This window comes from Caulobacter sp. Root487D2Y, from assembly GCF_001427165.1.
Lineage (GTDB): Bacteria > Pseudomonadota > Alphaproteobacteria > Caulobacterales > Caulobacteraceae > Caulobacter.
Genome location: NZ_LMFD01000001.1, coordinates 623,870 through 681,271, shown reverse-complemented (window position 1 = coordinate 681,271; position 57,402 = coordinate 623,870). Strand labels below are relative to the sequence as shown.

At 68.7% G+C, this 57,402-nt stretch carries 46 protein-coding genes and 2 pseudogenes (1 of these 48 running past the window's edge); 23 read left to right on the top strand and 25 right to left on the bottom strand.

Features of this window, described 5'->3' with window-relative positions; genetic code table 11:
* On the top strand, nt 1-794 hold the 3' portion of the coding sequence (locus ASD38_RS03035; protein WP_056457463.1) for a patatin-like phospholipase family protein. It extends 526 nt beyond the left edge of the window; only the last 794 of its 1,320 coding nucleotides appear in the window; the start codon falls outside the window, past its left edge; its stop codon occupies nt 792-794.
* On the opposite strand, the gene ASD38_RS03030 is transcribed toward ASD38_RS03035, so the two are convergent.
* The 10 genes from ASD38_RS03030 to ASD38_RS02985 form a co-directional block, all read right to left on the bottom strand.
* Nucleotides 784-1,116 carry a hypothetical protein gene (locus ASD38_RS03030; RefSeq protein ID WP_056436050.1) on the bottom strand — a complete coding sequence of 111 codons (333 nt, stop codon included), beginning with the start codon at nt 1,114-1,116 and terminating at the stop codon, nt 784-786. The two genes, ASD38_RS03035 and ASD38_RS03030, sit on opposite strands and share 11 nt — an antisense overlap.
* Nucleotides 1,117-1,225: 109 nt before the next feature.
* Complete coding sequence (locus ASD38_RS03025) at nt 1,226-2,185, bottom strand: lipid A-modifier LpxR family protein (RefSeq protein WP_235523744.1); 960 nt, start codon at nt 2,183-2,185, stop codon at nt 1,226-1,228.
* Nucleotides 2,186-2,395: 210 nt separating this feature from the next.
* Nucleotides 2,396-4,279, bottom strand: coding sequence for a ribonucleoside-diphosphate reductase subunit alpha (locus tag ASD38_RS03020; protein WP_156390538.1), 1,884 nt, complete (start codon nt 4,277-4,279; stop codon nt 2,396-2,398).
* Between the two features lie 504 nt (nt 4,280-4,783).
* Entirely contained in the window at nt 4,784-5,971 is a 1,188-nt protein-coding gene (locus ASD38_RS24850; protein WP_056436056.1) for an OmpA family protein, read from the bottom strand.
* Nucleotides 5,972-6,300: 329 nt separating this feature from the next.
* Nucleotides 6,301-7,461 carry an ABC transporter permease gene (locus ASD38_RS03010; RefSeq protein ID WP_056457457.1) on the bottom strand — a complete coding sequence of 387 codons (1,161 nt, stop codon included), beginning with the start codon at nt 7,459-7,461 and terminating at the stop codon, nt 6,301-6,303.
* Nucleotides 7,458-8,414 carry an ABC transporter ATP-binding protein gene (locus ASD38_RS03005; protein ID WP_056436063.1) on the bottom strand — a complete coding sequence of 319 codons (957 nt, stop codon included), beginning with the start codon at nt 8,412-8,414 and terminating at the stop codon, nt 7,458-7,460. The genes ASD38_RS03010 and ASD38_RS03005 overlap by 4 nt, the downstream gene beginning before the upstream one ends.
* A complete protein-coding gene (locus tag ASD38_RS03000) occupies nt 8,411-9,397 on the bottom strand; it encodes an HlyD family secretion protein (RefSeq protein WP_056457454.1) in 987 nt (328 codons plus the stop codon). Before ASD38_RS03000 ends, ASD38_RS03005 begins: the two co-directional genes overlap by 4 nt.
* Nucleotides 9,394-10,038, bottom strand: coding sequence for a TetR/AcrR family transcriptional regulator (locus ASD38_RS02995; protein ID WP_056436069.1), 645 nt, complete (start codon nt 10,036-10,038; stop codon nt 9,394-9,396). The genes ASD38_RS03000 and ASD38_RS02995 overlap by 4 nt, the downstream gene beginning before the upstream one ends.
* Before the next feature lie 228 nt (nt 10,039-10,266).
* Nucleotides 10,267-12,039 (bottom strand): cation:proton antiporter domain-containing protein, encoded by a 1,773-nt coding sequence (locus tag ASD38_RS02990; RefSeq protein ID WP_056457452.1) that lies wholly within the window; start codon nt 12,037-12,039, stop codon nt 10,267-10,269.
* A 52-nt stretch (nt 12,040-12,091) separates the two neighbouring features.
* Nucleotides 12,092-12,355, bottom strand: a complete 264-nt coding sequence (locus ASD38_RS02985) for a helix-turn-helix transcriptional regulator (protein WP_056436322.1) — start codon at nt 12,353-12,355, stop codon at nt 12,092-12,094.
* A gap of 71 nt (nt 12,356-12,426) precedes the next feature.
* Between ASD38_RS02985 and ybaL the strand changes: the two genes are divergently transcribed.
* From ybaL to ASD38_RS02955, 6 genes are all read left to right on the top strand, one after another.
* Nucleotides 12,427-14,079, top strand: coding sequence for a YbaL family putative K(+) efflux transporter (ybaL, locus tag ASD38_RS02980; protein ID WP_056457449.1), 1,653 nt, complete (start codon nt 12,427-12,429; stop codon nt 14,077-14,079).
* 138 nt (nt 14,080-14,217) lie between these two features.
* On the top strand, nt 14,218-14,607 hold the full coding sequence (locus ASD38_RS02975; protein WP_056436078.1) for a DUF2946 family protein: 390 nt from the start codon (nt 14,218-14,220) through the stop codon (nt 14,605-14,607).
* A 71-nt stretch (nt 14,608-14,678) separates the two neighbouring features.
* Nucleotides 14,679-16,745, top strand: coding sequence for a TonB-dependent receptor family protein (locus ASD38_RS02970; protein ID WP_056457446.1), 2,067 nt, complete (start codon nt 14,679-14,681; stop codon nt 16,743-16,745).
* Nucleotides 16,746-16,759: 14 nt separating this feature from the next.
* Nucleotides 16,760-17,269, top strand: a complete 510-nt coding sequence (locus ASD38_RS02965; RefSeq protein ID WP_056457443.1) for a YcnI family protein — start codon at nt 16,760-16,762, stop codon at nt 17,267-17,269.
* 14 nt (nt 17,270-17,283) lie between these two features.
* Nucleotides 17,284-17,778: a copper chaperone PCu(A)C gene (locus ASD38_RS02960; protein ID WP_056457439.1), complete on the top strand. Its 495-nt coding sequence runs from the start codon at nt 17,284-17,286 to the stop codon at nt 17,776-17,778.
* A gap of 142 nt (nt 17,779-17,920) precedes the next feature.
* Entirely contained in the window at nt 17,921-20,062 is a 2,142-nt protein-coding gene (locus ASD38_RS02955; protein ID WP_056457436.1) for a M13 family metallopeptidase, read from the top strand.
* Nucleotides 20,063-20,528: 466 nt separating this feature from the next.
* Here the strand turns inward: ASD38_RS02955 and hisG are convergent, their stop codons facing one another.
* From hisG to ASD38_RS02935, 4 genes are all read right to left on the bottom strand, one after another.
* Nucleotides 20,529-21,482 (bottom strand): ATP phosphoribosyltransferase, encoded by a 954-nt coding sequence (hisG, locus tag ASD38_RS02950; protein WP_056436091.1) that lies wholly within the window; start codon nt 21,480-21,482, stop codon nt 20,529-20,531.
* Nucleotides 21,479-22,651 carry an ATP phosphoribosyltransferase regulatory subunit gene (locus ASD38_RS02945; protein WP_056457433.1) on the bottom strand — a complete coding sequence of 391 codons (1,173 nt, stop codon included), beginning with the start codon at nt 22,649-22,651 and terminating at the stop codon, nt 21,479-21,481. The genes hisG and ASD38_RS02945 overlap by 4 nt, the downstream gene beginning before the upstream one ends.
* 4 nt (nt 22,652-22,655) lie before the next feature.
* Nucleotides 22,656-24,155: a histidine--tRNA ligase gene (gene hisS, locus ASD38_RS02940; protein WP_056457430.1), complete on the bottom strand. Its 1,500-nt coding sequence runs from the start codon at nt 24,153-24,155 to the stop codon at nt 22,656-22,658.
* Nucleotides 24,156-24,547: 392 nt separating this feature from the next.
* Nucleotides 24,548-24,730, bottom strand: coding sequence for a hypothetical protein (locus tag ASD38_RS02935; protein WP_056457427.1), 183 nt, complete (start codon nt 24,728-24,730; stop codon nt 24,548-24,550).
* Between the two features lie 137 nt (nt 24,731-24,867).
* Here ASD38_RS02935 and ASD38_RS02930 point away from each other — a divergent pair, with 137 nt between their 5' ends.
* The 6 genes and pseudogenes from ASD38_RS02930 to ASD38_RS25040 all read left to right on the top strand — a co-directional run.
* Nucleotides 24,868-25,452, top strand: coding sequence for an RNA polymerase sigma factor (locus tag ASD38_RS02930; protein ID WP_056457424.1), 585 nt, complete (start codon nt 24,868-24,870; stop codon nt 25,450-25,452).
* Nucleotides 25,449-25,868: a hypothetical protein gene (locus ASD38_RS23685; protein WP_156390536.1), complete on the top strand. Its 420-nt coding sequence runs from the start codon at nt 25,449-25,451 to the stop codon at nt 25,866-25,868. The genes ASD38_RS02930 and ASD38_RS23685 overlap by 4 nt, the downstream gene beginning before the upstream one ends.
* 2 nt (nt 25,869-25,870) lie before the next feature.
* On the top strand, nt 25,871-26,641 hold the full coding sequence (locus ASD38_RS02925) for an ImmA/IrrE family metallo-endopeptidase (protein ID WP_056457422.1): 771 nt from the start codon (nt 25,871-25,873) through the stop codon (nt 26,639-26,641).
* A 702-nt stretch (nt 26,642-27,343) separates the two neighbouring features.
* Entirely contained in the window at nt 27,344-27,556 is a 213-nt protein-coding gene (locus ASD38_RS02920; RefSeq protein WP_056457419.1) for a hypothetical protein, read from the top strand.
* A gap of 232 nt (nt 27,557-27,788) precedes the next feature.
* On the top strand, nt 27,789-29,882 hold the full coding sequence (locus ASD38_RS02915; RefSeq protein ID WP_056457416.1) for a TonB-dependent receptor plug domain-containing protein: 2,094 nt from the start codon (nt 27,789-27,791) through the stop codon (nt 29,880-29,882).
* A gap of 9 nt (nt 29,883-29,891) precedes the next feature.
* A pseudogene (locus tag ASD38_RS25040) lies at nt 29,892-29,991 on the top strand (hypothetical protein); the annotation flags it as partial.
* Nucleotides 29,992-30,017: 26 nt separating this feature from the next.
* Here the strand turns inward: ASD38_RS25040 and ASD38_RS24425 are convergent.
* Both ASD38_RS24425 and pgi read right to left on the bottom strand, forming a co-directional pair.
* Nucleotides 30,018-31,499 (bottom strand): FAD-dependent oxidoreductase, encoded by a 1,482-nt coding sequence (locus ASD38_RS24425; RefSeq protein WP_056457413.1) that lies wholly within the window; start codon nt 31,497-31,499, stop codon nt 30,018-30,020.
* Nucleotides 31,500-31,590: 91 nt separating this feature from the next.
* Nucleotides 31,591-33,210, bottom strand: a complete 1,620-nt coding sequence (gene pgi, locus ASD38_RS02905) for a glucose-6-phosphate isomerase (RefSeq protein WP_056457410.1) — start codon at nt 33,208-33,210, stop codon at nt 31,591-31,593.
* A 112-nt stretch (nt 33,211-33,322) separates the two neighbouring features.
* On the opposite strand from pgi, the gene ASD38_RS02900 reads away from it, so the two are divergent.
* A complete protein-coding gene (locus ASD38_RS02900) occupies nt 33,323-33,814 on the top strand; it encodes a hypothetical protein (RefSeq protein ID WP_056457407.1) in 492 nt (163 codons plus the stop codon).
* A 199-nt stretch (nt 33,815-34,013) separates the two neighbouring features.
* A complete protein-coding gene (locus ASD38_RS02895; protein WP_056457404.1) occupies nt 34,014-34,754 on the top strand; it encodes a DUF1353 domain-containing protein in 741 nt (246 codons plus the stop codon).
* 111 nt (nt 34,755-34,865) lie between these two features.
* Here ASD38_RS02895 and ASD38_RS02890 read toward each other — a convergent pair whose 3' ends face one another.
* A complete protein-coding gene (locus ASD38_RS02890) occupies nt 34,866-37,046 on the bottom strand; it encodes a protein-disulfide reductase DsbD family protein (RefSeq protein WP_056458256.1) in 2,181 nt (726 codons plus the stop codon).
* Between the two features lie 128 nt (nt 37,047-37,174).
* On the opposite strand from ASD38_RS02890, the gene ASD38_RS02885 reads away from it, so the two are divergent.
* Both ASD38_RS02885 and ASD38_RS23680 read left to right on the top strand, forming a co-directional pair.
* Nucleotides 37,175-37,567 carry a MaoC family dehydratase gene (locus tag ASD38_RS02885; RefSeq protein WP_056457402.1) on the top strand — a complete coding sequence of 131 codons (393 nt, stop codon included), beginning with the start codon at nt 37,175-37,177 and terminating at the stop codon, nt 37,565-37,567.
* Nucleotides 37,566-37,685: pseudogene (locus tag ASD38_RS23680) on the top strand (hypothetical protein); the annotation flags it as partial. The gene ASD38_RS02885 and the pseudogene ASD38_RS23680, both read left to right, overlap by 2 nt.
* A gap of 70 nt (nt 37,686-37,755) precedes the next feature.
* On the opposite strand, the gene ASD38_RS02880 reads toward ASD38_RS23680, so the two are convergent.
* The gene (locus ASD38_RS02880) at nt 37,756-38,550 is read right to left on the bottom strand and encodes a SapC family protein (protein WP_056436134.1); all 795 of its coding nucleotides are present in this window, start codon (nt 38,548-38,550) and stop codon (nt 37,756-37,758) included.
* A gap of 310 nt (nt 38,551-38,860) precedes the next feature.
* Nucleotides 38,861-40,912 carry a TonB-dependent receptor gene (locus ASD38_RS02875; RefSeq protein WP_056457399.1) on the bottom strand — a complete coding sequence of 684 codons (2,052 nt, stop codon included), beginning with the start codon at nt 40,910-40,912 and terminating at the stop codon, nt 38,861-38,863.
* A gap of 149 nt (nt 40,913-41,061) precedes the next feature.
* Here ASD38_RS02875 and ASD38_RS02870 point away from each other — a divergent pair, with 149 nt between their 5' ends.
* Complete coding sequence (locus ASD38_RS02870; RefSeq protein WP_082560649.1) at nt 41,062-41,895, top strand: acid phosphatase; 834 nt, start codon at nt 41,062-41,064, stop codon at nt 41,893-41,895.
* 37 nt (nt 41,896-41,932) lie between these two features.
* Here the strand turns inward: ASD38_RS02870 and aguB are convergent, their stop codons facing one another.
* The 3 genes from aguB to ASD38_RS02855 all read right to left on the bottom strand — a co-directional run bounded on the left by aguB (nt 41,933) and on the right by ASD38_RS02855 (nt 46,409).
* Nucleotides 41,933-42,811: an N-carbamoylputrescine amidase gene (gene aguB, locus ASD38_RS02865; RefSeq protein WP_056457391.1), complete on the bottom strand. Its 879-nt coding sequence runs from the start codon at nt 42,809-42,811 to the stop codon at nt 41,933-41,935.
* 2 nt (nt 42,812-42,813) lie between these two features.
* On the bottom strand, nt 42,814-43,818 hold the full coding sequence (locus ASD38_RS02860; protein ID WP_056457389.1) for an agmatine deiminase family protein: 1,005 nt from the start codon (nt 43,816-43,818) through the stop codon (nt 42,814-42,816).
* A 164-nt stretch (nt 43,819-43,982) separates the two neighbouring features.
* Nucleotides 43,983-46,409 carry a TonB-dependent receptor gene (locus tag ASD38_RS02855; protein WP_156390577.1) on the bottom strand — a complete coding sequence of 809 codons (2,427 nt, stop codon included), beginning with the start codon at nt 46,407-46,409 and terminating at the stop codon, nt 43,983-43,985.
* 196 nt (nt 46,410-46,605) lie between these two features.
* Here ASD38_RS02855 and ASD38_RS02850 point away from each other — a divergent pair, with 196 nt between their 5' ends.
* The gene (locus tag ASD38_RS02850; RefSeq protein WP_056457386.1) at nt 46,606-48,189 is read left to right on the top strand and encodes an ArnT family glycosyltransferase; all 1,584 of its coding nucleotides are present in this window, start codon (nt 46,606-46,608) and stop codon (nt 48,187-48,189) included.
* Between the two features lie 140 nt (nt 48,190-48,329).
* Here the strand turns inward: ASD38_RS02850 and ASD38_RS02845 are convergent, their stop codons facing one another.
* Both ASD38_RS02845 and ASD38_RS02840 read right to left on the bottom strand, forming a co-directional pair.
* Nucleotides 48,330-48,971, bottom strand: a complete 642-nt coding sequence (locus tag ASD38_RS02845; protein ID WP_056436157.1) for a 3-oxoacid CoA-transferase subunit B — start codon at nt 48,969-48,971, stop codon at nt 48,330-48,332.
* Nucleotides 48,971-49,696 (bottom strand): CoA transferase subunit A, encoded by a 726-nt coding sequence (locus ASD38_RS02840; RefSeq protein ID WP_056436159.1) that lies wholly within the window; start codon nt 49,694-49,696, stop codon nt 48,971-48,973. Before ASD38_RS02840 ends, ASD38_RS02845 begins: the two co-directional genes overlap by 1 nt.
* 96 nt (nt 49,697-49,792) lie before the next feature.
* Here ASD38_RS02840 and ASD38_RS02835 point away from each other — a divergent pair, with 96 nt between their 5' ends.
* The 4 genes from ASD38_RS02835 to ASD38_RS02820 all read left to right on the top strand — a co-directional run bounded on the left by ASD38_RS02835 (nt 49,793) and on the right by ASD38_RS02820 (nt 52,819).
* Nucleotides 49,793-50,404 carry an NAD(P)H-dependent oxidoreductase gene (locus tag ASD38_RS02835; protein WP_056457384.1) on the top strand — a complete coding sequence of 204 codons (612 nt, stop codon included), beginning with the start codon at nt 49,793-49,795 and terminating at the stop codon, nt 50,402-50,404.
* Nucleotides 50,405-50,407: 3 nt separating this feature from the next.
* A complete protein-coding gene (locus ASD38_RS02830) occupies nt 50,408-52,327 on the top strand; it encodes a monovalent cation:proton antiporter-2 (CPA2) family protein (protein ID WP_056436175.1) in 1,920 nt (639 codons plus the stop codon).
* Between the two features lie 61 nt (nt 52,328-52,388).
* Complete coding sequence (locus ASD38_RS02825) at nt 52,389-52,580, top strand: DUF3606 domain-containing protein (RefSeq protein WP_056457381.1); 192 nt, start codon at nt 52,389-52,391, stop codon at nt 52,578-52,580.
* Nucleotides 52,580-52,819 (top strand): DUF6894 family protein, encoded by a 240-nt coding sequence (locus ASD38_RS02820; RefSeq protein WP_056436189.1) that lies wholly within the window; start codon nt 52,580-52,582, stop codon nt 52,817-52,819. Before ASD38_RS02825 ends, ASD38_RS02820 begins: the two co-directional genes overlap by 1 nt.
* Nucleotides 52,820-52,867: 48 nt before the next feature.
* Here ASD38_RS02820 and ASD38_RS02815 read toward each other — a convergent pair whose 3' ends face one another.
* A complete protein-coding gene (locus ASD38_RS02815) occupies nt 52,868-56,608 on the bottom strand; it encodes an Ig-like domain-containing protein (RefSeq protein WP_056457378.1) in 3,741 nt (1,246 codons plus the stop codon).
* Between the last annotated feature and the right edge of the window lie 794 nt (nt 56,609-57,402).

Genomic DNA, 57,402 nt, shown 5'->3' with positions numbered 1-57,402 from the left:
TGGAGATGATCCAGGCCGTGGCCCGCGAGCACGCCCGCGGCCGTCGCCTGCTGATCGCCACCACCAATCTGGACACCCAGAAGGCCACGATCTGGGACATGGGGGCGATCGCCGCCCAGGGCGACGAGGCGGCCCTGCGGCTGTTCCGCGACGTGCTGGTGGCCTCGGCCACCCTGCCCGGCCTGTTTCCGCCCAAACTGATCGACGTCGAGGCTCCGGACGGCGAAGGCGGCATGGCGCGCTATCAGGAAATGCACGCCGACGGCGGCATCGCCGCGCCGCTGTTCCTGATGCCCGACGCCCTGCTGCGCTGGCGCGAGCTGGGCCAGCGCCTGCGGCGCGGCCGGGTCTATGTGATCTTCAACACCGTGCTCGACCCCTCGCCCCGCACCACGGCGCCGGGCGTGACCTCGATCATGGGCCGCAGCTTCGAGACCATGCTGCGGTTCTCGTACCGCCAGGCCCTGAGCGTCGCGGCCGGATTCTGCGCCCGCCACAACCTGCCGCTCTGGTCGGCCTCGATCCCGACCGACTTCGAGAACTTCAACATGATGAAGTTCGAGACCGCGCTGATGAAACGGACCTTCGACGACGCCGAGGCCTTGGCGATCAGCGGCCGGCTGTGGTCCAGCGCCATCCCGACGCCCGAGCCCCTGTGGCGCGGCCTGTTCAAGCGCCCGCCGTCGACGCGGGGCCGGACGGTCAAGGATCCCATCCTCGCGCCGGCCGCGGCGCTGGCCCCGACGGACGTGGGGGCCGGCAAGGGGCCAGACCTGGAAGAGCCTATTTCTTGAGGTAGCGGGCGCGCAGCTTGTCGACGTTCGGCGGCTCGGCGCGGAAGTCCGACGCCAGGCCCAGGCGGGCGTTGCAGGACGGGCAGCGCACCGAGTCCTCGTCGGCCAACTCGGTCGGCGGATCGAAGCGCGTGCCGCACGGCTTGCACTTGAAGTCGCCGGTCGCCGGCGGCGCGGGCGGCGGTTCCGGCGCCTTCACCACCACGCGCTTGTGGCCGGCCGGACGCGGGATGCGCTCGAGCGGCGGCGGGCCGCCCGGCGCGGCGACGCCGCTCTTCAGGCTCAGGATCTTGCGGGGGCGAGGGGGCTCGCTATCGCTCATGGCGCTTGGTGGCTCGGATGAGGGGCCCGGGTGCAGGCGGTACGGGCGCTAGCTGCATGATCTGAGCCCGAAACTCAAGCGCCGAGCACATCGCGCCGGCGGGGACAGTCTACCAGTGCGGCCTCAGGCTGAACGAAAAGGCCAGCATTTCGTCCTTCTGGGTGGCCATGCCCATGATCTGGTCCTTGGCCCTGATCTTGCGGTGCACATAGCCGAACGAGGCCTGCATCGGACCCTTGCGCCAGGCCACGCCGGCCTGGCCGTCGCCGACCAGCTTGCTGCTGGCGTCGGAGCTGACGCCGGCCCCGCTCCAGTCGCCTTCACTGCCGTGCAGCATGTTCAGGCCGACGGCCTGGCCGCTGGCGGCGGCGAACAGATACCAGCGTCCACGGTCGCCGAACTGGCGTCCGTCGCTGACGCCCAGCGAATCGACGACCTGGTCGCCCATCTTCTTGCCGAACCGCACGGTGGCGCCCGCCTCGGCCGAGCCGCCGGCTCCGCCGAAACCCAGGCCGGCGTGCGGCGTGACGTCGAGAGCGTATTTGCCGGCGCCCACCGACACGGCGGCCGGCCAGCCGCGGGTCACCGTGACGTCGACCTCGCGGTCCTCGAAACTGTCCTCGTCAGGTCGAACCAGGGCCAGGGGCCGGGTCTGGCCGGCCTGCGCGACGCTGGCCACCGAGACGCGGACCGAATCGACGGCGTGCTCGCCCTCGCCGACCACGACGGCGTTGGACCGGTAGCTGACCGCGCCGCGGCCCTCGTAATAGCGGTTGGTGTCGAGCAGGGCGGCGTCGCCGTAGGCGCCGGCGGGCGACAGCGCGAAGCTGGGATCGTTGGCGCGCTCGGCCTTGGCGACGGGGGCTCCGGCGAAGCCGACGGAAGCGGCGGGGACGGGGCGCTGGGCGCGGAGACCGAAGTCGAGCGGCGAGGCGGCGCGCATGTCGACGACGAAGCTGGGCGGGGCCTTGCGGGGGGCGGTGGACGCCCTATCTGGAGTGCTGGACGATTTGGCGGGCCGGGTCGGCTGGGCCTGCGCCGTGGCGATGGCCAGGACGCTCAGACCCACTCCCGTTACAAATGCGGTGCAAGCACGCATTCCAGTCCCCAGAACCCTTCCCCACGGAGAGCCTACTCGGAATTCGAATGGCGTCCATGGGACAAAACCCCACGTCATCAACATTTCGCACTGGGTATGGTTCCCGACGTGAAAACGGCGCCGCGGAGGCCCGCGACGCCGTCTAACTTCAGGAATTGTTAAGGTTTTGGGCCGGTCGATCTACTGGCAGGCCAGGCATTCGTCGTAGTCGGTCTTGGTCGGGACGTCGAAGCCGTTGGCCGGGCCCGCCACCGCGACGTCGGAACCGGCGTAGGACGCCCGTTGCACCGACTTGGAGCGCAGGTAGTACAGCGACTTCACGCCGCGCTCCCAGGCCTGCCAGTGCAGCATGTGCAGGTCCCACTTGTCGACGTCGCCGGGCAGGAAGATGTTCACCGACTGGCTCTGGCAGACTTCCGGCGTGCGGTCGGCGGCCAGCTCGACCACCCAGCGCTGGTCCAGTTCGAAGGCGGTCTTGTAGACGTCCTTGTCGTCCTGGCTGAGGAAGTCCAGGTGCTGGACCGAGCCCTCGTTCTCCAGGATCGAACCCCAGACCGCGTCGGTGTTCTGGCCCTTCTCCTCGAGCAGCTTCTCCAGGTAGGGGTTCTTCACCGCGAACGAGCCCGACAGGGTCTTGTGCGTGTAGATGTTGGCCGGGATCGGCTCGATGCCGGCCGAGGTGCCGCCGCAGATGATCGAAATCGACGCGGTCGGGGCGATGGCCAGCTTGTGCGAGAAGCGCTCCATCGAGCCGCGATCGGCGGCGTCCGGGCACGGCCCCTTCTCCTCGCCGATCGAGATCGACGCCTTGTCGGCCTCGCGGCGCAGGTGCTTGAACATCCGCATGTTCCAGCTCTTGGCCAGGGCGCTCTCGAACGGCACGTTCTGGCTCTGCAGGAAGCTGTGGAAGCCCATCAGGCCCAGGCCCACCGAACGCTCGCGCATGGCGGCGTAGGCGGCGGTCGAGGCGGCGTCCGGCGCGCGGTCGATGAAGTCCTGCAGGACGTTGTCGAGGAAGCGCATGATGTCCTCGATGAACATCGGGTGGTCGCGCCACTCCAGGAAGGTCTCGGCGTTCACCGACGACAGGCAGCAGACGGCGGTGCGGTCGTTGCCCAGGTGATCGACGCCGGTGTGCAGCATGATCTCGCTGCACAGGTTCGACTGGCGAACCTTCAGGCCCAGCTCTTGCTGGTGCTTGGGCATGGCGCGGTTCACGGTGTCGGAGAAGATCAGGTAGGGCTCGCCGGTCTGCAGGCGCAGCTCCAGGACCTTCTGCCACAGGGCGCGGGCGTCGACCTCGCGCAGGACTTCGTTGGTCTTGGGCGAGCGCAGGCCGAACTTGTGGCCGTCGCGCACGGCGTGCATGAACTCGTCGGTGATCGAGATGCCGTGGTGCAGGTTCAGGGACTTGCGGTTGAAGTCGCCCGACGCCTTGCGGATTTCCAGGAACTCTTCGATTTCCGGGTGGTGGATGTCCAGATAGACGGCCGCCGAACCGCGGCGCAGGCTGCCTTGGCTGATCGCCAGGGTCAGGCTGTCCATCACGCGGATGAAGGGGATGATGCCGCTGGTCTGGCCCTGGCCCTTGACCTTCTCGCCGATCGACCGGACGCCGCCCCAGTAGGTGCCGATGCCGCCGCCGTTGGCCGCCAGCCAGACGTTCTCGTTCCAGACGCCCAGGATGCCGTCCAGGCTGTCGCTGACGGCGTTCAGGAAGCAGCTGATCGGCAGGCCGCGCTCGGCGCCGCCGTTGCTCAGCACCGGGGTCGACGGCATGAACCACAGCTGGCTCATGTAGTCGTAGACGCGCTGGGCATGGTCGGCGTCGTCGGCGAAGGCCGTCGAGACGCGGGCGAACATGTCCTGGTACGACTCGCCCGGCAGCAGATAGCGGTCTTCCAGGGTGGTCTTGCCGAAATCGGTCAGCAGGGCGTCGCGCGAGCGGTCGACCTCGACCTTGCGCACCAGCGCCAGCTTGGGACGTTCAGAGGTCCGCATGCCTCCGGTGCGAGCCTGGGGGAGTGCCGTCGTCTTCGCCGCTTCACTGCCGGTCATGATCAAAAATCCATAATCAATCAGCGTGTTCCGGAAAAGGGAACGTCCCGTCCAGCCGCTACATCTTGTGGCCGAGGAGCCCCCTCAGCCCACATATGGGGCCACAGTGGCTAATGACTCGTCAACGATGAGATGCGCCTCGCGGGCGAGTTTTTTCTTAACAAGCTGTGAACGAACAACGGTGTGCGGGAAGATGCTGCGCATCATCAACGGGTTGCACGGCCAAGACAAACGCCGCCGTGACACCCTGTCGCGGGCCACAAAGAAGTGATCCGGCGGCGGAGCGGATTGCGCGGAAAAGCACTTGCCTGCGCCAGGCTCCCAGCGGGCGGGCGATCCGACGCCCACGGCGCGTTTTTCGCTCCGTGGGCGAACCCAGAATCGAGCCCGGCGGCCAGCCCTCCGTCACGCCGCGTATCGCGGCGCGCCATCTCCCCGCTTCGCGAGGGCGGAAAAGAAAAGGGCCCGGCGTCGCCGCCGGGCCCTCAACCTTAGTGCCTGATCGCGATCTTAGAAGTTGATCGAGATCGTGGAACGGCGGTTCAGCGGTTCCTTCACACCATCGCCGGTGGCGACGGCGGGGGCGCTTTCACCCTTCCAGTCAACGGCCAGGGTGTCGGCGGCGACACCGGCGCCGACCAGGGCGTCAGCCACGGCCTTCGCACGACGCTCCGAGAGCTTGGCGTTGTACTTCGGCGAACCCGAGGTGTCGGTGTGACCGACAACCACCAGCTTGGTGGCGTGACCCGAGGTCGCGTAGTTCGCGGCTTCCGAAACCACCGACTGGGCTTCCGGCGTCAGGACGTACTGATCGAACGGGAAGTAGACGATGAACTCGCGAGCCTCATACGCCGGCGGAGGCGGCGGGGGAGGCGGCGGGGGCGGAGGCGGCGGGGGCGGAGGAGGAGGCGGCGGCGGCGGCGGGGGCGGCGGCGGCGGCGAAGCGAAGGAGTACCGCAGACCGACGGTCAGCGATTGATCCTTGTACTGGCCGGAGAACGCGCCGGCGTTCAGCGTCGACGAACCCGAGGTCTGCCAGGTGTGCTCCTGGGTGGCGAACCAGCGATAGGTCACGTCGACCTTCAGCTTGTCGGTCGCCTTGATCGAGGCGCCGGCGATGGCTTGCCACGCGACGGCGATGTCATCGTCGTCGGCGGTCAGGTTCTGGATGGCGGGGCTGGTCGGCACGCCGCTGAACTGACCCAGTGCGCTGACGTCCAGACGGTTGATGCCGAGACCGGCGCCCACGTACGGATTGATCCACGAGTCCGGCATGAAATCATACAGGACGTTGACCATCAGCGACCAGGAGTCGATCGAGCCCGACGGGCCGCCGCAGGTCGGAGCGGCCACGGTGCGGGTCACGCCGGGCGTGCAGAGCGCGATCGGCTGCTGGCGAACCGGGTTGCCGCGAACGGTGGTCAGGTCGCCGGGGCGGTAGCCGCCTTCGACTTCGGCGCGCCAGTTCGGGTTGAACTGGTAGCCGAGGCGAACGAAACCGGCCCAGTCTTCATCGGTCGACCAGGTCCAGTGATAGCGCGCGCCGTCCGGAGCGTTCAGATCCGATTCGGTGGTGATGCCCTCGGGCCAGTGGTAGCCAAGATCGACCGCGCCGTACCAGCCGGTCTCTTGGGCCGAAGCGGCGCCAGCGGCGAATACCGCGGCCAAAGCCACTCCCGCCAGGAGTTGGAGTTTCATATCAAGAGCCCTCTATTGCCCTGCACCGGCCGAGACCGACCGAGCATTGTTATACCAAGGCGCACGATCCGCGAAAGTGTCAGCTGAGCAACACCCGTCAGGTTTCGGCGTCCCCTTAGAGAAGACGCCGCGAACACATGACCGCCCCCCGCAAAATCAACTTCCGAGCGTATCGGCTGACTGTCCCGGAAAAAGCGCCAGCATAGTACCGGTTCGCACGTGAATCCGCGCGGCGCAAGGCCTTGCGAGCGTTTTGCGACCCGCGAACGTGTAAAAATGTCGCAGCCGTGCAGGAACTCCACAGTAAACGGCGGCGGGCGCCGGCTACCTCAGTCCAGGGTCCGTCGGTAGCGCGACATAGCCGCGGCGGCGATCGCCACGACAAATACCGCCAGGGCGGCAAGACTGGCCCACAGGTCCTCAACACCCAGCCCTTTGAGTAATGAGCCGCGCACCACCCGCAGGAAGTGGGTCACGGGAATCACGCTGCCCAGCGCCTGGGCCCAGGCCGGCATGCCCCGGAACGGGAACATGAAGCCCGACAGCAGGATCGACGGCAGGATGTAGAAGAACGACATCTGCACGGCCTGCAGCTGGTTGCGGGCCACCGTCGAGATCAGGAAGCCCAGCGACAGCGACCCGAGGATGAACAGCACCACCCCCACCGCCAGGGCGTCCCAGCCGCCGGCCATGGGCACCGAGAACAGCACCCGGGCCAGAATCAGGATGACCAGGGTCTGGATCAGGCCGACCACCACATAGGGCGACAGCTTGCCGATCATCACCTCGATCGGCTTGGCGGGGGTGGCCAGCAGGCTCTCCATGGTGCCGCGCTCGTATTCGCGGGTCATGCCCAGCGAGGTCATCATCACCAGGGTCAGCGACAGCACCACGCCCAGCAGGCCGGGCACGATGTTGTAGGCGGTGATGGCCTCGGGATTGTAGCGCCGGTGGATCACCACCTCGAACGGATCCCGGCCGGCCCCTATGCTGGAAGACGGGGCCACCGCCCCGACCAGGTCGCGCGACAGCGCCGTACGCGGAAGATTGGCCAGGGCCGCGATCGCCCCGCCGGTGGCGGCCGGGTCGGAGGCGTCGGCCTCGACCAGGATCTGGGCCTGGTCGCCGCGCACCACCCGCCGGGTGAAGTCGGCGGGGATCGTCAGGGCGAACTGCACCTCGCCCCGGGCGATCGCCTGGTCCAGCTCCTCGGGAGAGGCGGCCTCGCGGACGATCTTGAAATAGCCGTTGTGCGCCAGGGCCGAGAGCGCGGAGCGGGCCATCGGCCCGTGATCCTGGACCAGCACCGCCGTGGGCAGATCGCGCGGATCGCTGTTGATGGCGTAGCCGAACAGCATCAGCTGGACGATCGGCATGACCAGGATCATCGCATAGGTCAGCCGATCGCGGGTGAGCTGGATGAACTCCTTGGTCAGCACCGCCAGGATGCGGTTCAGGGACAGGCCCCGATCGGAGGAGGCGGCGCTCATTGAAAGTTGTCCCGCGACGTCGCCATCAGCTGGATGAACACGTCCTCCAGGGTCGGCGAGACCTCGGTCCAGACAAACGGCGGCTTGCGGTAGGGGGCGATGGCGGCCTCCAGCGCCGCGCGGTCCTGGCCGCTGACGTGCAGGGCGGCGCCGAACGGCGCGGCCATGGCCACGCCCGGGGCCTTGGCCAGCTCGCGGCCCAGGCGGTCGGCGCCGGGCCCCTCGGCGCGGAAGGTCGTCAGGCCCGACTGGCCGATCACCGCGTCCAGGGTCCCGCGCGCCATCAGCTTGCCGTAGGCGATGTAGGCGATGTCGTGGCAGCGCTCGGCCTCGTCCATGTAGTGGGTCGAGACCATCACGGTCAGGCCCTCGGCCGACAGGGCGTGGATCTCGTCCCAGAACTCGCGCCGCGCCTGGGGGTCGACCCCGGCGGTGGGCTCGTCCAGCAGCAGCAGGCGCGGCGCGTGCAGCACGCAGGACGCCAGGGCCAGGCGCTGCTTCCAGCCGCCCGAGAGGCTCCCCGCCAACTGCTTCTGGCGATTGGCCAGGCCCAGCCGCTCCAGGGCCTCGTCCACCCGCGCGCGCCGCCGGTCCAGGCCGTAGATCCGGGCCGTGAAGTCGAGATTCTCGCGGATCGACAGGTCCTCGTAGAGCGAGAACTTCTGGGTCATGTAGCCGGTCTGGCGCTTGATCTCGTTGGCGTGGCGCCGGAAGTCCAGCCCCAGCACGGTTCCCTCGCCGGCGTCGGGGGTCAACAGGCCGCACAGCATGCGCAGGGTGGTGGTCTTGCCCGAGCCGTTGGGGCCCAGGAAGCCGGTGATCTTGCCCACGCCCACCTGGATCGACAGATCCTGGACCACGTGCTTGTCGCCGTACGACTTGTTCAGGCCGTGCACGTCGACGGCCAGCTCGCCGGCCGCGTCGTCAACGGGCTTGGCGAGGACCGCGCTCACTTGGCCGCGCCCCTCAGCGGGACCACGTCGACCGGCAGGCCAGGCGGCAGGTCGGCCGGATGGTCCGGCAGGGCCTCGACCAGGAACACCAGCCGGTCGCGGGCGTCGCGGCTGTAGATCACCGGCGGGGTGAACTCGGCCCGTGGGCTGACGAAATTGATCCGCGCGCCGAGGCCGCTCTCGCAGCCGTCGCAGCTGAACGCGATCCGGGCGCCCGGCCGATAGAGCGCGACCTCGGCCTGGGGCACGTAGAAGCGCAGCCGCACCCGGTCGTCGGCCAGCAGGACCACCACCGGCTGGTTGGCCGCCACCCATTCGCCGGGCTGGTAGAAGACGTCCTGCACCCGGGCGGCCGCCGGAGCCCTGGGGCTGATCTGATCCAGGCGGTCCTGGGCGACCGTCAACTGGTCGCGGGCCGCGGCGGCCTGGCTCTCGGCGGCGCGGATCGCGTCCGGCCGCGCGCCCAGCGTGCCGACCCGGCGCTGCTGCTCGACGGTCCGGACATTGGCCTGGGCGGTCTTCAGCGCGGCCCGGGCCTGGTCGAGGCGGGCGGGCGCGTAGATGCCCTTGGCGGCCAAGGGCGCGATGCGGTTGTAGTCGGCCTGGGCCTCGGCCAGGGCGGCGGCGGCGGCGGCGCGCTGGGCGTCGTAGACCGCCAGCTCGTCCGGCCGCTGGCCCTTGGCGGCGTCCCGCGCCTGGCTCTGGGCGGCGGCGGCCTGGGACGCGGCCTGGTCGCGGGCGGCCACCAGCTGGGCGGCGTCCAGGGCGAACAGCGGCTGGCCGACGGCCACGCGCTGGCCGCGCCGCACCGACACCGTGCTGACCGGGCCGGCCACGGACGCCCCGACATAAAGCGTCTCGCCCTCGACATAGCCCGACAGCCGCCGGGGATGGGCCGAGCCCGGCCCCCAGATCCGCCAGGCGACGAACCCGACCAGAAGGGCCGCCGCGACGGCCAGCACGATGCGAACCTGAGGCTTCATGCGCGCCCCTCCCCCGTTTCGACCAGCATCCCCCGGAGCGCCACCTCGGCGTGCTGGGCCAGCAAGGCCTTCAGATCGACCGGCTTGACCCCGATCGGCACGAACACCTCGCGCCACAACACGCCCAGCAGCAGCGGCCCCGCCAGGCTGAACACATAGAGCTGGGGATCGCCGGGCCGCACCTCGCCGCGCGCCTGGGCGGCCGCCACCGCCCCGCTCATCGCGCCCAGCATCACCGAGACCACGTCCTCGTGCCAGACCTTGGCCAGCTCCGGGAAGTTGCGCGACTCGCCGATCACCATCTTGGCCACCGCCCCTAGCCGGCCCTCGGTCATCACCTCGGCGATGCGGGCGAAGACCAGGCGGATCAGGTCGGCGAACGGCAGCGGGCTCTGGCCGATGAAGCCGGCGACGGCCTGCAGGTTCGGGGCGATGGTCTCGCGCACCACCGCCCGGAACAGGTCCTGCTTGGTTTCGAAATAGAGATAGAGCGCGCCCTTGGAGACCCCGGCCCGGGCGGCGATGTCGTCCAGCCGCGCGGCCGCGAAGCCCTTCTCGGAGAACACGACCAGCGCCGCGGCGATGATCTCGCCGGGCCGGGCCTCGCTGCGTCGTCGCCACTTGGGCTGGCCGGGCTGCACGGGGTCTCTCGATATATAACTGACGGGTCAGTTATATACTTATCCACGGAGCGCGCAACCCTCTCCCGGAGGGGAGAGGGAGGGACCCGACCGCGAAGCGGTTGGGAGGGTGAGGGGTGAAGGCGGCTGACGGCGTGCCGGCACGACGGCGAGGAGCGTCACCCCTCATCCTCCCACGCCTACGGCGCGGGCCCCTCCTTCTCCCCTCCGGGAGAAGGTGTTCGCGGGTTAGCCCCGTCCCGCGTCCCGCAGCCTCTTGCGCTTGCCGCCCAGGGCGTCCGGCCGGTTCAGCACCTTGCGGTATTCGTCGCGGCGTTCGTGGATCGAGGCGATGACCAGGCCCATGGGCACGCCGATGTCGACCAGCACCGCTTCGGACAGCTGCAGCGAGGCCTCGATGGTCTCGGGCACGGCGTCGGTGGCGCCCAGCTCGTAGAGGCGGGCGGCGTGGCGGGCGTCGCGAGCCCGGGCGACGATGGTCAGGTCGGGACGATGGCCGCGGGCGGTGGCCACCACCGCCTCGGCGGCTTCCGGGGAGTCCATGGTCACGACCACGGCGCGGGCGTGATCCAGGCCGCAGCGCTCGAGCAGCTCCACCCGCGCGGCGTCGCCGAAATAGACCCGGTGACCGGCGCGGCGGCCCTGCTGGACGAAGCTGGGATCGCGGTCGATGGCGATCCAGGGCAGATCGTGGCGGTCCAGCATGTCGCCGACCAGCCGGCCGACCCGGCCGTAGCCGACCACCAGCACCCGGCCCGCCGGCTCCTCGCTGTGGAGGCCCACCAGATCGGGCGCTTCCTCGATCGGCGGCGCCGCCTTCTTGGCCAGGCGCCCGCCGATCCCCGACAGCGTCGGGATCAGGAACATGGTCAGGGTCGCGGCCACCAACACCGCCTGGCCGACCTGGTCGGAGACCACGCTGGCGGCCATGGCGTTGTCCAGGATCACGAAGGCGAACTCACCGCCCGCCGCCAGGGTCAGGGCGGCCTCGATCGACGCGCGGTTCGACAGGCCGAACAGCCGGCCCAGGCCCATGATCATCACGCCCTTGACGAGCAGCAGTCCGACGGCGACGCCCAGCACCAGGCCCGGCGTGGCGACCAGCAGCGACAGGTCCAGCCGGATGCCCAGCGAGACGAAGAACAGGCTGAGCAGCAGGCCCTTGAAGGGCTCGATCTTGACCTCGACCTCGTGGCGATACTCGGTCTCGGCCAGCAGGATGCCGGCCACGAAGGCGCCCAGGGCCATCGACAGGCCCGACAGCGACGCCACCAGCCCCGCGCCGATGATCACCAGCAGGCAGGCGGCCATGAACATCTCTTCGCTCTTGGCCTTGGCGACCGAGCGCATCATCGGCCGCAGGGCCAGGCGGCCGAACAGCACGATGATCCCCAGGCCGACCACCGCCGGGCCCAGGGCCAGCAGGTCGCTCAGGTTGAACACCCCGTCGCCCCGGCCCAGGATCGCCAGGGTGATCAGGATCGGGGCCACCGCCAGGTCCTGGAACAGCAGCACCGAGAAGGTCGCCCGCCCGCCCTCGGCGTGCAGACGCTTGCGCTCGACCAGCACCGGCACGGCGATGGCGGTTGACGACAGGGTCAGGGCCGCGCCGATGGCCAGGGCCGCGACCGGCTGCTGGCCCAGGGCCATGGCGACGCCGCCCAGGGCCAGCGAGCAGCCGATCATCTGCAGGGCGCCCAGGCCGAAGACCAGCTTGCGCATCAGCCGCAGCCGCTCCCACGACAGCTCCAGCCCGATCATGAACAGCAGGAACACCACCCCGAACTCGGCCAGCTGGGCGATTTCCTGGGGGTTGTCGACGGTGACGTAGTCGAGCCAGGGCCACCGATGGCTCAGCGCGCCCAGGCCAAACGGCCCCAGGATCACGCCGGCGATCAGGAAGCCGAGAATGGGGTTCATCTTCAGCCGCTTGAACAGCGGCGCGACGATGCCCGCCGTGGCCAGGAACAGCACCAGATCCTTGTAGTCCGCGGGCGACATCGCATGGTCCACGTGGTCGGGTCTCCTTTGAAGGACGCCAGCCAGGAAGGGGCTAACTGGCCTGTTTCAGTCTCACACCGGCGCCGGCCTCGGCGCCGTGATCGTTTCCGGGCGGGATCAACGCCACGCCGCCGGTCTCCAGCGCGTCGATCAGCAGGCGTTCGGTGCTATGGTGCAGGGCGTGGCGCTCGGTCTCGAAATCCTTGACCGTGCTGCGCGAGACCCCGGCCCGATCGGCCAGGTCGCCCTGCGACCAGCCCAGCAGGCCGCGCGCGCCCCGGCACTGGGCCGGCAGGAGAATTTTTGCGTGGGGCATCTGGCGCTCCCGGGCATCGTCACCCATATTGGTTGAGTACGCCCGAAAATGTTGACCGTCAAGGAGAGCCTTTGCACCACACCTCGTTGATCGCCACCATCGTCGCCGGCCTGGGCCTGGCCTTCGTGTTCGGCGCCGTCGCCAACCGCCTGAAGCTGCCCGTGCTGGTCGGCTACCTGGTGGCCGGCGTGGTCGTCGGACCGTTCACGCCCGGCTACGTGGCCGATCAGGAGCTGGCGCCGCAGCTGGCCGAGATCGGGGTGATCCTGCTGATGTTCGGGGTGGGGCTGCACTTCTCGGTCAAGGACCTGCTGGCGGTGCGCAAGATCGCCATCCCCGGCGCCGTCGTGCAGATCCTGGCGGCCACCGCCATGGGCGTGGGCCTGGCCCACCTGCTGGGCTGGACGCTGGGGGCGGGGGTCGTGTTCGGCCTGGCGCTGTCGGTGGCCTCGACCGTGGTGCTGCTGCGGGCCCTGCAGGAGCGGCGGCTGATCGAGACCGACCGCGGCCGCATCGCCGTCGGCTGGCTGATCGTCGAGGACCTGGCCATGGTGCTGGCCCTGGTGCTGCTGCCGGCCCTGTCGGGGATGCTCGGCGGCGAGGCCCCGCCGCCGGGCCCCGGCGGCGTCGCCGGCGCCTTCGCGATCACCATCGGCAAGGTCGCCGCCTTCGTGGCCCTGATGCTGATCGTCGGGCGGCGGGTGATCCCGTGGATCCTGCACCGCATCGCCCACACCGGCTCGCGCGAGCTGTTCCGCCTGGCGGTGCTGGCCATTGCTCTAGGAGTCGCGTTCGGCTCGGCGGCGCTGTTCGGCGTGTCGTTCGCCCTGGGGGCCTTCTTCGCCGGCATGATCATGGCCGAGAGCGAGCTTTCCCAGCAGGCCGCCAACGAGACCCTGCCGCTGCGCGACGCCTTCGCCGTGCTGTTCTTCGTGTCGATCGGCATGCTGTTCAACTGGTCGGTGATCCTGCGCGAGCCCCTGGCCGTGCTGGCCACCCTGGCCATCATCGTGATCGGCAAGTCGGTGGCGGCCTGGCTGATCGTCGTGGCCTTCAAGCGCCCGCAGAGCGTGGCCCTGACCATCTCGGCCAGCCTGGCCCAGATCGGCGAGTTCTCGTTCATCCTGGCGGGGCTGGGCGTGTCGCTGAAGCTGCTGCCCAAGGACGGCCAGGACCTGATCCTGGCCGGGGCCATCCTGTCGATCCTGATCAACCCGCTGCTGTTCGTGGTGCTGGACAAGATCCTGCCCAAGCTGATCGGTCGGACGGGCGAGCCCGTGGCCCCGGCGATCGCCGCCCAGCCCCACGGCGTGCTGGTCGGCTACGGCCGGGTCGGCAAGGCCGTGGCCGAGGGCCTGAAAGGCCGCATGCCGCTCGTCGTGATCGAAGACGAAAGCGAACGCGCCGACGAACTGCGGGCCGGCGGCTTTGACGTGCTGCAAGGCAACGCCGTGCGCCCCGAGGTGCTGCTCAAGGCCGGACTGGCCGAGGCCACCCACCTGTTCGTCGCCGTGCCCAGCCCGTTCGAGGCCGCCCGGATCATCGAGCAGGCCCGCGCCGCCAACCCGGCGGTCAAGATCATCGCCCGCGCCTATACCGACGCCGACGTCGCTCTGCTGACCCAGATGGGCGCCACCCACGCCCTGATCGGCGAGCAGGAGATCGCGCGCGGCATGCTGGCCCTGGCGCCGAAGCGGGCGGCGCCGGCGGTTTCGGTGCACTAGGGTCGGGGACATGCACGTGTGCGTGTCCCCACCGAACCTCCGAGCCTGGAAATGGGGACACGCACAAGTGCATGTCCCCGGCCGCACACAGCGGCCGCATTGACCAAAAGCCCGCCAGCGCCTACTTCCCGCCCCATCATGAGCCCCCGCCGCGCCCAGACCCGGACGACCTGGCCCATCGCCCTGCTGGCGATGCTGGCCCTGCTGGTCCAGGCCCTGATCCCGGCCGCGGCCATGGCCCATGACGCCGCCGGCCAGTCGGTGGTGATCTGCACCGCCGACGGCGCCAAGGCCGTGCAGGTGGCCGGAGACGTGATCGGCAAGCCGAAACCCGCCAAGGGCTTCGCCGGACTGCCCTGCGCCCAGTGCGTGGCCGTCAGCCTGGCGGTCACCACCCCGCCCGACATCGCCGTCGCCCCGGTGCTCTACAGCGCCCGCATCGAGACCGCGCCCCGCGCCGCCCTGACCGGCGTCGCCCTGGCCCGCGCCCCGCCGCGCCCGCCCGGACAGGGACCGCCGACCGCCTGATCGCCTGACACCTTCATCCGCGCGCCCGGCCGCCGGCCGACGCGCGTCGTCATGCTTTCGGGGCTATCTCCATGTCAAAATCCTTCCGCCGGGGCCTGATGGCCGGCGCCGCCTTCTGCCTGTCGTCCTCCGCCGCCTTCGCCGCGCCAGAGGCCGTCGATACCGACCAGCGCGCCATCGTCGACTCGGTCATCGTCACCGCCCGCCCCGATCCCGAGGATCCGCCGGTCGTGGCGGCCGCCCGCAAGCGTCTGTCGGAAACCCCCGGCGGCGTCTCGGTGATCTCCCAGGAGAGCTACATCAGCCGCGAGGCCCTGGCCCTGGACGACATGCTGCGCGACGCCCCGGGCGTCTACGCCCAGCGCAAGTGGGGCGGGGATGCGCGCATCTCCATTCGCGGCTCGGGGATCGGCAACGCCAACCACAATCGCGGCCTGCTGCTGGCCCAGGACGGCGTGCCGCTGAACGAGGCCGACGGCTACGGCGACAGCCAGATCGCCGACCCGCTGAACACCCGCTACGCCGAGGTCTATCGCGGCGGCAACGCCCTGCGCTTCGGCGGGGCCCTGCTGGGCGGGGCGATCAACATGGTCACCCCCACGGGCAAGGACGCCGGGTTCGAGAGCCAGGTCCGCATCGACGGCGGCGCGTTCGGCCTGCTGCGTGAGCATCTCGCCCTGGCCCGCCGGTCCGGCGACTGGGACGTCTACGCCGCCGCCACCAACCAGACCAGCCAGGGCTGGCGCTCGCAGAGCCAGCAGAACATCCAGTTCGGAAGCCTGAACATCGGGCGCTCCTTCGGCCAGGACCGTGAGGTGCGGTTCATCGTCAACGGATCCAACATCAACCAGGAGATCCCGGGCGCCCTGACCCTGGCCCAGTTCCAAACCGATCCCCACCAGACCGCCGCCGCCAACGCCAACGGCGACCAGGGCCGCAACCAGCGCGGCCTGCGCGGCTCGCTGGCCACGACATGGCGGCTGAGCGACGATCTCGTCTTCCAGGGCGCGGTCTATGCGGTGTGGAAGGACCTGGACCACCCGATCTTCCAGGTCATCGACCAGCAAAGCCGCAACTACGGCGCCTTCGGCCGCTTCGACTGGGACGGTCAAGTCGGTGGCAAGAAGGCTGACGCCTTCTTCGGCGCCTGGCGCCGCACCGGCGATCTGGACTCCAACTTCTACGTCAATGTTCGCGGGGCCCGCGGCGCGCCGACCTCGCGCACCCAGCAGAACGCGGACGCTTTCGAGGTCTTCGGCGAGGGCCGCCTGTTCGTCACCGAGCACCTGGCCCTGGTGGCCGGCGCCACCTGGGGCCAGGCCGACCGCGACTATGTCAGCTTCGCGGTTCCGGGCGTCTCCACGACCTTCAACCTGACCGCCTCGAAGACCTACAACTGGGTCTCCCCGCGCATCGGCCTGCTGTGGCAGGACGACAACGGCTCTCAGGTGTTCGCCAACATCACCCGCTCGGTCGAGCCGCCGAACCTGGGCTCGATGTCGCCGACCAACACCGGCTTTACGCCGGTCGCGGCCCAGGACGCCTGGACCGGCGAGGTCGGCGCGCGCGGCCATCGCGGCCCGTTCACCTACGACGTCACCCTGTACCGCGCCGACCTGAACAAGGAGATGCTGCAGTACACGGTGAACGCGTCGATCCCGGCCTCGACCTTCAACGCCGACAAGACGATCCACCAGGGCGTCGAGGCGGCGCTCGACTGGGCGGCGGCCCCGCGCTGGCGCATCCGCCAGACCTGGACCTATTCCGACTTCCGCTTCGACGGCGACGTCCAGTACGGCGACAACCGCCTGCCGATCGTGCCCAGGAACGTCTACCGTTCGGAAGTCCGCTACGACGATCCGCGCGGCTGGTTCGTGGCCCCGTCGGTCGAATGGTCGGCCGCCGACCCGTGGATCGACTACGCCAACACCAAAAAGGCGCCGGGCTACGCGATCCTGAACCTCAACGCCGGCTGGAAGGTCAGCGACCAGGTGTCGCTGTTCCTCGACGCGCGAAACCTGGCCGACAAGGCCTATGTGTCCAACACCCAGGCCGCCGTGACCTGGACCCCCGCGACCGCCACGCTCTGGCCGGGTGACGGCCGGTCGGTGTTCGGCGGCGTCACGGTCGATTTCTGAGGGAGGAGGAAGCCATGAAAGCTCCGCTGATCATCTTGCTGGCCCTGCTGGCCGCCCCCGTCCCCGCCCTGGCCCACGTGGTCGCCGCGCCCGGCGAGGCCAAGGCCGGATCCTATTCCGCCATCGCCTTCCGCGTGGGCCACGCCTGCGCGGCCGGCGACACCACGCTGAAGCTGCGGGTCGAGATCCCCGACGCCGTGGTCTCGGCCCGGCCCCAGCCCAAGCCGGGCTGGACCATCGACATCGAGAAGGACGGCGAAAAGGCCACAGCGGTCACCTGGACCGGCCGCCTGCCCGACGACCAGTTCGACGACTTCGCCCTGCTGATGAAGCTGCCGAGCCAACCTGGAAACTTGGTCTTCCCGGTCATCCAGTCCTGCGAGAAGGGCGAGAGCCAGTGGACCGAGATCCCCGATCCCGACCGTCCCGGCGAGAAGCTGACCCGCCCGGCCCCGACCGTGCGCCTGATCCCCGCCGCCGAACAAACGCCTCCGATGCCTGACATGCCGGGCATGAAACACTGATGTCGAGAAACGCCATGAACCGCTTCGCCCTCGCGGCCCTCGCCGCCGTCGCCCTCCCCGCCTTCGTCGCGCCCGCTCTCGCCGGCGACTACCGCGCCGGCGGGATCGAGGTCCGCCGCCCGTGGACCCGCCCCGCCCAGGCCGGCATGAACGGCGTCGGCTACCTGACCCTGGCCAATGTCGGCGCCAAGCCCGTCAAGCTGATCGCGGTCGAGAGCCCCGCCGCCAAGTCGGTGACGATCCACCAGTCCAGCATGGCCAATGGCGTTTCGTCGATGCGGCCGGTGACCGGCGGCCTGACGATCGCGCCCGGCGCGAGCGTCGTCTTCGCGCCGGGCGGTTATCACCTGATGCTGATGGGGCTGACCAAGGCCCAGGCCCTGGGCGGCAAGGTGCCGCTGACCCTGGTGTTCGACGGCGGCCGCAAGCTGCGCATCGACCTGTCGGTGGAAACCGGCGCCCCGAAGGCGGGAGCGGACCCGATGGCCGGGATGCACATGGACCACTGAGGGCGGGGGGCGTGAATCCCTCTCTCTTAGAGAGAGGGAGGGGTTTGAACGCCGCCACCCAAACATGACAAAAAAGTAAGGGGCGAAAACGTTCCGGGGATGGCCAAGTCACGGTTCGGATTTTCCAACGGATCGCTGCTTCATGAAACGAGTCTGGTTCGCCGCCGCCGCCATGGCCGCCCTGTCCCTGTCGGCCTTCGGCGCGCAAGCGCGCGAGAGTCTGGCGCGAGAAGACCACGACCACGCCTGCCTGAACGCCGCCTGCACCCTGCAGTCACTGTTCGTCGCCGCCGACACCCCGGCGGCCGGCCCGGCGACGATGTCGCTGGACTCGCCGCGCTACGGGACCTGGGGCTTCGACGCGGCGGGCATGGACCGCTCGGTCAAGCCGGGCGACGACTTCTACAAGTTCGCCAACGGGACCTGGGACGCCAACACCACCATCCCCAGCGACCGCTCGCGCTACGGCAATTTCGACAAGCTGTCGGAACTGTCGGAAGCCCGCACCAGGGCGATCATCACCGAGGCCGCGGCCAGCGCCGCGCCCGACGCCGACACGGTCAAGATCGGCGCCGCCTACAAGGCGTTCATGGACGAGGCCCTGGCCGAAAAGCTGGACGCCAAGCCGATCGCCCCCGAGCTGACCGACATCCGCAAGGTGGGGACCAAGGACGACTTCACCGCCCTGATGGGCCGCAATCCCACCACCGGCTTCTCGGCGATCCTGGGCCTGGGCATCAATCCCGACGCCAAGAACCCGACGCGCTACGCCGTCTACGCCTCGACCGGCGGCCTCAGCCTGCCCGACCGCGACTATTATCTAGACGCCAAGTTCGCCGAGAAGAAGACCGCCTACGAGGCCTATGTCGCCCAGATGCTGACCCTGATCGGCTGGGACAAGCCAGCCGAGAACGCCAAGGCGATCGTGGCCTTCGAGACCCAGCTGGCCGAGGCCTCGTGGACCCGCGCCGCGCGCCGCGACCGCGACAAGACCTACAACCCCATGAGCCTGGCCGAACTTCAGGCCCTGACCCCGGGCTTCGCCTGGAACCGCTATCTGGTCGGGACCGAGCTGCCGCCGTTCGACCGCGTGGTGGTGACCACCAACACCGCCTTCCCCCAGTTCGCCAAGATCTACGCCGACACGCCGCTGGACACGCTGAAGGCCTGGCAGGCGTTCAAGGTGGCCGACGGCGCGGCCCCGATGCTGTCCAAGCGCTTCGTCGACGCCAACTTCGAGTTCCGCAGCAAGACCCTGGCCGGCCAGCCCGAGCAGAAGCCCCGCTGGAAGCGCGCCGTCGCGGCGGTCAACGGCGAGCTGGGCGAGTCGGTCGGCCGCGTCTACGTGGCCCGCTACTTCCCGCCGGAATCCAAGGCCAAGATGATCGACCTGGTCGGCAACATCCGCGGCGTGCTGAAGGCCCGCCTGGAGACGCTGGACTGGATGTCGCCGGAGACCAAGGCCCAGGCCGAGGAGAAGCTGGCGCAGTTCACCGTCAAGATCGGCTATCCCGACAAGTGGCGCGACTATTCCAAGCTGACGATCAAGGCCGACGACGTCTACGGCAACGCCCTGCGCTCGGCGGCCTTCGAATGGCGCCACGACGTCGAGCGCCTGAACGGTCCGGTCGACAAGAGCGAGTGGGGCATGACCCCGCAGACGGTCAACGCCTACTACAGCTCGGTCAATAACGAGATCGTCTTCCCGGCCGCCATCCTGCAGGCCCCGTTCTTCCATCCGGACGCCGACCCGGCCGTCAATTACGGCGGCATCGGCGGGGTGATCGGCCACGAGATCAGCCACGGCTTCGACGACCAGGGCCGCAAGTCGGACGGCAAGGGCGTGCTGCGCGACTGGTGGACCGCCGAGGACGCCGCCAAGTTCAAGGCCCAGGCCGACCGGCTGGGCGCCCAGTATTCGGCCTTCGAACCCCTGCCGGGCGCGCACGTCAACGGCCAGCTGACCATGGGCGAGAACATCGGCGACATGGGCGGCCTGGCCTTCGCCCTGCAGGCCTATCACGTCTCGCTGGGCGGCAAGCCGGCCCCGGTGATCGACGGCTTCACCGGCGACCAGCGCGTCTATCTGGGCTGGGCCCAGGTCTGGCGGGCCAAGCAGCGCGACGACGCCCTGCGCCAGCAGGTGGTCAGCGACCCGCACTCGCCGGCCTATTACCGCGTCAACGGCACGATCCGGAACCAGGACGGCTGGTACGGCGCCTTCGACATCAAGCCCGGCGACAAGCTGTACGTGGCGCCGGAGGACCGGGTTCGAATCTGGTGATCGAACGGGGACACGCCCTCGCGGCGTGTCCCCATCAGCATCAGACCGCGCGGGCCATTTAGCCTCCGTGCGTCGGGTGGGGACACGCCGCAAGGGCATGTCCCCGAACGCAAAAACGGCGGCCCGCATCGCGGAGCCGCCGTTTTTATCGGGTCTGTCAAAAACCGAAATCAGACCCAGATACACCAAACCCGTCGCGGGGGATAATCGCGACGGGTCCAGCTATTTCTCGATCATTCGATCTAGGTGGGCGTTTCCTCCCCGAAACGCCGAAGGAAGGGAGCTCTCTTTGGGCTCGTTTCTTCCTTGCAAGGGGTAGAAACGGCAAATCCGAGATGGTGTCAACGGCAACGATCCGGATTCCACGACGGCCAAGGAATATTTTTGACATAAAACCGTTAGATTGGACCGTCGGGTCAAACTTATCGCCGATCTCCTAGCGATTTTTTGACAAGTCAGTCAAAACTTACCGAACCAGCCGATCCCGAAGCGCGTCCAGAACCGCCGACCGCGACTCGAAAACATAGTCGGGACGCGAGACGGTGACCGGCTCGACCCCGGCCGCGCCCAAGGCCGCGGCGGCTTCGAACAGGTCGGCGGCGGCCAGCAGGGCGCCGTTGGCCCGGCGCGCGCCCTGGCCGACGAACGGGGCCACGGCGGCCTGACCCGCCGCGTCCTGCTCGGCCGGCCAGACCAGGGTGGCCATGTTGCGGGCCCGGCCCTTGGCCTCGACCACCGACAGCAGGCGGGCCAGCGACTCGATCTGGCCCGGCGTCCACGGCGTGATCAGCGAGGCGGTCAACTGGGCCTGGCTCTTGAGGATCACCCCGTCGCTCAGCACCTTCAGCCCGTTGGCCGCCAGGGTGGCCCCGGTGGTGGTGATGTCGACCACCAGCTCGGCCGCGCCGGCGGCCGGGGCCCCCTCGGTGGCCCCGCTGCTCTCGACGATCCGGTAGTCGGCCACGCCGTGGCGGGCGAAGAAGGCCCGGGTCTGGGTGACGTACTTGGTGGCCACCCGCAGGCGCCGGCCGGTCTTGGCGAGATGGGCGTGACCCACCTCGTCGATGTCGGCCATGGTGTCGACGTCCAGCCAGCTCTTGGGAGCGGTGACCACCAGGTCGGCGCGGCCGAAGCCCAGGGCCCGCAGCAGCATGACCCGCGCGTCCATGTCGTCGCCGCGCTCGCGCAGCAGGTCCTCGCCGGTGACGCCCAGGTGCAGCTCGCCGCTGTCCAGGCCCGCGGCGATGTCGCCGGCCGACAGCAGCCGCACCGACACGCCCGGCAGGCCCGACAGTTCGGCGCTATAGCCGCGCGAGCCGCCCGACATCTCCAGCCGGAAGCCGCACTCGGCCAGCCAGGCCTCGACCTGCTCCTTCAGCCGGCCTTTTGACGGAATGGCGAAGATCATTTGAGCGCTCATTCGCCGCCCCCCGCATAGGCTCGCGCCGGGCGCACCATGCAGCCCACGGCGCCGGTTTTCGTCTCGGATCCCCCTCTTGTGGTATCAAGCCGGGCGGGCAGGCCGTCGTAGCGGCCGCCGGCGGCCACCGGCCGCTCCTCGTCCAGGGCGGCGCTGCGCACCTCGAACAGGAAGCCGTCGTAATAGCCGAACGCGCGCCCGAAGGCGGCGGTCAGGCGCATGCGGTCCTCCGGAACGCCGCGCGCGACCAGGCCGGCCAGGCGCTTGCGCCAGCCGTCCAGGGCCGCGTCCAGCGTCGCGCGTCGCGGACCGGCCAGGGCCGAGATGGCGTCCAGGGCCGCGCCCGGACGGTCGCTGACCGCCAGGAAGGCCCGCACGGCCTGCGCTTCGCCGGCCGACAGGGCGCCGGCCTGGACGGCCTGGGCCCGCTCGACCAGCCGATGGGCGATCTCGGCGGGGCGGCGGCCGCCGACCGGCTCGATGCCGGCCAGGGACCACAGCTCCTGCAGCACCGCCGAGGCCTCGGCCTCCGGCAGACCGGCCAGCAGGGCGGCGATGCGGCTTTTCTCTTCGCCCGCGGCTTGTCCGAGGGCTGACGATCCGCCCTCCAGCTCGATCTTCAGCTGGCGCGGCTTGCTGAAGGCCCGCTTCAGCCGCGCGCCCAGGGGCGGGGTCAGGCCCAGGCTGTCGACGAAGGCCCCGAACAGGCTCACATCGCCCAGCAGCAGGGTCAGGTCCGCCCGTCCGCCCGCCGCCGCGCTGGCCCAGGCCAGGGCGGCGATCTCGGCGTCGGCGGCCACGGGGTCGCCCTTCCCTGAGTCATAGGACTCGAAGGCCTCGATCCCGATCTGCAGGAACTCCTCGGCCCGGTCGCTGCCGCGCGGCGCGACGCGGAACGCCTTGCCTTCGTAGAGGTAGCGACCCTCCCCATCCCCGTTCGCCAGGTGCTGGCGGGCGATGGCGACGGTGAAGTCGGGGCGCAGGCAGGCCTCCTCGCCCGCGTCGCCGGAGACCACGAACAGCCGCGAGCGCATGGCCTCGCCGGCCAGGTCCAGCAGCAGGCCCAGGGGCTGCAGCACGGGCGCGTCGGTCGGCGTCGCGCCGGCGCTCAGGAAGGGGGCGCGGATGGCGTCGAGCGCCTCCGCCGGAATGGAACGCTCGAGCCTCATGCCCCTAACCCCCGATGATCTTGCGGACCGCCGCGACCAGCTCGCCGCGCGGGATCGTCTGCTGGCCGGGACGCTCGGCCTTCCAGGCGGCGTTGTCGGCCACCCCGGCGGCCAGTTCGCGGCCGAGGTCCAGGTCCTTGATGGTGACCGTGCCGGCCGCGATCTCGTCGCCGCCCAGCATGACGGCGGCCGGCGCCATGCGGCGGTCGGCGTATTTCATCTGCGGCCGCATGCCCGAGGTCCCCAGATAGACCTCGGCCGCGATCCCGGCGTTGCGCAGCTCGCCGACCACGGCGAAATATTCGCCCATGTGGGCCTGGTCGAAATTGATGATCACCACCGGCCCGCGGGCCTGGCCGCCGGGCTCGCGCCCCGCCGCCCGCAGGGCCGCCGCCAGGCGCGAGACGCCGAACGAGAAGCCCGTCGCCGGCGTCGGCTGGCCGGTGAACCGCGCCACCAGGTCGTCATAGCGCCCGCCGCCGCCGATCGAGCCGAAGCTGAGTTTGGCGCCCTTGTCGTCCGTGGTCGACAGCAGCAGCTCGGCTTCGAACACCGCGCCGGTGTAGTACTCGAGCCCCCGGACGATCGAAGGCTCGAACAGCGCCTGGTCGTCGGCCACGCCCAGGCTCTTCAGGGCCGCGTCGATCTTGGCCAGCTCCTCCAGCCCCTCGTCGCCCTCGGCCGAGCCGCCGATCACCTTGGCGATCTTGGCGAGCGTATCGGACCGGCCGCCGGATCCGGCCTGGACGAAGTCCAGCACCGAGTCGATCGCCTTGCCCGCCAGGCCCGCGCCCTTGGTGAAGGCGCCGCTCTCGTCCAGCCGGCCCTCGCCCAGCAGCATGCGCACGCCCTCGACGCCCAGCCGGTCCAGCTTGTCGACGGCCCGCAGCACGCCCAGCTTCTGGCCGTTGGTCTCGACCCCGGCCGCGGTCAGCAGGCCGTTGAGCAGCTTGCGGTTGTTGATCTTCAGCACCGCCGCGCCGCGCGGCAGGCCGGCGGCCTCGAGCCCCGCCACGGCCATGGCGATGATCTCGGCGTCGGCCTCGGGACGGGCCGAGCCGACGGTGTCGGCGTCGCACTGGATGAACTCGCGGAACCGGCCCGGACCCGGCTTCTCGTTGCGCCACACCGGCCCGAACGCGTAGCGGCGGAACGGCTTGGGCAGGGTCTCCCAGTTCTGGGCGGCGAAGCGGGCCAGGGGCGCGGTCAGGTCGTAGCGCAGCGCCATCCACTGGTCGTCATCGTCCTGCAGGGCGAACACCCCCTCGTTGGGACGGTCGCTGTCGGGCAGGAACTTGCCCAGGGCGTCGGCATATTCGAACGCCCCGGTGTCCAGCGCCTCGAAGCCGTAGCGCTCATAGACCGCCGACACCGCCTCCAGGATCGCCCGCTCGGCCCGCAGGTCGCGGGCGCGCTTGTCGGCGAAGCCGCGCGGGTTGCGGGCCTCGGGGCGGAAGGTGGTCGCTTCGGGCGTGTCGCTAGAAGTCTTTGGCTGGTCGGTCATGCGCGCGTCGGGTCCTGGTCGTAGGTCTCGACGGATGGCGCTTTTGCTCAAGCCCCATCCGCCTTGGGCGGGGGCTCGGGCTGGGGGTTCGCTTAGAGCGAACGGACCCGGCCGATCCCGCGAGGCGAGGTCGGATGGTGGTGGCGGCCGTGATGGTGCGGCGTACGGGTCATGGTGGGGCGGGCTATAGCGCAGCGGGAAGGACGGGGGAAGGGGTGGATGGCGCTGACCTTCTATTGAGTGTCAAGTCATTCGCATGACTAGGCCGATACTCAGCATCCAGCTTTGATCCATTCGGCCATGAGCACGCTAAAAAGAAAGCCCGCCGAGCGAACTCGGCGGGTTCAAGTTGCAGGTTGGGGGGATGGGGCGCTGGTTCTACGCCCATGCATTTAGGCGTACCGGACGAGGCGCCAGGTCACCGCGCGACCGCCATAGGGCGGGAACACGTTGTTCTTGGCGATCGGCGCGGTCGTCGTCGGCGTGCCCGCGACTTCCCAGACGCCGCTCTCCGGGCAACGCTCGCCGGTGCGGCCCGTGGTGCCGATCGGGGCCTTCGAAGCAGTTCCGTACATATCCATTTCCTTCAGATCGGAGAGGCCACCTGGCCCCTCTCGATAGGGGATGCTCATCGGTCGACCCTTCGCGGACAAAATTATTTTGTCCTTGTTCACGCCACCGTTGAGTATGGTGAAGTTGAAGGGGAGGCGTCATGACGGCGACCGCCGGACAGCCACAGGTTCGCGCTGACGCAAAAAGTCTCGACGAAGTCGAGGACGCGTTAGAGCAGCTCAAAGACGAAGACGTCGAACGTCTTGTCGCGAAGGCGGGAGCCTACGCTGTCGGCACCGGCGTTGAACCAATGGATCTAGTCAACGAAGCGGTTACAGCCGCTCTCGACGGATCCAGGTCCTGGCCACGCGACATTACGCTCGAAGTTTTTCTTGTGATGTCGATGAAGAGCATTGCTTGGAACTTTCGCCGAAAAGCGCGCCGAACGACCGCTGTGGACATGTCGACCGACGGCCACAGCTTCCAGGAAGCCCAACAGCGTTTCGCCTTCGACGTAGAGGCACAAACGCTTTCGGCGATCCGGTGCAAGGCCCTGGTGAAGAAAGTTCACGACCTGTTTGGAGACGATGAGCAGGCACTAGCGGTTGTAATGGGCAGGTTCGATGGACTTTCAATCCAAGAGATCTGCGACGTTTGGAATTTTGATCGAAAATCGTACGAAACAGTGAGCAAGCGCGTTCAGAGAAAACTGGGTGAGGCGGTTCGTGCAGGAGCGATCCAATGACGCATGACCCTGAGACCGATTGCCGTGCCATCGACGCACTGGCTAACATCTTGGCGGAAGCAATTGATGACGCCTCGCAATCCGAGGTGCGGGATCAATTGGCTGTTCGATACGGAAGCGCCGACAATGCGGTTGCCGTTGCTAGAACGTCTATCCGCGCCGCCATGAGAAGTGTAGCCGCCCAGCGGCGCGCTCAAATCAAAAACCAACTCAATGCTGACGCCGCAGGCATCGTTAGACCGCCCGTGCAATCGCTTTCTCGCGAAGAACTGCTGAAAATCTTAGAGCAGCATACAGCCAACGATGACGGGGCTGCTCCCGTCACCCTAGCTGCGCGGAATGGGAAAGGTGAAATGGACGACGACGAACTTCGCTCGCTTGTCAGTGACATCCTCGTTCTGAGGTCGGACACTTAGCCTTGGATATCAATCGGCTCTATCGCCGCCTCGGCATTGAAGAACCGGCGGACATCGATCTAGAAGTCATCGCGCACTATCTCGGCCTGTCGATCAAGACTGAGCGCCTATGCGCTTGTGAAGCTCGAATTATAGGCCTCGGTGATCGTGGAATCATTACGGTCAGTAAGAACGCTCATCCGCTAAGGCGTCGTTTCTCAATCGCCCATGAAATCGGACACTGGGCTTATCATCGCGGCAAAGCGCTAATGTGCCGCGCGGTGGATATTGGTGAGGGACGGGAAATCTCCCGTCATCGCGAACAAGTCGCGGACGCTTTCGCGGGTCGCCTCCTGCTCCCAGATTTCATGTTGAAGGAATACTCTAATTTCCCGAAACTCACATTCAAACAAATCGAGAAAGTATCGACGGAGTTTAATGTCAGCCGGCCGGCTACAGCTCGACGGCTTGTGGAAAGTGGAGACTTTCCCTGCTTCCTGCTTGCCTACGGCCGGAATGGCTGGAAGTGGTTTGCAAGGTCACCGATGATCCCGGACCACTGGTTTCCACAGAGGGAAATCGACCCTCAATCTGGTGTTTTCGATGCCGTCTTCGCCGGCAAGGAGTCGTCCTACCCATCGAAGATCGGGGCTGATGCCTTTTTCGATAGACGAGGCGCAGAGCGCTTCGAAGTTCTTGAGGAAAGCGTGTGCGTCGGACCTGGCGACGTCCTGACGCTAGTTACTATTATTGATCGCAAAATGCTCGAGGAGGTCGAGGTAGGAAGGCGTTGATGGAGGGACGCTTCCCACCCGTCCGGCTCGAGTGCCTTCCCGCTAGGAACGAAGGCCTATCCTCTTTTCACCACGGGCGCCAACCCACCCCGCCCCCAACAAATTCAACGCCCTGCCCCCGCCCAGCGCGAGCGCGGACCCAATTTCATCCCTCACCTCCAAAACGCCCGCATAATACCTCTCGCCCCACCACCGGGGAGGCCGTCCAGCTGGCGACCTGGCGGGTGGCGGGGGCGGTCGAGCGGGCAGCGTTCGTCGGTGGTCTTGAGTGACGCTTCGGGCGGTCCGGGCAGGTTCCCTGAAACATCGGGACGAAGCCCGGCCGGCGAAGGATCGGCGGGGGCGCCAGGCGCGGGCTGAAATCGCCCGCGCGGTCCGGACGGGGTTTCGTCGCCCCTCCGCCCGCCGGGGGCGGATTCGAGGAGCGGGTTAAAACCCCGCGATCCCGATGGCTCCCGAGCACAGGCCGCGCGGAGCGTTCGTGACCTGTCGAAACGGCACACTCCAAAACCTACGCCGGGCATGGCCCGGACGCTCCGCCGCCTCCCCAGCCCTCAGCGGGTCCCCGCGTGAGATCGGAAAGCCGTGCCTGTCAGATCGCGCCCGCGAACCCTTGCCCCCACCTGACCGCTTCGCGGTCTGTCCGCCCCCACGGGGGGCGGAGGACGCGTCGGTCCGACCCAGCCCTTGATGGAGATTGCAATGAGCAGACCCAAGCCGCCCACGCCCGCCAACGATCACCTGGCCGCCTTCGGGAAGACGGACGGCCTCGACCGCCTCACCGACGCCGAGATCCAGGCCCGGCTCGAGTCCTCGGGCGAGGCGCTGATGCGGGAGATCAATCTGAGGATCCTGCGCCTCCGGGAGCAGACCCTGGCCCGATTGGCGGCGGAGGCGGACAAGGAGCGCCCTTGAGCGTCGGGCCCCGCCGGGGACGCGCGCGTCGCATGTCCCCGGCCCCGCCCCGAGTGTTCTCCAGATCTCGCCAAGTCTTAACGGCGCGTTCATCAGTTTATCCACAGGCGTGGATCAGTCGATGAACATGAACGTCCTGTAATGTGTCTGCGAAGTAATCCACCTTTCCGTCTTGTAACTTGAGATGAATGTCCGGACCCGGCAGTTGTCTCCTCACTGAGGGGAACTACCGATGACCAAGACCATGCTGCTGGCGACCGCCGCCGCCTTTCTGACCGCCGGCTCGGCCTTCGCCGCCGAGACGCCGCAGGCCGCCCAGGCCCCCGTTCCGACCGGCCCGACCAGCCCCCCTCTTTCTGGCCAGGCGCCGCTGAACGACGCCGCCCAGAAGGGCGTGCTGGTCTTCACCCCCGACTTCTTCGCCAGCCAGCGGCCCAACACCGCCCTGGACATGGTCGAGCGCGTGCCGGGCTTCTCGCCCGACGACGGCAGCGGGGCGCGCGGCTTCGAGGGGGCGGTCGGCAACATCCTGATCAACAACAACCGCCCGGCCTCGAAGAACGACCAGGGCACCGACGTGCTGGAGCGCACCCCCGCCAGCCAGGTCGACCGCATCGAGCTGATCCGCGGCGGGGCGCCCGGCATCGACATGCAGGGCTTTTCGGTGGTGGTGAACGTGATCCTGAAGACGGCCGCCAGCCATCAGTCGATCGTCACCTTGAACAACAGCCTGTTCGACGGCGGCCACGACGTCTGGGGCGGCAGCTACCAGTTCACCGCCAAGAACGGCGAGCGCAGCTGGAGCGTGCTGCTCAGCGACGGCACCTCGACCAGCGACTCCAACGGCCCGGGCCGCGACATCGTCCGCGACGCGACGGGGGCGGTGCTGTCCGACCTGCCGTTCGCCAACGACGGCTATGGCGGCGGCGACTCGATCCGCCTGAACTATTCAGCCCCGGCGGCCGGCGGCAAGCTGGAGGCCACGGCCCGGTACGGGATCCATGACTGGCAGGAATGGCAGGAGATCGGGGTCACCGGCGGCCCCGACCGCGCGTACAGCGACTATGCCGAGGACACCAAGTCGGGCGAGCTGGGCCTGACCTATATCCGGCCGCTGAAGCCGAAATGGACGCTGGAGACCCGGGTCATCCACCAGTTCGAGAGCTTCGAGAACGAGGCGACCAGCAGCGAGACCGAGCACGGCGTCGTCGCGCCGGAGGCCCGGTTCACCTCGGAAGGCGACTCGTCGGAATCGATCCTGCGGGCCCTGGTCCGCCACGAGCGCAGCGCGGCCCTGACGATCGAGGCCGGCGGCGAGGTCGCCTACAACATGCTGGACACCCAGCAGGCCTTCACCCTGGGCGGAGCGGCGCAGACCCTGCCCAGCGCCTCGGTCAAGGTCGAGGAGCTGCGCGGCGAGGCCTTCGTCAAGGGCACCTGGCGGGTGGACCCCAAGCTGACCCTGGAGGGCGGCCTGCGGCTGGAGACCTCGACGATCAAGCAGTCGGGCGACGCCTCGGCCGAGGAGAGCTTCTTCTACGCCAAGCCCCGCTTCCAGGCGACCTGGACGCCCAAGGCCAACCACCAGGTGCGGTTCCGCTTCGAGCGCGAGCTGGGCCAGCTGGACTTCGGCGACTTCGTGGCCTCGTCCGACTTCGACGACGGCAACGTGCACGGCGGCAATGTCGACCTCAAGCCCGAGCAGCGCTGGATCTCGGAGCTCACCTATGAAAGGCGCTTCTGGGGCGAGGGCATCGTCTCGGTCGGCTATCGCCACGACGAGATCATCGACGTGATCGACCGCCTGCCGCTGGACGGCGGCCTGTCGGCCACCGGCAACATCGGCAACGGCACGCTGGACCGCCTGTCGGTCAACATCGTGGTTCCCATCGACAAGTGGGGGATCAAGGGCGGCCGCTTCACCTTCAAGAACGACTGGAACGAGACCCACGTCACCGACCCGACCACCGGCGAGGACCGTCCGATCTCGGGCGTGCGTCCGACCCAGGCCAATATCGGCTTCCAGCAGGACATCGTGGCCTGGAAGACCCAGTGGGGGATCAACTGGCTGCCGCTGCTGGGCCAGGGCACCTACGACCCGGACCAGACCAGCAGCTGGCGCGGCGCGGCCTATTTCGAGAGCTTCGTCGAGTACAAGCCGACCCCGACCCTGTCGCTGCGCGCCCAGCTGAACCTCTGGGACGACTTCGTGATCCGCCGCACCGTCTATGCGGACCGCACGTCGCCCCGGCCGGTGAAGTTCACCGAGGAACGCGACATCAACCCGCGGACCTTCCTGTCGCTGAAGCTGAGGAAGACGTTCTAGGGGGCGCATTTGGCTCCCGAAAACCTCGTCCTTCGACAAGCTCAGGATGAGGTTTTCCAACGCCGACGCCGGCAAGGGTCCTCATCCTGAGCTTGTCGAAGGACGAGGACCAGGCACGGCGCTTGAATATCGATCCTAGCCCTTGGTCGCCAACTTGCCGGCCAGGTGCTCGGCCAGCCGGATCGACAGGGCGATGATCGAGAAGGTCGGGTTGGAGATGCCGGTCGAGGCGAACACCGACGATCCGGCGACATACAGATTGTCGATCGCGTGCACCTTGAGGTTCGCGTCGACGACGCCCTGAGCGGGGTCGGCCGACATCCGCGTGGTGCCGATGTGGTGGCCGTTGACGATCAGCTGGTCCTTGACGGACTCCCAGGGCTGGAAGACCACGTCGCCGTGCAGGGCGTTGACGGCGGTCTTGAACAGCCGGGTCGTCTGGAGATAGGTGGTCTCGTCGGCCAGGCCGACCTCCCAGGTGATGTGGGTCCGCCGCTGGCCGAAGATCGGGTCCACGGTGTCAGCCAGGGTCACGCGGCTGTCGGGATTGGGGAACATCTCGAAATAGTACTGGCCGTAGCCGGCCCAGAACCAGCAGCTGCCGATGCCCAGCTCGCGCTGCTGCTCGGCGCTGGGCGAGAACCGGCCCGAGACGCGCACACCGTTGTCATCGGTCCAGGGGACGGGACGCATGCCGTTCAGCGTGTCTCCGGCCATCAGCCGGGATTCGGGGTCGTCCAGATAGGGCCGCGTGGTGGTGATCACCTGGCCGGTCGACAGCGGATGGCACATGAAATGGCGGCCAACCTGGTCGTGCTCGTTGCCGGCGTTCGACAACAGCAGCAGGCGGGCGTTCTCGACCGCGCCGCAGGCCAGGACAACGACGTCGGCCTGGACGGTGAACTCGGTGGCCTTTCGGGGCGGCGTCTGGTCGTCCAGGCTGGCCACGCGCAGCGAGCGCACCGCGCCCTGGTCGTGATCGATCTCCAGCAGGCTGGCGTTGAGGATCACATCGACCGAGGTGTCGCCCAGCGTGACGCCGTCGAAGCTGGCGGTGGCCAGGTTCCGATAGGCTCGGCCGATATACTGGTACATCTCGACGTCGAAACCGGCGAGCTGGGGGACCTCGGCCTTCAGGATCCCGGCCCAGGTTTCGGCGCTGAAGTCGTCGCCGTGCAGCCTGGTGAACGCGGCCGCCTCCGCATAGTACGGGTCCAGGTCCTCGCGAGAGATCGGCCAGCCGGGGAAGCCGGTGCGCTTCTCGAAGGTGATCGGATCCAGCGGCCGGGACTGGCCGCCCCAGTGCGCGCCCGTGCCGCCGTAGAAGCGCTCGCGTTCCGAGGCGTAGCCGGGTTGGTCGGCATAGGGCCGGATCAGGAAATCCGACTCGTTGGACGCGAACAGGCCGTCGGCCACGCCGTCATAGAGCAGGGTCTTGTCGGGCCAGCTGGCCTGCAGGTCGCCCTTGAAGTCGCGGCTTCCCTCGATCAGCGTGACCTTCAGCCCCGCCTTTTGCAGGTACCAGGCCGCCGTGGCGCCGGCGGGGCCGGAGCCGACGACGCACACCTGGGTCTGGACCACCGTGCCGTTGGCGATGTCCTTGCCGTTCCTGATCATAGCCGCCACCCTGAGTTGTTACCCAGGATAGCTGCCACTTTTAGGTGCGAGTCAAGGCGACGCCCGCCAAGGTCGAGCCGCGATCGGCGCCCTAGACCTTCAACCGCTCGATCAGCGCCGCCGTCGACGGATCGTGCGAACCCACGGCCCCGCTTTCCAGCTCCGGCAGGATGCGCCCGGCCATCACCTTGCCCAGCTCCACGCCCCATTGGTCGAAGCTGTTGATCCCCCAGATCACCCCTTCGACGAAGGTCTTGTGCTCATAGAGGGCGATCAGGGCGCCGAAGGTCTGGGGCGTCAGGCGCTCCAGCAGCACCAGGGTCGAGGGGCGGTTGCCGGCGAAGGTGCGCTGCGGGGCCAGGGTGGCGATCTGGGCTTCCGGAACGCCCTTGGCCTGAAGCTCGGCGACGACGTCCTGCGTCGTGCGGCCCACCATGAAGGCCTCGGCCTGGGCCAGCAGGTTGGACAGCAACTTCTCGTGCATGCCGGCCGGGCCCTCGTCGGACTTGGCCACGCCGATCAGCTCCATCGGGGTGATGTCGGTCCCCTGGTGCATGCACTGGAAATAGGCGTGCTGGACGTTGGTGCCCTCGTCGCCGAACACCACCGTGGCGGTGCCGCGCGTCACGGGCCTGCCATCGGGCCCGACCGACTTGCCGTTGCTCTCCATCTCCAGCTGCTGGAGGAACGAGGCCAGGCGGCGCAGGCGGTGCGAGTACGGAACGACCGAACGGGCGCGGCGGTCCAGGCCGTTGCGGTTGAAGATCTGGGCCAGGGCGATCAGCACCGGCGCGTTCTTTTCCAGCGAGGCTGTGGCGAAGTGCTCGTCCATGGCCGCCGCGCCGTCCAGAAAGCCCTGGAAGGCGTCCCAGCCGCAGGCCACGGCCACCGACAGGCTGACCGACGACCACAGCGAATAGCGGCCGCCCACCCAGTCCCAGAAGCCGAACACCCGATCGTCGGCCACGCCGAAGGCGGCGGTCTTGTCCAGGGCGGTGGAGATCGCCGCCAGGTGCTGGTTGGCGCCGGCCTCGCCCAGGGCCGCGGCCAGCCAGGCGCGGGCGGCGCCGGCGTTGGCCAGGGTCTCCTGGGTGGTGAAGGTCTTGGAGACCACGATGACCAGGGTCTGTTCGGGATCCATGTCGGCCGTGGTCAGGGCGAACTCGGCGCCGTCGACATTGGCCACGAAGCGCAGGTCGATGCCGGGCTTGATCGGCCGCAGGGCGTCCCACAGCAGGCGGGGGCCCAGGTCGCTGCCGCCGATGCCGATGTGCAGGATGGCCTTGAACGGCTTGCCGGTCGCGCCCTTGATCTCGCCCGAGCGGACGGCCTCGGCGAAGGCCTTCATCCGGGCGCGGACGGCCTCGACCTCGGCCATCACGGGCTGGCCGCCGGCCTTGAAGTCGGCGTTCGCCTTGGCGCGCAGAGCGGCGTGCAGGACGGCCCGGCCCTCGGAGCCGTTGATCGCCTCGCCGCCGAACATCCGGGTCCGGGCGCCTTCGACGTCGGCCGCGTGGGCCAGGTCCAGCGCGGCCTCGAGGCCGGCCTCGTCCCAGGCCTGCTTGGAAAGGTCGATGTGCAGGCCGGCGACGTCCAGCGTCAGGGTCTCCAGGCGCCGGGGCTCGCCGTCGAACATCTCGACGATGCGCTTTTCGCCGGCGGCCTTGGCGGCGTCTTCCAGGCGGGTCCAGGCGGCGTCGAGATCGGCCATGCGGCGTTCCTTCACACTATGGTTTTGGTAAATCGGCGTTTACCCGGGCGGGCTTACCAAACGGATGCCGCCGCGTCATGAAGACCAATGACGTTTTTCGCGGGGAGAGCCCATGTCCTGTGACGCCGTCGCCTTTTCCGCCATGCTGTGGTTCGCTTCGTTCAGTCCGGAGGCCCAGACCGGCTCCGCGCCGGCCGTGGTCCAGCAGGCTCCGATCCCGCCTTCCGTGGCGAGCGAGCCGCTGTTCGCCGACATCGTCAAGCGGGCCGGCGGACTGAAGGCCCGGACCGAGGCGTATCGCCAGGCCCTGCCCAAGACGCCCGACACCGTCGCCAAGGCTCTGAAGGGCTTCGACGCCTTCCAGGGCCAGATCGGCGAGCTGTCGGCCCTGGACATGAAGGGCCACGTGACCCTGAAGGAACGCGGGGCGGTCGACGACCTCAAATGCATCCTGCGCGGCATCAGCCAGGACCTGCCCGAGAAGCTGAAGGCCGTCGCCGAGGCCAAGACCGTCAAGGACCAGGACCTGGCCTTGAGGGACATGGTCTATCTGCTCAACGACAATGTCGAAGTGATCACCGCGCCGCCGAAGCCGGCGGCTTAAGCAACGTTCCGCTCATCCGGCGCTGTTGGCCACGGCCACCTTGCGGCCTGCCTTCAGATCCTCGACCCGCGTTTGACAAAACCCGCGCCAGGTCAGCGGCGCGTCGCCGCAAGTTCGCCATCCGTCCTTGCTACGGCGGCGCTCGCCGTCCAGAAGGCGAGCGTCCGTTCGCCCCGCAAAGGCTCCAGCCCGCACACGCATGTCGCCGAAGTCCAAGCTCCCCGCCGCGCTCGCCGCGCTCGCCGTCGTCCTGGCCGGCTGCGCCACCGAGACCAAGACCACGGTCTTCGTGCCGATGGTGGCCCCGACGCCGCCCAGCTCGCTGACGCCGCAGCCGGTGATGCTGTTCAACCAGACCAAGGACGGCCGCAAGCTGTTCACCCTGGACGCCGAGTTCCCCTATTGCGACGTCGAGACCGGCAAGGTCATCGTCGTGCCGCGCTGGTACGTCACCGACTTCGCCAGCGTGCCCTGGTACGGCCAGGGCTTCGTCGATCCGCAGGGACCGACGGCGCGGGCGGCCATCGTCCACGACTGGCTCTACACGATCGGCGAGCCGGGCAAGCGCGAGGAGGCCGACGCCATCTTCCTGCGGGCGATGCTGAAATACGGCGTGCCGCCGTTCCAGGCCAACATCGCCTACAAGGCCGTGCGGATCGGCGGCGACAAGGGCTACGGCCTGCCCACCGACTGGAAGTTCACCGATCCCAAGCGCCAGGACATCTTCCAGCCCGCGCCGTTCGCCAAGCCGCGCACCGGGGCGGTGCGGATCCTGCCGCGCTGCCAGGGCTTCGGGGCGTTGATCCAGAGCGGCTGGCGGGCCTATCCGATCAAGACCCCGATCATCACGGCCCCGCCGCCGGTCGTGGTCACCCGCACGCCGCTGGACCAGGTGAAGGAACGGCTGCCGTTCGGGGGCAAGGGCGACAAGAAGAAGTAGTTCCTCCCCCTGTGGGGAGGTGTCGGCGCAGCCGACGGAGGGGGGAGTGGTCGGCCGACCCAACAATACCCCCCCACCGGCCTTCGGCCGCCTCCCCCACAGGGGGAGGATCTAGGACGCCGCCTTCTCGATCGCCTCGATCACCAGGCCCTCGGTCAGCAGCTGCGGCAGGATCACCGGCTCGCCGCTTCCCTTCGGATAGACCAGATACAGCGGCACGCCGACGCGGCCGTGCTCGGCCAGGGCGGCGGCGATCGTGGCGTCGCGCTTGGTCCAGTCGGCGCGCAGCAGCACGGCGTCGCTGGCCTTGAAGGCGTCGACCAGGCGCTGGCCCTTCAGCGCCGTGCCCTCGTTGACCTTGCAGGTCACGCACCAGTCGGCGGTGAAGTCGACCATCACCACCTTGCCCTCGGCCTGCAGGGCCGCGACCTTCTCGGGGCTCCAGGCCTCGGCGCTCAGGCCGGGACCGGCCGGGGCCTGCGCCGTCGTCGCGGCCGCGGGCGCCGAAGCGGCGGGGACGGCGCGGACGCCCAGGACCACCAGGGCCGCGGCGGCGACCAGCGACAGGGCGGCCAGGACGAACGGAACCGCCGCGCCCTTGCCGGCGATCGATCGCGCCTGGGCCAGGCCGTAGAGCCAGGCGGCGAAGGCCACGAGCACGCTGGCGGCCAGCAGGGCGGCCAGGGGGATAGACCCCGTCTGCTGGCTGTAGACCCAGGCCAGCCAGGCGGCGGTGGCGTACATCGGGAAGGCCAGGCCCTTCTTCAGCACGTCCATCCACGGACCCGGGCGCGGCAGGCGGGAGAGCAGGGCCGGGGCGAAGGCCAGGATCACGAACGGCGCGGCGAAGCCCAGGGCCAGGCCCAGGAACACCGCCAGCGACAGCAGCGGCGGCTGGGTCAGGGCGTAGCCCAGGGCCCCGGCCATGAACGGCGCGGTGCACGGGGCGGCCACCAGCACGGCCAGGGCGCCGGTCAGGAACGAACCGCCGACTCCGTTGCCGCCGGCGCCAGCCCCCACGCCCTGCACCGAGGCCCCGACCTCGAACACGCCCGACATGTTCAGCGCCACCAGCAGCATCAGCAGGGCCAGGCCCGCGACCACGACCGGCGACTGCAGCTGGAAGCCCCAGCCCACGGCCGCCCCGCCGGCCCGCACGGCGATCAGCAGACCGGCCAGGAGCAGGAAGGTGACCACCACCCCGGCCAGGAAGGCCAGGCCCTGGACGCGGGCCTTGCCGGCGTGGTGGGCGTGGGTGGTCAGGCTGGCGGCCTTCATCGACAGGATCGGGAAGACGCAGGGCATCAGGTTCAGGACCAGCCCGCCCAGGAAGGCGAAGGCCACGGCCAAGGGCAGGCCCAGGCTGGCGCCTTGCGCGGATCCGGCCGCCTTGGCCGGCGCGGCGGGCGGCGCGCCCAGGCCTCCGGCCTCCGCCGGGATCGTCCCCGGCGTGGCGGTGATCTCGTAGGCCGCGCCGTTCAGGGCCAGGACCCCGGCCAGCTCGGTCGGCTTGGCCTCGGCCTGGGTGAAGTCGTAGCCGGGGGTCAGCGACAGGGTCAGGCCCTCGGGGCCGCGCTCGATCGCCTGCTCGGGCGGATGCTCGATGACCTTGCCGGAATAGGGATAGAAGAACGCGCCGGAGACGTCGGCGCCCTTCAGCGGCGCGCCGGTCACGGCCAGCTTCAGCACCGAACCCCGCAGTTCGAACACGGCCTTCAGCCCGGCCGGCTTGGGGGCCTTGGCCAGGGTGTCGGCGACCTTGGCGCCCCACTTCGGGTCGGCCTGCGGCATGCCCGCCACGACCGGCAGGGTCAGGGTGACGACGGCGTCCTCGGGCACGCAGACCTGTTCGCAGACCAGGAAGGCGGCGGCCGCCTTCAGGGTGACGACCGAGCCGACCTGGGCGTTGGCCGGCACGGTGATCGGCACCGGCAGCAGCACCTCGCCGGTGTAGGCGAAGTCCAGCAGCGGCCCGACGCGGCTCTTCTCCGGGGTCGGCCAGACGATGTCGCCGGCGGTCCAGCCGGCCGGCAGGGTCCAGACGATCTTGGTGGCGTCGCCAGCGTCGCCGGGATTGCGCCAATAGGTGTGCCAGCCGGGCTGGATCTTCTGGCGCAGGGCCACATAGACCACCCCGCCCGGCACGGCGCCGGCCTCCTGGGACACCAGCTCGACCTCGATATGTCCGGTCTGGACGGGCTCGGCCTTGGCCGCCCCCGCGAGCAGCGGGGCGCCCAGCAGCAGGGCGCCCATCAACGCCGGTACGACGGCGAACAGCTTTCGAAGCGACATGAACGGATTCCAGGCGCGGCCGACCGGGGCCAAGTTGCAAGACACATGACCTCTCCAAGCGCTCTCGACAATGGCCAAGCCGTCGTGATCAGGTCGAAGACCCGCGTTCGCAAGAGAGTCGTCCATCCATGCCCGCTTCCTTCGACGACATCGAAATCGGCCAGGTGGTGTCGCTGGGCGCGACGGTCGTCGACGACAAGGCGCTGGAGACCTTCTGCGCGGCGTTCCAGCCCGGCTGGCCGGCGGCCAGCGGCGCGCCCGACACCATGGTCTTCGCCCTCTGGTCGAAGCTGGACGCCGAGGCCAGCGCCGCCTGGCCCCAGACCAAGCGGGTCGGCGTCGACGCCCTGCGCTGGCTGCGCAACCCGCCGGCCGGCGAACTCTTGCGCGGCCGCATGACGGTGATGGGCAAGGATCCGGTCGGCGAGGGCAAGGGCATCGTCATCGCCCAGCACGACCTGCTGGACGAGGCGGGCCGGCTGGTCTTCTCGTGCCTGACGCGCAGCATTTTCGCGCGGTAGGCGCCGTGCGTCCTTCGAGGCTCGGCTACGCCTCGCACCTCAGGATGAGGAATTCAGCAACAAGGCTCCTCATCCCGAGGCGCCCGCGAAGCGGGCCTCGAAGGACGCACCAAGCCTGATCCGCAAACGAAAAAGGCGGCGGGCCCTTTCGGATCCGCCGCCTCTCCGCACGTCCGAGGACGTGAAGTCTAGTTCAGCGCGCCGTTGGCGGCCGCCTGCTGCTGGCGGATGGTGGCCAGGGCGATCAGGCGGTCCCAACCGATCAGCGACACCAGGTGCGCATAGATCTGGGCCAGGGCGCCGCTGGTCTGCAGTTCCTTGACCTTGTCGGCCGGCAGGGCGTTCAGCTTCTCTTCCGAGACGCCGTAGTACTCGGCCACGGTCTGGGGCTCGCCCGGCTGACCGTTGGCGTCCAGCGGGGTGAACACGGCCTTCTTCAGTTCGAACAGGTCGTTGTCCTTCAGCAGCTGCACGAACGAGTCGGTGCGGCGGCGCTCGACTTCGAAGTCGTCGCAGAACTTGATGCAGTTCTGGGTGTATTCGGTCGGCTCGCCCTTGTCGTCGAACAGCGGGGTCTGGCCGCCTTCGGCCAGCAGGTCCGAGCTGCGGTCGATGCAGACGATCAGGCGGTCCTGGCTCTCGTCATTGGCCAGGACGAACGGATAGCGACGGATATAGGCCGGAATGTAGGCGCCGACGTCGAAGCCGCCGTCGGCCTGGATGAACAGGTTCTCGCCGGTGTTGAGGCCCATCACGGCCAGCGGCACGCGGTCCTCGCCGGCGAAGATCACCGGATAGCTCAGGGCGGCCGGGGCGAATTCGGTGACGGCCAGCGGCACGGCGGTGCCGTTCAGGGCGAAGCCGTAGGGCTTGTCCTTGTGGACCAGAGCCAGCTTGGCGTGCTGCTCGCGGTTCAGCGGCTCCGGCGAGGAGTAGAACAGGACGTTGCCGGAGATGCCGCCGGCGGGTTGGGTCGTTTCCATGAACAGCTCGACAAAAGGCTAATGAACGGACGCCTATTGCGCTTAGGCGGCCTTTGAAAGGTCCGGCGCTTCTAGCCGATCCGGAGGGGTCTCGCAATCGACCCCTCCCGCCTTGTGGTTAAGTCCAGCTTCCGGTTCGTCCGTGGCGGGAAAACGGCGCGAAAGCCGCCGCATCCGGGGCGACCCTCAGGGTTCGGACTTGAATGATCCCCTCTCTGGTTGTCATCCCGGAAGCGCGCAGCGCTGTCCGGGATGACAACCAGATGAGCGCCGAAGTCTCCAGCATCCTCATGCGCTATCGAACCCGATCCTAGAACTTCCAGGCCACCCCCGCCCGCACCGAACGACCCGGCGATGGGGCGATGTCCTTGAGGAACGAGACGTGCTCGCGGATCTCCTGGTCGGTCAGGTTTCGGCCGTCGACGAACAGCCGCAGGGGCGAATCGGCGATCGGCCTGAACGTGGCCTTGAGGTTGACCACGGTGTAGCCGTCGGTCGGCGTCTCGAAGGCCGCCACGCGGTCTTGTTCAGCGACGCGGCGCACCTCCAGGGTGGTCTCGACGCGCGGCGCGGTCCAGACCACAGAGCCGCCCAGCGACCACGGCGGGATGCGGGCGGGCACGCCGGCGTCGGTGTCGCCGCGCACCCAGTCGAAGGTGGTCTCCAGGCGGATCGACTGGCTGGCCCCGCGCCAGGCGTCGTAGGCCGCCTCCAGCTCGGCGCCATGGAAGTCGGCCTTGGTCTGGAAGTACTGGTAGACGGGCAGGTCGTCCTGGACCGCGCCGGTCGGGGCCTCCTCGATGAAGTTGTCATATCGGGCGGCCCACAGGTGGCCCTCGGCGCGCAGGCGGTCGCTCTTCCAGCGGACCGTGGCCTCCAGCGAGGTGACGGTCTCGTTGTCGAGGCTGTCGTCGCCAACCTCGAAGCCGCCCGTGCCGGGGTGCGGGCCGTCGGCGAACAGCTCGAACTCGGTCGGGGCCCGGCCGTTGCGCGACAGGGTCAGGGCGGTGAACAGGGCGTCGGTCGGCTTGTAGAACACGCCGAGCGAGGCCGAGACGTTGTCAAAGTCGCGCTTCTGCGTCGGGGTCTGCAAGGATCGGGTGTCGAAGCGCAGGCCGGCGTCCAGGCCCCAGGTCCCGCGGTCCAGGCGTTGCAGGGTGAAGATCCCATACTCCTTGACGTCGGTCGAGGGCACGAAGGCCTCGTCGCCGATCGCCTCGAAGTGGCGGTCCAGGGCCTGGAAGCCGATGGCGCCCTGGTGGCCGTCGTGTTCACGGTGGACCAGCTCCACCCGGCCCTCGGTCCCGTGCGACAGAAAGCGGGTGCCGACTGCGCCGTCCTCGACGCTGACCTCGGCGTGCTCGTAGTCGGCGTAGCCCAGCGAGACGCGGACCTTCTCGAACCACGGCGTATCCAGCGCCTGCTCGCCGCGCAGGTCGTAGCGGGTCTGCTGCAGGTGGATCGAGACCGGCCCCTCGGCGTTGGGGTCGATCGGGGCCAGGATCTGCTCGTAGGGCACGCCGTAGGTGGTGTCGGTCTTCTTGACCGAAGCGCCGATGAAGCCCCGGTCGTGGACCCAGGAGACGCCGGCGCCGTAGGCGTCGACCTCGACGTCGGTGTTCTTGACCACATGGTCGGGATCGACCGTCAGGCCGTCGCGGGCCGCCAGGCGGTCGGACACCGCGGCGGTCGGGATCGAATAGTCGTCGGTGCGCCGGCTGGAGACGTCGGCCGCGAACACGATCGGGCCCTTCCCGGCCTTGACCGCGCCGCTGTAGGCCCAGCCGTCGTCGACCGACGAGGCCGAGGCCGACAGCCGGCCCTCGGGGCCGTCGGCGGCGGGCGTCGACGGCACGCGGTCGTCGATCATGTTGACCACCCCGCCGATGCCCGAACCGCCATAGGCCAGGGTCGAGGGGCCGCGCAGCACCTCGATCCGCGAGGCCTCGCCCGGGTCGCTGGCCACGGCGTGGTCGGGCGACAGGCTGCTGGCGTCCACCTGGCCGACGCCGTTCTGCAGCACCATCACCCGGGGCCCCGACAGGCCCCGGATCACCGGCCGCGAGGCGCCGGGGCCGTAGAAGGTGGACCGCAGGCCCGGCAGGCCGTTCAGCATGTCGCCGATGCCGGCCGGCGGGGCGACGTCCAGCTGGTCGCGGGTCACGACGTTGACGCTGCTGGTCACGGTGTCCAGCGACACGGCGTAGGGGGCGGCGGTGACCACCACCTTGTCCACGAGGTCGGGCGCCTCGGGCGCGGCCGACGCGTCGGTCGGAGCCGGTGTCTCGGCGGCCCAGGTTGGCGAAGCGGCGAGGGCGAACGCCAGCAGGCTCGCGGCGGAAAGCAGTACGCGACGGGGCATGGGAAGTCCTGAACCTTGGCCGGGGGAGCGGCTCAAGCGAAGTGTTATGAAATAACATTACGACTCGTCAAGCGGCTTCGCGCCAAAACCCAGCTTGACGCGGCTTGCCGTCGCCGTTCTGTGAGGGGATGATCGATCGGAGGCCGCCCATGACCCGTAACGCGCTGCTCGTCGCCGCCCTCGGCGGCGCCCTGCTGATGGGCTGCTCGCCGGTCCAGGACCTGTTCTCTAAGGCCTCCGCCTCGCCGCCGCCTTCGATGGCCGCGCCCTACGCCGTCAGCCCCGGCACGGCCAGCTGGTCCAAGCCGCCGGCCGGCTATCTGAAGACCGGCATGAACCTGGACGGGGCCCTGATCGTCGGTCCGCCGCCGACGCCGGACTCGCCGCGCGGCCAGGCCGACCGGGCGACCTTCGAGGCCACCCGCGCCCTGGCGGGCACGCCGGCCTGGGACAAGGCCATCGCCGACGCCGACCTGTCGGGCACGCACGGCTTCAAGAGCTTCTCCTGCGCCGCCGGCGTGACCATCAGCCCGCAGGCCACCCCGACCCTGACCCGCCTGCTGCTGCGGATGACCGATGACGCCGCGACCCTGTACCAGCCGGCCAAGGCCGCCTTCCAGCGCAAGCGCCCGGCGGCGGGCAACACCAAGCCGATCTGCGTGCCGCGCGAACCCTGGATCGAGACCGACGGCTCCTATCCGTCCGGCCACGGCCTGATCGGCTGGTCCTGGGCCCTGGTGATCTCCGAGGTCGCCCCCGAACACGCCAGCGCCGTCCTGGCGCGCGGCCGCGAGTTCGGCGACAGCCGGATCATCTGCGGCGTGCACTATCAGAGCGACATCGAGGCGGGGCGGTATCTGGGCTCGGCCATGGTCTCGCGGCTGCACCAGGATCGGGCGTTCACGGCGGATCTGGAGAAGGCCCGGGCGGAGGTGGCGGCGTCGCGGGCGACCGGGGCGCCCGTGGGGTGCCCTGCAGGCTAACGCCCTGCCAACCCTCTCCCATGGGGAGAGGGTGAGTTTAGGCCGGCCGTCCCGTCGCCAGCGCGCCGTAAAGCTCCGGCCGGCGGTCCCGGAAGAAGCCCCAGGCCGCGCGGTGAGTCTGCAGGAAGTCCAGGTCGAAGGTCGAGGCCACGATCCCCTCGTCGGCCCGGCCCAGTTCGCTGACCAGGTCGCCGCGATGGTCGGCGATGAAGGACGAACCGTAGAAGGTCTGGCCGCCGTTCGGATAGCCGTCCCACGGCTCGAAGCCGATGCGGTTGGCGCCGACCACCGGGATCACGTTGCTGACCGCGTGGCCCTGCATGGCCCGCCGCCACGGCAGGGCGGTGTCCAGGCTGGGGTCGTGCGGCTCGCTGCCGATGGCGGTCGGATAGAACAGGCACTCGGCGCCCATCAGCGCCATGGCGCGGGCGGCCTCGGGGTACCACTGGTCCCAGCAGATGCCGACGCCCAGGCGGCCGAAGCGCGTGTCCCAGACCTTGAAGCCCGTGTCGCCCGGCCGGAAGTAGTACTTCTCCATGTAGCCGGGGCCGTCGGGGATGTGGCTCTTGCGATAGAGGCCCAGCAGGCTTCCGTCGGCGTCGGCCATCACCAGGCTATTGAAATAGTGCGGGCCTTCCTTCTCGAAGATCGAGATCGGGATGACCACGCCCAGCTCGCCGGCCAGGGGGGCGATGGCCTTGACCACCGGGTGCTCGCGCCACGGATGGGCCTGCGCGAACCACCGCTCCTCCTGGGCCACGCAGAAATAGGGCCCCTGGAACAGCTCGGACGGCAGGATCACCTGGGCGCCCTTGGCGGCGGCCTCGCGGATGAAGCCTTCGGTCTTCTTGATGTTGGCCTGCAGGTCCATCCCGTACGAGGTCTGGATGGCCGCGACGCTGAGGGTGCGGGTCATGCTCAGACCTCCGGTTCTTGCTGGCTGATGCAGTGGAACGAGCCGCCGCCGGTCAGGATGGCGGTCGAGGGCAGGCCGATCACCTCGCGCTCGGGGAACAGGCCGCTGATCACCTCGACGGCGAAGGCGCCCGACTCCTCGGCGTAGATCGGCACGATCACCGCCTCGTTGGCGATCAGGAAGTTCATGTGCGAGGCCGGGATGATCTCGCCGTCCTCGTCCTCGATGCGGCCCGGCGAGGGGATGCGCACCACCTGCAGGGGCGAGCCGCGGCTGTCGGTCATGCCGGCCAGGGCGCGGGCGGTCTCGGCATAGACCTGGGCGTTCGGATCGTCGGTCCCGAAGGCCATCGGACAGGCCACCACGCCCGGCGCGACGAAGCGGGCCAGGTTGTCGACATGGCCGTCGGTGTGGTCGTTCAGCAGGCCGTCGCCCAGCCACAGCACCTTCTTGGCGCCGAGCGCCGAGGCCAGGGCGGCGGCGGCCTTGGCCTCGTCCCAGTCGCCGTTGCGGTTGGCGTTCAGCAGGCACTGGCGGGTGGTCAGGATCGTGCCCGTGCCGTCGTGGTCCAGGGCCCCGCCCTCCAGGACGAAGGCGTTGCGGGTCAGGGGCGCGCCGCTGGCGGCCGCGATCTGCTCGGCGACGATGTCGTCGCCCTCCAGCTGGTACTTGCCGCCCCAGCCGTTGAACCGGAAGCCGGCCGCGACCGCGCCGCTGGCGGTCTGCGTGAAGATCGGCCCCGTGTCGCGCAGCCAGATGTCGCCGAACTGGCCGCGGACGATCTCGACCGTCGTGTCGGAAAGCCGGGCGCGGGCGGCGGCCTCGGCCTCGTCGCCGACCACCATCAGCCGCACGCGCTCGCCGCCGGGACCAGCCAGGGCGCGCGCCAGGGCGGCGACCTCGTCCTGGGCCTGGTCGAGATCTTCCTGCCAGAGCTCGGCGTGGCTGGGGAAACCCACCCACATGGCGCGGTGCGGAGCCCACTCGGCGGGGACGGTCGGGGTCATGAACGAAACCTGGATCGAAACGGGAGGCGCAAATGGGTCGGGATGGCCCTGGGGTCAAGCCGCTCTTCTAGCAAAGACCACCTTCTAGCAAACCGGGGCGACAAAGGAAAAAGGGCGGTCCGTTTCCGGACCGCCCCCATTCTCTCGTCCGCTGTGCGCCGGTCTTAGAAGGCGGCGTGCAGGGTGATGCTGGCCGTGCGCGGGTAGCCCGGTTGGCCCAGGCCCGTGCCCGAGGGGTTCACGGCGAGGTCGCCGAGATACTTCTCGTTGGACAGGTTCTTCACGTTGATCTGGACGTAGGTGTTCTTCATGCCGAGACCTTCGAGGTAGTTGGTCAGCATGTAGCGGGCGTCCAGGTCGAGCAGCGCGTAGCTCGGCGCCTTTTCGGTATTGGTCAGGTTGGTCCAACGCTCGCCGACGTACTTGGCTTGGACGCCGACGCTGAACGCTTCGGTGATGTCCCAGTCGACGCGCACGGCGCCTTGGTGCTTCGGCGCCTCATACAGCTCCTTGCCCTTGGTCGGCAGCACCGAACCCAGGGTCGTGCCCGGGATGTTCTCTTGCAGTTCCGAGTCCTGGTACGAGTACGAGGCGTAGAAGCTGAGGTACTCTTCCGGCTTGAAGCCGAACGCGGCGTCAAAGCCCTTCTTCTTCACGTCGCCGACGTTGATCGAGAAGGCGATGTTGTCCTGCTCGTTGAAGGCGCGCTCGATGCGGTTGCTGAAGTCGGTGTACCAGACGGCGGCCGACAGCAGGATGGTCGGCGACTGGTAGCGGTAGCCGATGTCATACGAGTCGGTCAGTTCCGGACCCGGATCCGTCAGCTTCTTGTCGTACAGGTCGTCGGTGCGGGGCGCCGACAGGGTCTTGGCGTAGCTGACATAGACCGACTGGTAGTCGGCCAGGACGTAGCTGGCGGCGACGCTCGGCAGCAGCTTGTCGTACTTGCGGGTGAACTCGCGAGGACGGCCGTACTGAGTCGCGCCTTGGCCCGGCAGGGTGACCAGGGTCTGGCCGTTGCCGTCGTTGCTGCCCGCCACCGCGGTCGGGGTCTGGTTGGTGCAGTAGGCCGTGAAGGTGTCGGCCTGATAGCAGAAGTTATGCAGCTCGCGCTTGAAGAACGGGGCGCGCACGCCGGCGTTCAGCAGGACCTTGTCGTCCATGAACTTGCCGCGGTACTCGACCGAGATCTGGTTCAGGGTGGCGACCGAGACGCGGTCGCGCTTGCGCAGGATGCTGCCGTCCGAGAGCTTGATCGACTGGCCGTAGCCGTCCTTGCCGCCGAACACGTCGTTCGGCGTCGTGTCGGCGCTGAACGTCGTATATTCGCCGGTTTGGCGGTGGTGGGCTTCGTCGTAGGTGTAGGCGGCGCGGAAGCTCTGGCTGTCCGAGAACTTCCAGATCAGCGACGAGGTCACGCCGTAACGACGGGTGTTGGTGGTGTTGGGCGAGTACAGCAGGACGCTGTCGATGGTGTCGCCGTCGCCGTTCAGGTCCTTGCCGCCGGTCAGCGCGCTGCCCCGGATGATGCCGTTGCCCGAGCCGGTGCCGTCTTCCTTGAACAGGGCGCGACCGCCGCCGTTGGCCAGCACGTACTGGAACGAGGGGTCGACGGTCAGGATGAAGTTATCGCCGATGTGGAACAGCGACTGGCCGCGGATGTTGCCCGTGTTCGACGGGTTGATGTTGTACTTGTAGCAGGAGCCCGCGTTGACATCGATCTGGGCGGTGCCGGCGACCGGGGTCGGACGCGCGCAGGTGGCGCGGCTGTAGCCGATGCCCGTGCCGGCATTGAACTGGGCCAGGGTCATGCGGTTGATGAAGTTGTTGCGGTTTTCGTTGTAGTTGGCGATCAGGCTGACGAAGTCGCCGTTGTCGCCGATCGGCTGATAGATCCGCGCGTTGATCTGCTTCTTGTGGATCTTGCCCGGGCCGTTGAACACGTCGTTGATCGCGTCGGCGTAGCTGAACCAGGCGCTGGTGCCGAACGGGCCGACCTTGCCGGTGTCGATCACGCCGAAGAAGCGGCGGAAGTTGCCGTCGCCGGCCTGGGCTTCGAACACGCCGCCGAACTCGTCGGTGGGCTTGCGGGTCGTGTAGTTGATGGTGCCGCCGGCGGCCGCGGCCGTCGGGCTGTCAACGTCGGTGGTGCCGGTGTTGACCTCGACCTTGGAGATCAGTTCCGAGTCCATCTGCTGGTTCGGATAGATGGCGTAGTTGCCGCTGTCGTTCAGCGGAACGCCGTCCTGCAGCAGGGCGATGCGTTGCGAGTCGACGCCGCGGATGGTGATGTCGCCGCCGGCCGAGCCGTAGGCGTCGTTGTTGGTGAAGTTCACGCCGGGCATCAGGTTCAGCGAGTCCAGAATCGTCTGGCCGGGCACCTGGCGGGCGATGAATTCCTGGGTGATGGTCGAACGCGACTTCGGAACCACTTGCTGAACGATCGCGCCGTTCTGGTTCTTCACGGACGAAGCGGTGACCACGACCTGTTCGACGGCTTCCGTGCCGGTCGACTGGGCCATGGCGGCGGTGGCGCTGAGCAGGCACCCGACCAGGGCGGTCGACGCCAGACAGGCGATCTTTTTCGTCATCATCTTGATCTATCCCCTCGTTGAGGCCGCGACGGGGTGCATGAAGCCCGCCGGACCACGTCATTAAGAGGCTCTTTAGCGACGTATTTAGAAGGTTTGGTGACGGAAAGGCCACGATCGCGGATAAACGCGCTTCGAGGGCCCCGCGTGCGGAAGATTTAGTCAGCGTCCTCTTACTTATGCGGGAGAAATCAGCGTGGCCCTTGATGAAACGGCGCGGGCGGCCCAGCTGCGAATTTGGCGGCTCACCCTGGTCTTGGTCGGGGTTCTGACGGTTCTGCGGGTCGTTGCGCTGTTCGCGACCCCCCTGGAGTTGTACCCGGACGAAGCCCAGTACTGGCTGTGGTCGCGCCACCTCGATTTCGGGTATTTTTCCAAGCCTCCGGTCATCGCCTGGTTGATCTGGGCGACCACGCGAATCGGCGGCGACGCCGAGGCCTGGCTGCGCATCGGTTCGCCGCTGCTCAACGCCGGAACCGCCCTGGTGATTTCGCGCATCGCCACCCGGCTCTATGGCGGCGAAAAGGGCGGCTCATGGGTCGGACTGGCCGCCGCGGCGATCTTCATCCTGATGCCGGGCGTCCAGCTGTCGTCGGTGCTGATCACCACCGACACGCCGCTATTGTTCTTCCTGGCCTTGATGATTTGGGCCTGCGTGGCCCTGCCCGACGCCTCGAAGCGCGCCCGGATCTGGGTCGCCGTCGGCATGGGCGCGGCCCTGGGCATGGCGTTCCTGAGCAAGTACGCGGCGATCTACGCCCTGGCCGGCCTGGCCGCCCATCTGTTCCTGTCGCGCGAGGCCCGGCGCGCCTGGACGCCGGCCATGGCGGTGGTCTTCTTCGCGGCCCTGTTCGCCGTGTTCACCCCGAACCTGTTGTGGAACTACCGGCACCATTTCTCGACGGTGGAGCACACGGCGGCCAACGCCAACTGGAAGACCGGCGATCTGTTCAACCCGATGGAGCTGGTCCAGTTCGTCGGCTCGCAGTTCGGGGTGTTCGGCCCCGTGCCGTTCGGCGTGCTGGGCGGCGGCGCCCTGCTGCTGTCGGTCCGCAAGCGGCTGGCGGCCGCCGACATCATGCTGCTGTGCTTCGCCCTGCCCCCGCTGCTCACCGTGGCGGCCCAGGCCTTCGTCTCGCGGGCCAACTCCAACTGGGCGGGCGCGGCCTATGTCGCCGGCTCGGTGCTGGTCGCCGCCTGGCTGCTGCGCTGGGACGCCCGCCGCTGGCTGATCGGCGGCCTGGCGCTGCAGGCGGTGCTGGCGGCGCTGTTCCTGACCTGGGTGATCGATCCGCGCACGGCCGAGGCCATGGGCATGGCCAACAGCTTCAAGCGGGCCCGCGGCTGGGACCAGACGGTGCAGGCGATCATCGCCCGGACGCGCGAGGAGCAAGCCCTGCACGGCGGCGTGACCGCCGTCGCCGTCGACGACCGCTTCCTCTACAATGTCGCGGCCTATTACGGCCGCGGCTATTTCGGCACGCCGGCCGCCCCGCCGCTCAAGATGTGGGTGCACGAGATCGCCCCCCGCAACCAGGCCGAGGCCGAGGCGCCGCTGGACGCGGCCCTGGGCCGTCGCGTGCTGATCGCCAGCCTCGAGGGAACCTACCGCGCCAAGATCCGCCAGGACTTCAAGGCGACCTCCGATCTGCAGATCGTCCGCGTACGCCTGGACAAGAAGCGCTCGCGCCGCACCGACCTGTTCATCGCCCAGGGCTTCGCGCCCGTGCCGCGCGATCCGGTGACGGGCCTGCCGCCGGATCCGGAGCCGACGCCTTAGAGCTGGCCCCTCCCCCTCTGGGGGAGGCGGCCGAAGGCCGGTGGGGGGAGTTTTAGGATCGAAGATCCTGGATCCGGCCACCGGCCGATCACGCCCCCCTCCGTCGGCTGCGCCGACACCTCCCCCACAGGGGGAGGGGCTTAGACCGCGACCTCGAAATCCGCCTCGGTCTTGGTCTTGACCTCGTCCACGGTCACGCCCGACGCCAGCTCGATCAGCTTGACCGGCGTCTTGCCGCGATTGATCTCGAACACGCCCAGTTCGGTGATCAGCAGGTCGACCACGCCCGCCCCGGTCAGGGGCAGCGAGCAGCGGTGCAGCAGCTTGGGCGCGCCGGATTTCTCGCAGTGGTCCATGACCACCACCACACGCTTGACGCCGGCCACCAGGTCCATGGCCCCGCCCATGCCCTTGACCATTTTGCCGGGCACCATCCAGTTGGCCAGGTCGCCGTTCTCGGACACCTGCATGCCGCCCAGGATCGACAGGGCGATGTGGCCGCCGCGGATCATCGCGAAGCTGTCGGCCGACGAGAAGTACGAGCTCGATTCCAGCTCGGTGATCGTCTGCTTGCCGGCGTTGATCAGGTCGGCGTCCTCCTCGCCCTCGTAAGGGAAGGGGCCCATGCCCAGCATGCCGTTCTCGCTCTGCAGCGTCACGGACATGCCCTCGGGGATGTAGTTGGCCACCAGCGTCGGAATGCCGATGCCCAGGTTCACATAGAAGCCGTCCCGCAGCTCCCGGGCCGCCCGTTCGGCCATCTGGTCACGCGTCCAGGCCATCAGACGGTCTCCCCAGTTTTTTCTTCACGAGGACGGGTGGTGACGCGCTCGATGCGCTTCTCGAACGTCGCGCCCTTGATCAGGCGGTCGACATAGATGCCGGGCGTATGGATGCCGTCCTTGTCCAGCGCGCCGATCGCCACGATCTCCTCGACCTCGACGACGGTGGCCCTGCCGGCCGTGGCCATCATCGGATTGAAGTTGCGGGCGGTCTTTCGGTAGACGAGGTTGCCCTCGGCGTCGGCCTTCCAGGCCTTGACGATCGACAGGTCGGCGGTCAGGCCGCGCTCCATCACGTACATCTCGCCGTCGAACTCACGGACTTCCTTGCCCTCGGCCACCAGGGTGCCGTAGCCGGTGCGCGTGAAGAAGGCGGGGATGCCCGCCCCGCCGGCGCGGATGCGTTCGGCCAGGGTGCCCTGCGGATTGAACTCCAACTCCAGCTCGCCGCTGAGGTAGAGCTGTTCGAACAGCTTGTTCTCACCCACATAGGACGAGACCATCTTCTTGATCTGGCGGTTCTCCAGCAGGATCCCCAGGCCGAAGCCGTCGACGCCGCAATTGTTGGAGACCACCGTGAGGTCCTTGACGCCCGTTTCGCGGATCGCCGCGATCAGGTTCTCGGGAATGCCGCACAGGCCGAAGCCGCCGGCCATGATCGTCATGCCATCGAATAAAAGACCCGCCAGCGCTTCGGCGGCTGTGGACTTCACCTTGTCGACCATGGTTCCTCCCGGAGCGACGTTCGCCGATTGCTCTGAGCCGACGGACGGAGAAATTCAACCCTTGATGAATAAAATTTCGATGCGTGGAGTTTCGGCGTGACGGATCAGGCTAACCCTGGGGAAACTAGCACCGGGCTCGTGACGCCCGCCACCTCGGGGGTGCTGTTGACCCTGGCGCATCCGGCGCTTGAACGCTCCCGCGCCAATCGCGCCCTGGCCAAGGCGGTCAAGGGGCTGGAAGGCGTCACCTTCAACGACCTCTACGAGACCTATCCGGACTTCGCGATCGACGTCGAGGCCGAGCAGGAGAAGCTGCTGTCGCACGACGTGATCGCCGTGCAGTTCCCGCTCTACTGGTACTCGACCCCGGCCTTGCTGAAGGAGTGGTTCGACCTGGTCTGGCTGCACGGCTTCGCCTACGGCCTGGACGGCAACGCCCTGGCCGGCAAGCGCCTGTTCGCCGGCTGCACCACCGGCGGGGCGGCCAAGGCCTATCACGCCCACGGCTACAACCGTTTCACCCTGGACGAATATCTGCGCCCGCTGGAGCAGACCGCCTATCTGTGCGGCATGGTCTGGGAGACGCCTTTCGTGGTGCACGGCGCGGCGGTCAAGGACGACGAGGAGCTCAAGGCCGAGGCCCAGCGTTATCGCGCCCGCGTCGGCTCGCTGCTGACCGCCCCCGCCGACCTCGAACTGGGGGCCTGATCCATGCCGTTCCTCCTGCAAGCCCTGGTCTATCTCGGCGCCGCCGTCATCTCCGTGCCGATCGCCAAGCGGCTGGGCCTGGGCTCGGTGCTCGGCTACCTGATCGCCGGGGTGGTGATCGGGCCGTTCGCCCTGTCCCTGGTCGGCGAGCAGACCGACATCATGAAGTTCGCCGAGTTCGGCGTGGTCATCCTGCTGTTCCTGATCGGGCTGGAGGTCCAACCCTCGACCCTGTGGGACATGCGCAAGGCGATCTTCGGCTTCGGCGGCGCCCAGGTCGTCGGCACCTCGCTGGCCATCGCCGGCGTCTCGATGCTGCTGGGCCTGCCCTGGCAGACGGCCCTGGCCGTCGGGATGGTGCTGGCCATGTCCTCCACCGCCATCGTGCTGCAGACCCTGGACGAGAAGGGCCTGAGGCAAGGCCCGGTCGGACGCGCCGCCTTCGGGATCCTGCTGCTGCAGGACCTGGCGGTCATCCCGATGTTCGCCTTGCTGCCGACCCTGGCGACCATCGCCCCGCCGGTCCATGCGGGCGCGGCCGAAGGCCACGGCGGCGTCAGCCTGGTCGCCCACCTGCCGCCCTGGGCCCAGGGCCTGTCGGTGCTGGTGGCCGTGGGCGCCGTGGTCGGCGGCGGCCGCTATCTGGTGCGGCCGATCTTCCGCTTCATCGCCGAGGCCCGCCTGCGCGAGATCTTCACCGCCGCGGCCCTGCTGATCGTGGTGGGCGTGGCCAGCATCATGCAGACCGTCGGCCTGTCGCCCGCCCTCGGCGCCTTCCTGGCCGGCGTGGTGCTGGCCGAGAGCGAGTTCCGCCGCGAGCTGGAGACCGACATCGAGCCGTTCCGCGGCCTGCTGCTGGGCCTGTTCTTCATCACCGTCGGGGCCGGCATCGACCTGCGCCTGGTGGCCGGCCAGCCCCTGACCCTGATCGGCCTGGTGCTGGGGCTGATGGTGCTGAAGTTCCTGGTGATGTTCGGCCTGGCGCTGTTGTTCAAGGCCCCGGTTCGGGGCGCGGCGGCCGTCGCCACCGCCCTGGCCCAGGGCGGGGAGTTCGCCTTCGTGCTGCTGACCTTCACGGTCGGGGCCGGCGTGATCGGCGCGCCCCTGGCGGCCCTGCTGACCGCCGCCGTCGCCGTCTCGATGGCTCTGACCCCGGTGGCGATGATCCTCTACGAGCGCATCGCCCAGATGTTCGACGCGGCCATTCCCAAGGTGGTCCCCGACACCGGGGCGTTCGAGGACGGGGAGCCGGACATCATCATCGCCGGCTTCGGGCGCTTCGGTCAGATCACCGGCCGCCTGCTGACCGCCAATGGCTTCCGCTCGACGGTGCTGGACAGCGACATCGAGCAGATCGACCTGCTGCGCCGCTTCGGCCGTCGGGTGCACTATGGCGACGCCACGCGGATGGACCTGCTGCGCGCCGCCGGCATCGAGCGGGCCCGGATGCTGATCGTCGCCCTGGACGACCGCGAAAAGACCGTCGAGCTGGTCGAGACCGCCCGCAAGGCCTTCCCCGACCTGGTGATCCTGGCCCGGGCCTGGGACCGCCGCCACGCCTACGACCTGCTGGCCAACGGCGCCGACGCGGTCGAGCGCGAGACCTTCGAGGGCGCCCTGGCCCTGGGGACCACCGCTCTGCAGAAGCTGGGCTACCGCGCCCATCGCGCCCACCGCGCCGGCGCGATCTTCCGCCGCCACGACCGCAAGTCGTTCGAGGACCTGCGTCCGGTCTGGGGCCAGGAGGAGGCCTATATCCTGGCCTCGCGCGACGCGGCCCAGACCATGGACAAGCTGCTGACCGCCGACCTGGCGCGCCTGCGCCCCGGCGACGCCGCCGGCGCCTGGGACACCGCCAGCCTCGACGAGGAGCTGAAGGAACGCGCCGAGCGGGAAGCGGCGCGGCGCGAGGCGGCGAAGTAGGCGCCGAAAAGCGGGAACCGTCGGCCCGCCATGGGGATTCCCTTGGTCAAAGGAGGATTCCATGGCCGACAACCTGCAAGATCGCGGACCCCAGGATCGGGCTCGGGTCAACGTCAACGAGCCCCATGAAGTGTCCTACTGGACCCGGAAGTTCGGCGTCACCCCCGACCAGCTGCGCGACGCGGTGACCGAGGTCGGCGTCTCGGCCGACGCCGTCGAACAGGCCCTCAAGTCGCGCCGCGGCAAGGCCTGATGCGCTATTTCTTCCAGCTCAGCGACGGTCATGTGCTGACCGACGACGAAGGCGAGGTGTTCGACGATCTCGACGCCGCCAAGATCGAGGCGGCGCGGATCGCCGGCGAGTGGCTGCGCGACAACGCCGACGAATTCGCCCAGGACGGGACCCTGCTGGTCGAGGTCCTGGACGACCGCCGCGCCGTCCTGGCGACGGTCGCCGTCGAGGCCGACGCCCCGACCGGAACGCTGCACTGACGAAGGCGGCCCTCCCCCACAGGGGGAGGATCTTGAACTGATCCGCCCCTACAGCAGCCAGTCGCCGACCACGTGGTGCTGCGGATCCAGATAGCCCTGCGCGGTCAGGGTCGCGATCGTCCAGTTGTCGAGGACGACCGTGCCCATGCCGACGGCGTTGATCGACACCGCGTCGGCGTGATGGTCGCCGTTGGTGTCGACGTCCTTGAAGCTGGGCGCCAGCAGGCGGTCGACCAGATCGCCCAGCTTGCCCAGGCCCAGGCCGCCCACGAAGTCGCCCAGCTGATCGCGCAGCGGGGTGATGATGTGGTCCTCGCCGGGGTTGAAGTCGGTGATGTGGTCGGTTCCCGAGCCCAGGCCGAACACGAAGTCGTCGGCCCCCGCTCCGCCGGTCAGCAGGTCGGCGCCGGTCCCGCCTTCCAGGGTGTCGCGACCGGTCCCGCCGTTCAGCGTGTCCTTGCCGTTGCCGCCGAACAGGTGGTCCGACCCGCCGCCGCCGTTGATCACGTCGCTCAGCAGGCCGCCGGTATAGGTGGTGTCGTACTCGCCGACGTCGGTGAAGCTGTTGGCCTTGACCAGGTTGCCTGACAGCGTGCGGTTGTCGCCGGCCTCGCCCACCGTGATGCTGACCGTGATCGGGGCGGTGAAGCCGCCGTGGCCGTCGGTGGCGGTGTAGGTGAAGCTGTCGACCACCGAGTGGCCGGCGGCCAGCTGGTCGAAGCCGTCGGCGTCGGCCGCGTAACGCACCTGGCCGTTCTCGATGCTGATCGAGGCGCCCAGGGCCGACTTGGTCCCCGACAGGGCCGCGATGCTCAGGCCGTCCAGGTCGACGTCGTGGTCGTTGGCCAGGACATTGACCAGGATCGAGGCGTCCTCGGCGACCGAGGCCGCGTCGGCCGCGCCCGTCGGCGCGTCGTTGACCGCCTCGACGCCCAGCTGGACGGTGACCACGCCCGACACCCCGCCATAGGCGTCATGCGCCGTGTAGGTGAAGGCGTCGGCGCCGTTGTAGTTGGCGTTGGCCGTGTAGACGAACGAGCCGTCGGCGTTCAGCACCAGCGTGCCGTAGGTCGGGCCCTGGCCGAGCACGGCCGTGAGGGCGTCGCTGTTGGCGTCGTTGTCGTTGGCCAGCACGCCGTGGGCGGCGTCGACCGTCAGGACGGCGTCCTCGGACACCGTGAAGGTCCCGTCCAGGGTGGCGACCGGCGCGGTGTTGATCGACAGCAGCGCCAGGATCGCGTCGTGGTCGGTGGGTTGGTCGATGGCCGCCTGGCCGGTGTTGAGGTGGATGTTGTCGAACACCGCGCCGTCCTTGAGGCTTTGCGAGACCAGCAGGTTGTCGATCTGCTGGGCGTTGCCCTCGAAGATGTACGAGTAGCGCTCCTCGGCGCTCAGGGTCCGGGCCAGGTTGTAGAGATCGCCATTGGCCTCGAGCAGGGTCAGGCTCTGCTCGTAATAATAGGCGTTGAAATCGCCCATCACCGTGATGTGGGCGTCCGGATCGGCCGCCAGCAGAGTGGTGACATAGTCGTGGACGGCCGTGCTCTGGTCGGCGCGACGATCATCGCCGTTGTTGCTCGCCGGCTGGTTGGCGCCGAACAGCGGGTCGCTGCCGCCGCGCGAATAGTTGTGAACGTCGATGGCCGTGACCGTCTCGCCGTGGAAGACGAACTCGGCGGCCAGCGGATTGCGGCTGTTGTGGAAGGCGTCGGTCGAACCGGTGGCGTCCTGGATCAGTCGGGCCGAGCCCTCGACATAGTCCACCCGGTCCTCGCGATAGAGGAAGGCGTTGCGGATGTTGCCGTTGCTCTCGCCGCCGGTGGAATTGTTGGCGGTCGGGGCGATTTCGACCCAGCTGTAGTGGGGGCCGCCGGCCGCCTCTATGGCCGCCACCAGCTTGTTCAGGGTCGCCGCGCCGCTGTAGTTCGTGCCGTTGCCGGCCCCGTCGGCGTCCTGGATCTCCTCGACGCCCAGGATGTCGGGCGCGCCCAGATTATGGGCGATGTCGGCGGCCAGGGCCGCGAACTTGGCGTCCGGGTCGACCGGCGAGATGTTTTCGAGATTATAGGCCCCGATCGCCAGGTGGCTGGCGTCGCCGGCCAGGCTGGTGGTCTCCAGCGGCAGGGTCCCGCCGCTGGTGGTGTTCTGGACCGAGGTCGCCAGCACCTCGTACTCGCCGCCGAAATAGCTGACCACGCCGGTCACGTCGCCCAGGTGGTCGCCCAGCACGTAGCCGGCCGAGAAGCCCGGGTTCACGCCGCTGTCGGCATAAACCAGGATCCGCTCGGGGTTGTTGTCGCCGTCCGACACGGTGACCCCGCCCCGGCTGTTGAGCCCCGAGGCGTCCGCGCCATTGTCGGCCACCACCCAGGTCTGGCCCTGAGAGGTCGAACCCACGGACTGGGCGTCGTGGAGGGTGACCACCATGCCCTCGACCGACTCGTAGAAGTCGACGCCGTCGGTGGCCGGGTCGAAGCTGGTCAGGTGGTCGTCGTCGATCACCGTGGTCGGGATGGACCGGCCGCCCGCGCCCAGCACGGTGGCGGTGATCGTTCCCGTGCCGATCACGCTGATGGTCGGGGCGGTGATCTCGGTGATCGACAGGTTGGTGGCGACGCCGCCGTTATATTCGTCGACCGTGCCGGTCACCTGCACCAGGTCGCCGACATGGACGGTGGGGATGGCGTTGGTGAACACGAACACGGCGTCGGACGTGGCGTCGTCGCCGTCGCCCGTCGCGTCCTGGATCCAGAAGCCGCGCGAGCCGGTGGTGTCGATGGCCGTCACCACGCCCTGGGTCGAGACCGTCTGGCCGTCATAGGCCGAGACGTGGCCCGCGCCCTGGATGTCGTAGATCGCCACGGGGGCGAAGTCGTCGTTGACGATCGTCCCCTGTCCGACCGCGTCGATCAGGGCGGCCGCGCCGCTGGCGACCACCAGGTTGGAGAGATTGACCGCGAAGGCCTCGTTCGGCTCGGGCGTCGCGTCGCCGTTGACGGTCACCGAGATCGTCTGGCTGGCCGAGCCGCCGGCCGTGAAGGTCAGGGTCCCGTGGGCCTCGGCATAGTCGTCGCCGGCGTGGGCCGAGCCGTCGGCGGTGGCGTAGTCGACCGTGAAGGCGCCGGTGGTGTTGGTGCGGGTGACCGTGAAGGTCATCACCTGGGTTCCGGCGTCGCCCTCGGTCAGGGTGACGTCGCTGATCGAGACGTTGGCGCTGGGCACGCCGCCGTCGGTGACCGTGAACGCGGTCTTGTAGGCCACGGGATTGGCGTCATCGAGCGACCAGTTGGCCGCATTGGCGATGGCCGACAGGATCTGGGCCTTGCTGCCCGTGGTCGTGCCGACATAGGCGCCGTTGTCGGTTCCGAAGGCCAGGGCGGTGCTGCCGGTGGCCAGGCCGGTCGGAACGGCCGAGGTGTTGGAGTTGCTGGCGTCGGCCGCGTAGGTCGCGTTGCCGTCGGCGAAGTCCAGGGCGAACAGCGGCGTCGCGGCCGCGCTCAGCGGGCCCTGGAAGGCGATAATCTGGTCGCCCGAGGTGGACGGATTGAGCGAGCCGGTCAGGCCCGTGACCGTGATCACCGTGCCCGCCGCCGCGCCGCCGGCCGGGGCGGTGTAGGTGAAGACGCCTTCCCCAGTTCGGAACCCGCCCGCCGCCAGCCAGCCGTCGTCGGTGAAGCTGATCACCGTGCCCGCGTCGACCGCCTGCAGCAGGACGAACGAGAACGACTTGCCGGCGGTGTCGGCGCTGTAGCCGATCAGGGCGAGATCGCCCACGGTCAGGGTGGTCATGCGTTTCCTCCGATGGGGGTCTTGTGGCGCGTCTTGTTTTGGGCGGTCGCTGCTGAGCTTGAGATTTGGTCGGGCCGAGTGTTCTAGGCGCTTTCAGCAAGGCCGCGATCTTGATCCAGCCTAGGCACGCTCGATGACAGGACGATGTCGAAGTTTTCGGCATTTCGCAATCGAGATGCGGCAATTAAAACCGCCCAATACAGTCTAGTTACCGCTGTAATCGGATTAAGTTTTCGGATTATTGCTTTTGTCGGGACGCCGGATCGCGTTGAACTTTTCACGGCAAACCTTAGATGACACCTTGGCCGCCCACGGACAGTTCAAATATCCTCGATATCCCAGCCGTCCCGACGACTGACGACAGCCGGCGCGACGCCTCGCACGCGCCGCGAAGATTGCAACCGCGGGGCCTTGGCTTCAGGTGGGAAGCAAATTCTTACTTACTTGATCAGAAGCCATGACCTGACCGATGGCGCGCGGGCGGCCGAAACGAGCGCCTGATTGATTGGCGCCTCCTGCGCCCTCTCTCTTTGAGAGAGGGAGCGGCCCGCCGCGAAGCGGTGGGAGGGTGAGAGGTTTCACCCTGTCCGATTTGACACAGATGCTCCGCCGGCCGGGGACACGCACTCACACCACGGCTCTGGTCGGGTTGCAGGGGGCTTGTCGTGAGAGCATGTCCCCAGCGGAGCGTCTACGCTCTGCGTTCAGCCAACAAACCCCAGTGATTTCAACGCCCTGAACTTTCTCGACCCGATTTGGTCCTCCCCCTTCCAGACGCCCGTATCCTTGACCCA

Coding starts and splice junctions, on each gene's coding strand:
- ASD38_RS02955 (WP_056457436.1), top strand. CDS start 17,921: ATGAAACGAGTCTGGTTCGCCGCCGCCGCCATGGCCGCCCTGTCCCTG.
- hisS (WP_056457430.1), bottom strand. CDS start 24,155: ATGACCGACCAGCCAAAGACTTCTAGCGACACGCCCGAAGCGACCACC.
- pgi (WP_056457410.1), bottom strand. CDS start 33,210: ATGGCCGATCTCGACGCCGCCTGGACCCGCCTGGAAGACGCCGCCAAG.
- ASD38_RS02885 (WP_056457402.1), top strand. CDS start 37,175: ATGCCCGCTTCCTTCGACGACATCGAAATCGGCCAGGTGGTGTCGCTG.
- ASD38_RS23685 (WP_156390536.1), top strand. CDS start 25,449: ATGACGCATGACCCTGAGACCGATTGCCGTGCCATCGACGCACTGGCT.
- ASD38_RS02960 (WP_056457439.1), top strand. CDS start 17,284: ATGAACCGCTTCGCCCTCGCGGCCCTCGCCGCCGTCGCCCTCCCCGCC.
- aguB (WP_056457391.1), bottom strand. CDS start 42,811: ATGACCCGCACCCTCAGCGTCGCGGCCATCCAGACCTCGTACGGGATG.
- ASD38_RS02945 (WP_056457433.1), bottom strand. CDS start 22,651: ATGAGGCTCGAGCGTTCCATTCCGGCGGAGGCGCTCGACGCCATCCGC.
- ASD38_RS02915 (WP_056457416.1), top strand. CDS start 27,789: ATGACCAAGACCATGCTGCTGGCGACCGCCGCCGCCTTTCTGACCGCC.
- ASD38_RS02965 (WP_056457443.1), top strand. CDS start 16,760: ATGAAAGCTCCGCTGATCATCTTGCTGGCCCTGCTGGCCGCCCCCGTC.
- ASD38_RS02985 (WP_056436322.1), bottom strand. CDS start 12,355: ATGCCCCACGCAAAAATTCTCCTGCCGGCCCAGTGCCGGGGCGCGCGC.
- ASD38_RS24425 (WP_056457413.1), bottom strand. CDS start 31,499: ATGATCAGGAACGGCAAGGACATCGCCAACGGCACGGTGGTCCAGACC.
- ASD38_RS02935 (WP_056457427.1), bottom strand. CDS start 24,730: ATGTACGGAACTGCTTCGAAGGCCCCGATCGGCACCACGGGCCGCACC.
- ASD38_RS02880 (WP_056436134.1), bottom strand. CDS start 38,550: ATGGAAACGACCCAACCCGCCGGCGGCATCTCCGGCAACGTCCTGTTC.
- ASD38_RS02830 (WP_056436175.1), top strand. CDS start 50,408: ATGCCGTTCCTCCTGCAAGCCCTGGTCTATCTCGGCGCCGCCGTCATC.
- ASD38_RS03000 (WP_056457454.1), bottom strand. CDS start 9,397: ATGAAGCCTCAGGTTCGCATCGTGCTGGCCGTCGCGGCGGCCCTTCTG.
- ASD38_RS02855 (WP_156390577.1), bottom strand. CDS start 46,409: ATGACGAAAAAGATCGCCTGTCTGGCGTCGACCGCCCTGGTCGGGTGC.
- ASD38_RS02900 (WP_056457407.1), top strand. CDS start 33,323: ATGTCCTGTGACGCCGTCGCCTTTTCCGCCATGCTGTGGTTCGCTTCG.
- ASD38_RS02870 (WP_082560649.1), top strand. CDS start 41,062: ATGACCCGTAACGCGCTGCTCGTCGCCGCCCTCGGCGGCGCCCTGCTG.
- ASD38_RS02930 (WP_056457424.1), top strand. CDS start 24,868: ATGACGGCGACCGCCGGACAGCCACAGGTTCGCGCTGACGCAAAAAGT.
- ASD38_RS02875 (WP_056457399.1), bottom strand. CDS start 40,912: ATGCCCCGTCGCGTACTGCTTTCCGCCGCGAGCCTGCTGGCGTTCGCC.
- ASD38_RS02990 (WP_056457452.1), bottom strand. CDS start 12,039: ATGTCGCCCGCGGACTACAAGGATCTGGTGCTGTTCCTGGCCACGGCG.
- ASD38_RS02895 (WP_056457404.1), top strand. CDS start 34,014: ATGTCGCCGAAGTCCAAGCTCCCCGCCGCGCTCGCCGCGCTCGCCGTC.
- ASD38_RS02820 (WP_056436189.1), top strand. CDS start 52,580: ATGCGCTATTTCTTCCAGCTCAGCGACGGTCATGTGCTGACCGACGAC.
- ASD38_RS02815 (WP_056457378.1), bottom strand. CDS start 56,608: ATGACCACCCTGACCGTGGGCGATCTCGCCCTGATCGGCTACAGCGCC.
- ASD38_RS02920 (WP_056457419.1), top strand. CDS start 27,344: ATGAGCAGACCCAAGCCGCCCACGCCCGCCAACGATCACCTGGCCGCC.
- ASD38_RS03010 (WP_056457457.1), bottom strand. CDS start 7,461: ATGAGCGCCGCCTCCTCCGATCGGGGCCTGTCCCTGAACCGCATCCTG.
- ASD38_RS03030 (WP_056436050.1), bottom strand. CDS start 1,116: ATGAGCGATAGCGAGCCCCCTCGCCCCCGCAAGATCCTGAGCCTGAAG.
- ASD38_RS02840 (WP_056436159.1), bottom strand. CDS start 49,696: ATGGTCGACAAGGTGAAGTCCACAGCCGCCGAAGCGCTGGCGGGTCTT.
- ASD38_RS02860 (WP_056457389.1), bottom strand. CDS start 43,818: ATGACCCCGACCGTCCCCGCCGAGTGGGCTCCGCACCGCGCCATGTGG.
- ASD38_RS24850 (WP_056436056.1), bottom strand. CDS start 5,971: ATGAAACTCCAACTCCTGGCGGGAGTGGCTTTGGCCGCGGTATTCGCC.
- ASD38_RS02970 (WP_056457446.1), top strand. CDS start 14,679: ATGTCAAAATCCTTCCGCCGGGGCCTGATGGCCGGCGCCGCCTTCTGC.
- ASD38_RS02845 (WP_056436157.1), bottom strand. CDS start 48,971: ATGGCCTGGACGCGTGACCAGATGGCCGAACGGGCGGCCCGGGAGCTG.
- hisG (WP_056436091.1), bottom strand. CDS start 21,482: ATGAGCGCTCAAATGATCTTCGCCATTCCGTCAAAAGGCCGGCTGAAG.
- ASD38_RS02890 (WP_056458256.1), bottom strand. CDS start 37,046: ATGTCGCTTCGAAAGCTGTTCGCCGTCGTACCGGCGTTGATGGGCGCC.
- ASD38_RS02825 (WP_056457381.1), top strand. CDS start 52,389: ATGGCCGACAACCTGCAAGATCGCGGACCCCAGGATCGGGCTCGGGTC.
- ASD38_RS02975 (WP_056436078.1), top strand. CDS start 14,218: ATGAGCCCCCGCCGCGCCCAGACCCGGACGACCTGGCCCATCGCCCTG.